Origin of the sequence: Streptomyces sp. M41, from assembly GCF_043673425.1 — a bacterium.
GTDB lineage: Bacteria > Actinomycetota > Actinomycetes > Streptomycetales > Streptomycetaceae > Streptomyces.
On sequence record NZ_JBIMKE010000002.1, the window covers coordinates 1 to 57,671 of the forward strand.

48 protein-coding genes and 1 pseudogene (1 of these 49 running past the window's edge) are annotated in these 57,671 nt (G+C 72.7%); 34 read left to right on the forward strand and 15 right to left on the reverse strand.

Annotated features, from left to right (window positions below):
- Positions 1-324: 324 nt before the first annotated feature.
- The 3 genes from ACHBTE_RS02390 to ACHBTE_RS02400 form a co-directional block, all read right to left on the reverse strand.
- Positions 325-1,824, reverse strand: a complete 1,500-nt coding sequence (locus ACHBTE_RS02390; RefSeq protein WP_394721600.1) for a cellulose binding domain-containing protein — start codon at positions 1,822-1,824, stop codon at positions 325-327.
- 210 nt (positions 1,825-2,034) lie between these two features.
- Positions 2,035-3,354, reverse strand: a complete 1,320-nt coding sequence (locus tag ACHBTE_RS02395; protein WP_394721602.1) for a radical SAM protein — start codon at positions 3,352-3,354, stop codon at positions 2,035-2,037.
- A gap of 157 nt (positions 3,355-3,511) precedes the next feature.
- Positions 3,512-4,519: a hydroxyacid dehydrogenase gene (locus ACHBTE_RS02400; RefSeq protein WP_394721977.1), complete on the reverse strand. Its 1,008-nt coding sequence runs from the start codon at positions 4,517-4,519 to the stop codon at positions 3,512-3,514.
- Between the two features lie 309 nt (positions 4,520-4,828).
- Here ACHBTE_RS02400 and ACHBTE_RS02405 point away from each other — a divergent pair, with 309 nt between their 5' ends.
- Positions 4,829-7,699: a glycoside hydrolase family 2 TIM barrel-domain containing protein gene (locus tag ACHBTE_RS02405; protein ID WP_394721603.1), complete on the forward strand. Its 2,871-nt coding sequence runs from the start codon at positions 4,829-4,831 to the stop codon at positions 7,697-7,699.
- A 9-nt stretch (positions 7,700-7,708) separates the two neighbouring features.
- Here ACHBTE_RS02405 and ACHBTE_RS02410 read toward each other — a convergent pair whose 3' ends face one another.
- On the reverse strand, positions 7,709-10,021 hold the full coding sequence (locus tag ACHBTE_RS02410) for an FtsX-like permease family protein (protein WP_394721604.1): 2,313 nt from the start codon (positions 10,019-10,021) through the stop codon (positions 7,709-7,711).
- Positions 10,018-10,743, reverse strand: a complete 726-nt coding sequence (locus ACHBTE_RS02415; RefSeq protein ID WP_394721605.1) for an ABC transporter ATP-binding protein — start codon at positions 10,741-10,743, stop codon at positions 10,018-10,020. Before ACHBTE_RS02415 ends, ACHBTE_RS02410 begins: the two co-directional genes overlap by 4 nt.
- A gap of 139 nt (positions 10,744-10,882) precedes the next feature.
- Here ACHBTE_RS02415 and ACHBTE_RS02420 point away from each other — a divergent pair, with 139 nt between their 5' ends.
- Genes ACHBTE_RS02420 through ACHBTE_RS02430 form a run of 3 tightly spaced genes read left to right on the forward strand, consistent with a single transcriptional unit; the run spans position 10,883 to position 13,289 of the window.
- A complete protein-coding gene (locus tag ACHBTE_RS02420; RefSeq protein WP_394721606.1) occupies positions 10,883-11,908 on the forward strand; it encodes a sensor histidine kinase in 1,026 nt (341 codons plus the stop codon).
- Positions 11,905-12,639: a response regulator gene (locus tag ACHBTE_RS02425; RefSeq protein ID WP_394721607.1), complete on the forward strand. Its 735-nt coding sequence runs from the start codon at positions 11,905-11,907 to the stop codon at positions 12,637-12,639. The genes ACHBTE_RS02420 and ACHBTE_RS02425 overlap by 4 nt, the downstream gene beginning before the upstream one ends.
- Positions 12,640-12,686: 47 nt before the next feature.
- Positions 12,687-13,289: a TetR-like C-terminal domain-containing protein gene (locus ACHBTE_RS02430; protein ID WP_394721608.1), complete on the forward strand. Its 603-nt coding sequence runs from the start codon at positions 12,687-12,689 to the stop codon at positions 13,287-13,289.
- 24 nt (positions 13,290-13,313) lie between these two features.
- On the opposite strand, the gene ACHBTE_RS02435 is transcribed toward ACHBTE_RS02430, so the two are convergent.
- The 3 genes and pseudogenes from ACHBTE_RS02435 to ACHBTE_RS02445 form a co-directional block, all read right to left on the reverse strand.
- A complete protein-coding gene (locus ACHBTE_RS02435; protein ID WP_394721610.1) occupies positions 13,314-14,084 on the reverse strand; it encodes an isocitrate lyase/phosphoenolpyruvate mutase family protein in 771 nt (256 codons plus the stop codon).
- Positions 14,081-14,287 (reverse strand): hypothetical protein, encoded by a 207-nt coding sequence (locus ACHBTE_RS02440; protein ID WP_394721611.1) that lies wholly within the window; start codon positions 14,285-14,287, stop codon positions 14,081-14,083. Before ACHBTE_RS02440 ends, ACHBTE_RS02435 begins: the two co-directional genes overlap by 4 nt.
- 116 nt (positions 14,288-14,403) lie before the next feature.
- Positions 14,404-16,098: pseudogene (locus tag ACHBTE_RS02445) on the reverse strand (DUF2264 domain-containing protein); the annotation flags it as partial.
- 113 nt (positions 16,099-16,211) lie between these two features.
- On the opposite strand from ACHBTE_RS02445, the gene mmuM reads away from it, so the two are divergent.
- Together mmuM and ACHBTE_RS02455 are read left to right on the forward strand one after the other, a co-directional pair.
- Positions 16,212-17,135: a homocysteine S-methyltransferase gene (gene mmuM / locus ACHBTE_RS02450; protein WP_394721612.1), complete on the forward strand. Its 924-nt coding sequence runs from the start codon at positions 16,212-16,214 to the stop codon at positions 17,133-17,135.
- Between the two features lie 210 nt (positions 17,136-17,345).
- Positions 17,346-19,544 carry a serine hydrolase gene (locus ACHBTE_RS02455; RefSeq protein ID WP_394721613.1) on the forward strand — a complete coding sequence of 733 codons (2,199 nt, stop codon included), beginning with the start codon at positions 17,346-17,348 and terminating at the stop codon, positions 19,542-19,544.
- An 83-nt stretch (positions 19,545-19,627) separates the two neighbouring features.
- Here ACHBTE_RS02455 and ACHBTE_RS02460 read toward each other — a convergent pair whose 3' ends face one another.
- Positions 19,628-21,280 carry a penicillin-binding transpeptidase domain-containing protein gene (locus ACHBTE_RS02460; protein WP_394721615.1) on the reverse strand — a complete coding sequence of 551 codons (1,653 nt, stop codon included), beginning with the start codon at positions 21,278-21,280 and terminating at the stop codon, positions 19,628-19,630.
- A gap of 113 nt (positions 21,281-21,393) precedes the next feature.
- Positions 21,394-22,878, reverse strand: coding sequence for a peptidoglycan D,D-transpeptidase FtsI family protein (locus tag ACHBTE_RS02465; protein WP_394721616.1), 1,485 nt, complete (start codon positions 22,876-22,878; stop codon positions 21,394-21,396).
- Positions 22,879-23,215: 337 nt separating this feature from the next.
- Between ACHBTE_RS02465 and ACHBTE_RS02470 the strand changes: the two genes are divergently transcribed.
- Complete coding sequence (locus ACHBTE_RS02470) at positions 23,216-23,566, forward strand: hypothetical protein (protein ID WP_394721618.1); 351 nt, start codon at positions 23,216-23,218, stop codon at positions 23,564-23,566.
- Between the two features lie 11 nt (positions 23,567-23,577).
- On the opposite strand, the gene ACHBTE_RS02475 is transcribed toward ACHBTE_RS02470, so the two are convergent.
- Positions 23,578-25,161, reverse strand: coding sequence for a carboxylesterase/lipase family protein (locus ACHBTE_RS02475; protein WP_394721619.1), 1,584 nt, complete (start codon positions 25,159-25,161; stop codon positions 23,578-23,580).
- 334 nt (positions 25,162-25,495) lie between these two features.
- Here ACHBTE_RS02475 and ACHBTE_RS02480 point away from each other — a divergent pair, with 334 nt between their 5' ends.
- The 3 genes from ACHBTE_RS02480 to ACHBTE_RS02490 all read left to right on the forward strand — a co-directional run bounded on the left by ACHBTE_RS02480 (position 25,496) and on the right by ACHBTE_RS02490 (position 27,168).
- The gene (locus ACHBTE_RS02480; protein WP_394721620.1) at positions 25,496-25,975 is read left to right on the forward strand and encodes an SRPBCC family protein; all 480 of its coding nucleotides are present in this window, start codon (positions 25,496-25,498) and stop codon (positions 25,973-25,975) included.
- Positions 25,976-26,064: 89 nt separating this feature from the next.
- The gene (locus tag ACHBTE_RS02485) at positions 26,065-26,697 is read left to right on the forward strand and encodes a VOC family protein (protein ID WP_394721621.1); all 633 of its coding nucleotides are present in this window, start codon (positions 26,065-26,067) and stop codon (positions 26,695-26,697) included.
- A 72-nt stretch (positions 26,698-26,769) separates the two neighbouring features.
- Positions 26,770-27,168 (forward strand): VOC family protein, encoded by a 399-nt coding sequence (locus ACHBTE_RS02490; RefSeq protein ID WP_394721622.1) that lies wholly within the window; start codon positions 26,770-26,772, stop codon positions 27,166-27,168.
- Here ACHBTE_RS02490 and ACHBTE_RS02495 read toward each other — a convergent pair.
- The 3 genes from ACHBTE_RS02495 to ACHBTE_RS02505 form a co-directional block, all read right to left on the reverse strand.
- Positions 27,154-27,882, reverse strand: coding sequence for a helix-turn-helix domain-containing protein (locus ACHBTE_RS02495; protein WP_394721624.1), 729 nt, complete (start codon positions 27,880-27,882; stop codon positions 27,154-27,156). The genes ACHBTE_RS02490 and ACHBTE_RS02495 overlap by 15 nt on opposite strands.
- Before the next feature lie 26 nt (positions 27,883-27,908).
- Positions 27,909-28,628 (reverse strand): LuxR C-terminal-related transcriptional regulator, encoded by a 720-nt coding sequence (locus ACHBTE_RS02500; protein ID WP_394721625.1) that lies wholly within the window; start codon positions 28,626-28,628, stop codon positions 27,909-27,911.
- Positions 28,629-28,810: 182 nt separating this feature from the next.
- Positions 28,811-29,752 carry an AraC family transcriptional regulator gene (locus ACHBTE_RS02505; protein ID WP_394721626.1) on the reverse strand — a complete coding sequence of 314 codons (942 nt, stop codon included), beginning with the start codon at positions 29,750-29,752 and terminating at the stop codon, positions 28,811-28,813.
- A gap of 80 nt (positions 29,753-29,832) precedes the next feature.
- On the opposite strand from ACHBTE_RS02505, the gene ACHBTE_RS02510 reads away from it, so the two are divergent.
- Positions 29,833-30,684, forward strand: coding sequence for an NAD(P)H-binding protein (locus tag ACHBTE_RS02510; RefSeq protein WP_394721627.1), 852 nt, complete (start codon positions 29,833-29,835; stop codon positions 30,682-30,684).
- A gap of 192 nt (positions 30,685-30,876) precedes the next feature.
- Here ACHBTE_RS02510 and ACHBTE_RS02515 read toward each other — a convergent pair whose 3' ends face one another.
- Entirely contained in the window at positions 30,877-32,022 is a 1,146-nt protein-coding gene (locus tag ACHBTE_RS02515) for a YihY/virulence factor BrkB family protein (RefSeq protein WP_394721628.1), read from the reverse strand.
- 134 nt (positions 32,023-32,156) lie between these two features.
- Between ACHBTE_RS02515 and ACHBTE_RS02520 the strand changes: the two genes are divergently transcribed.
- From ACHBTE_RS02520 to ACHBTE_RS02630, 23 genes are all read left to right on the forward strand, one after another.
- Positions 32,157-33,788 carry an acyl-CoA dehydrogenase family protein gene (locus ACHBTE_RS02520; protein WP_394721629.1) on the forward strand — a complete coding sequence of 544 codons (1,632 nt, stop codon included), beginning with the start codon at positions 32,157-32,159 and terminating at the stop codon, positions 33,786-33,788.
- A gap of 378 nt (positions 33,789-34,166) precedes the next feature.
- Positions 34,167-35,456, forward strand: coding sequence for a GAF domain-containing protein (locus ACHBTE_RS02525; RefSeq protein ID WP_394721630.1), 1,290 nt, complete (start codon positions 34,167-34,169; stop codon positions 35,454-35,456).
- 206 nt (positions 35,457-35,662) lie between these two features.
- Complete coding sequence (locus ACHBTE_RS02530; RefSeq protein ID WP_394721631.1) at positions 35,663-36,952, forward strand: hypothetical protein; 1,290 nt, start codon at positions 35,663-35,665, stop codon at positions 36,950-36,952.
- 86 nt (positions 36,953-37,038) lie between these two features.
- A complete protein-coding gene (locus ACHBTE_RS02535; RefSeq protein ID WP_394721632.1) occupies positions 37,039-37,611 on the forward strand; it encodes a GNAT family N-acetyltransferase in 573 nt (190 codons plus the stop codon).
- Between the two features lie 126 nt (positions 37,612-37,737).
- Positions 37,738-37,821 (forward strand): putative leader peptide, encoded by an 84-nt coding sequence (locus tag ACHBTE_RS02540; protein WP_310887545.1) that lies wholly within the window; start codon positions 37,738-37,740, stop codon positions 37,819-37,821.
- Positions 37,822-37,949: 128 nt separating this feature from the next.
- Positions 37,950-39,650: a nitrite/sulfite reductase gene (locus ACHBTE_RS02545; RefSeq protein WP_394721633.1), complete on the forward strand. Its 1,701-nt coding sequence runs from the start codon at positions 37,950-37,952 to the stop codon at positions 39,648-39,650.
- Positions 39,647-39,826, forward strand: coding sequence for a hypothetical protein (locus ACHBTE_RS02550; protein ID WP_394721634.1), 180 nt, complete (start codon positions 39,647-39,649; stop codon positions 39,824-39,826). Before ACHBTE_RS02545 ends, ACHBTE_RS02550 begins: the two co-directional genes overlap by 4 nt.
- Positions 39,823-40,533: a phosphoadenylyl-sulfate reductase gene (locus ACHBTE_RS02555; protein WP_394721635.1), complete on the forward strand. Its 711-nt coding sequence runs from the start codon at positions 39,823-39,825 to the stop codon at positions 40,531-40,533. Before ACHBTE_RS02550 ends, ACHBTE_RS02555 begins: the two co-directional genes overlap by 4 nt.
- Complete coding sequence (gene cysC, locus ACHBTE_RS02560) at positions 40,530-41,108, forward strand: adenylyl-sulfate kinase (protein WP_394721636.1); 579 nt, start codon at positions 40,530-40,532, stop codon at positions 41,106-41,108. The genes ACHBTE_RS02555 and cysC overlap by 4 nt, the downstream gene beginning before the upstream one ends.
- The gene (gene cysD, locus ACHBTE_RS02565; protein ID WP_394721637.1) at positions 41,105-42,043 is read left to right on the forward strand and encodes a sulfate adenylyltransferase subunit CysD; all 939 of its coding nucleotides are present in this window, start codon (positions 41,105-41,107) and stop codon (positions 42,041-42,043) included. The genes cysC and cysD overlap by 4 nt, the downstream gene beginning before the upstream one ends.
- 2 nt (positions 42,044-42,045) lie before the next feature.
- The gene (locus ACHBTE_RS02570) at positions 42,046-43,380 is read left to right on the forward strand and encodes a sulfate adenylyltransferase subunit 1 (protein ID WP_394721638.1); all 1,335 of its coding nucleotides are present in this window, start codon (positions 42,046-42,048) and stop codon (positions 43,378-43,380) included.
- A 120-nt stretch (positions 43,381-43,500) separates the two neighbouring features.
- Positions 43,501-44,604, forward strand: coding sequence for an aliphatic sulfonate ABC transporter substrate-binding protein (locus tag ACHBTE_RS02575; RefSeq protein WP_394721639.1), 1,104 nt, complete (start codon positions 43,501-43,503; stop codon positions 44,602-44,604).
- A 41-nt stretch (positions 44,605-44,645) separates the two neighbouring features.
- A complete protein-coding gene (locus ACHBTE_RS02580) occupies positions 44,646-45,437 on the forward strand; it encodes an ABC transporter ATP-binding protein (RefSeq protein WP_394721640.1) in 792 nt (263 codons plus the stop codon).
- Positions 45,424-46,320 (forward strand): ABC transporter permease, encoded by an 897-nt coding sequence (locus tag ACHBTE_RS02585; protein ID WP_394721641.1) that lies wholly within the window; start codon positions 45,424-45,426, stop codon positions 46,318-46,320. The genes ACHBTE_RS02580 and ACHBTE_RS02585 overlap by 14 nt, the downstream gene beginning before the upstream one ends.
- 6 nt (positions 46,321-46,326) lie before the next feature.
- Positions 46,327-47,067, forward strand: a complete 741-nt coding sequence (locus tag ACHBTE_RS02590; RefSeq protein WP_394721643.1) for a sirohydrochlorin chelatase — start codon at positions 46,327-46,329, stop codon at positions 47,065-47,067.
- A 168-nt stretch (positions 47,068-47,235) separates the two neighbouring features.
- Positions 47,236-49,497 (forward strand): hypothetical protein, encoded by a 2,262-nt coding sequence (locus ACHBTE_RS02595; protein WP_394721644.1) that lies wholly within the window; start codon positions 47,236-47,238, stop codon positions 49,495-49,497.
- Positions 49,498-49,500: 3 nt separating this feature from the next.
- On the forward strand, positions 49,501-50,763 hold the full coding sequence (locus ACHBTE_RS02600) for a hypothetical protein (protein ID WP_394721645.1): 1,263 nt from the start codon (positions 49,501-49,503) through the stop codon (positions 50,761-50,763).
- On the forward strand, positions 50,760-53,792 hold the full coding sequence (locus ACHBTE_RS02605) for a GTPase-associated protein 1-related protein (RefSeq protein WP_394721646.1): 3,033 nt from the start codon (positions 50,760-50,762) through the stop codon (positions 53,790-53,792). The genes ACHBTE_RS02600 and ACHBTE_RS02605 overlap by 4 nt, the downstream gene beginning before the upstream one ends.
- A gap of 40 nt (positions 53,793-53,832) precedes the next feature.
- On the forward strand, positions 53,833-55,479 hold the full coding sequence (locus ACHBTE_RS02610; protein ID WP_394721647.1) for a hypothetical protein: 1,647 nt from the start codon (positions 53,833-53,835) through the stop codon (positions 55,477-55,479).
- On the forward strand, positions 55,476-55,598 hold the full coding sequence (locus ACHBTE_RS02615) for a hypothetical protein (RefSeq protein WP_394721648.1): 123 nt from the start codon (positions 55,476-55,478) through the stop codon (positions 55,596-55,598). The genes ACHBTE_RS02610 and ACHBTE_RS02615 overlap by 4 nt, the downstream gene beginning before the upstream one ends.
- Positions 55,599-55,664: 66 nt before the next feature.
- Positions 55,665-56,327: a tellurium resistance protein gene (locus tag ACHBTE_RS02620; protein ID WP_394721978.1), complete on the forward strand. Its 663-nt coding sequence runs from the start codon at positions 55,665-55,667 to the stop codon at positions 56,325-56,327.
- A complete protein-coding gene (locus ACHBTE_RS02625; RefSeq protein WP_394721649.1) occupies positions 56,321-57,220 on the forward strand; it encodes a protein phosphatase 2C domain-containing protein in 900 nt (299 codons plus the stop codon). Before ACHBTE_RS02620 ends, ACHBTE_RS02625 begins: the two co-directional genes overlap by 7 nt.
- A gap of 3 nt (positions 57,221-57,223) precedes the next feature.
- Positions 57,224-57,671, forward strand: partial view of a protein kinase gene (locus tag ACHBTE_RS02630; protein ID WP_394721650.1) — the start only. Its footprint extends 890 nt past the window's final position; only the first 448 of its 1,338 coding nucleotides appear in the window; it begins with the start codon at positions 57,224-57,226; the stop codon falls past the right edge of the window.

A 57,671-nucleotide genomic window follows, 5' to 3' on the forward strand; every position in this document is an offset into this window, starting at 1 on the left:
GGCCGCGGCTCCGACCGCCGATCCGCCGCCGGGACCGCGTCCGGCGCGGCCTCCGGCAAGGGCGTCCGCGGATCCGGCCGGCGCACGGCGACCGGCGCGGCCAAGCGCGGCACAGCCGGCACCGGCACCCGCGGCTCCGACCACCGAGGCGGTCGCCGCGGCTCTGCCACGTAGGGCACGGCTCTGCCACCTGGGGGGTGTCCGCCCCGGGCAGACGGGATTTGTCGGACACCCCGGTCCGGTACGACGGCGTCCAGGCCCCTCCGGTGGAGGGGCCGTTGCCGCTGCCTGGCGTCCGGCCCGGACGTGCCCCTCGACGGCCCGTCACCCGGCCTTCGCGCAGTCGTGCCCGTTCAGCGTGAAGTCGTGTGCCGCCGAGTTCTTCCCGTCCCAGGAGCCCAGGAAGCCGAAGGAGAGGGTGCCGTTCGCGGCGACGGTCCTGTTGTAGCCGGCGGCGGTGGCCGTGACGCGGGAGCCGTTCTGGGCGAAGCGGGCGTCCCACATCTGTCCGACCTCCTGGCCGTCGCGGAAGGACCAGGCGACGCGCCAGTCGTCCAGGGCGCGTTCGGTGGTGACGGTGACGGTGGCCTGGAAACCGTCGGGCCATTGGCCGTCGATCTCGTAGTCGACGCTGCACAGCGGTGGCGCGCTCGCCGCCGGGTCCGGGTCGTCGTCCTCGTCGGCCGTGGCCGAGGTGGCGCCCCGCGGGTCGGGGTCGGGGCTTTTCGGCTCGGACGAGTCGGCAGCGGCGCTCTTCGACGACTTCGGGGCGTTCCCAGCGCTCCCGGAGGGGTGCGCGGCCCCGGCGACGGGCAGGGAGAAACCGGGGTCGGCGACGGGCTGACGGCCGGACGCGTCACCGCGCGCGGTGCCACCGTCGCCGGTGGAGCCGCCCGGCATCATCGACACCGCGAGGGCCAGCAGGGAGACGAGGACGGCGGCGACGAGCAGACCGCTGCGCAGGACGCGCGCGTTCTGCTCGCCGGGGTCGGGCGGACCGGCCTCCGCGTCCGGCCCGTCGGAGAGCCCGGCGCCCGGACGCGCTTCGGCGGACCGGCGACGGCGCTCCAGATAGGCGTGGCCGCCCCAGCCCAGTACCCCGCCGGCCAGGGCGCCGGGCAGCCCGCCGCCGTGCGGTCGCAGACAGGCGGCGGCTTCGGCGCAGTGCACACAGGTGGCGAGGTGGCGGGAGAGGTCACCGGGGGTCTCGGTGGCGGTCGAGCGGGTGACGGCGTCCAGGAGCCGGGCGTAGCTGCGGCACCGCGCCTCCATCGGTGCGTCCAGGTGGCTGCGCCGGCAGCGCTCCCGGAACAGGCCGCGTACCTGGGCGAGTTCATCGGACAGGGTGGCCGGGTCGAGGCCGAGCCGGCGGGCCACCACGGCGTGCGGCAGCGTCTCCACCTCGGTCAGCCACAGCAGCGCCGCGTCCGCCTCCTGAAGGTCGCGCAGTCCGCGCAGCGCGAGCGGGCGCCGCAGCGGGGGGCCGGCGTAGCGGGCGGCCTGGCCGGAGTTGAGCCACAGGCGCAGGTCGGGGTCGAGCCTGTGGCCCTGCCCGCTCTCCTCCCACCCGGCCGCGGTGGTGCGTACGGCGGTCAGCAGCAGGGGGATGCGGGGCAGCCGGGCCGGGCGGCGGCCCGCGCTCGCGAGGGCGCCGGTCCCGGTCTCACGGGCCTCGCGGATGCCGGCCGTGAACGCCTCCGTGGCCAGCTGCCGGGCCGAGCCGGAGCCTGCCGTGCACAGATCGGCGTACGCCAGCACGGTGTCCCAGCACTCGGAGAACAGCGCGGCCTCGGCGGCGTCGTGGGGAGTCGGCAGGTCGGGCATGAGTCTCCTGCATCCACATGCGAGGTCAACTCGCCATAGTGGCACTGGAGTTGAGGGGAATCCTCGCGGCGATGCACGACCTTTTCACGGCACCGGCACAACTGACAAGCGCCGTGTTCAGATGTCCCGCCCGTGCGCTCGCCCCGCAACTCCGGCCACTGGTACGGATGCGAGCCCCGCCCGTCTCACCCGTGACCCCACCTACCCCACCTATACCGCCGCGTCCCCTTCCGCGGGAAGGCTGTCCATGAAAGAACTCACCGAGAACACCGCGCGGCCGGGTCCGGGCGGGCCGTAACCGGGGGGCGAGGACAGGCCGTACTCCTCCATCGTCCTGCGGTAGGCCTGGAGCAGCCGGATGTGGTACTCCAGCGGCGCGCCCTGCGGGTTGGCCTTGCCGAGCGGGGTCGTCGGCTCGGGGCACCAGGTGGTGAACCGGGGCGTGATGCCCTGGGACATGAAGAAGCGCAGGCCCTCGGTGGTCGACGCGATCGCCTCGTCGACCGTCGTGAAGCCGAAGGGCTCGGCCATCTCCACGCCCGCCACGAAGTTGGGGATGACATTGCGGGCGCCGAACACCTCGGCGGAGTCCAGGATCCGCTTGTGCCACTCGTCGCGGCCGACGTAGCGCTCCTTGCCGGGGCAGTACATCTTGAACAGGTACTCGTCCCACACCTCGTAGTTGGGGTGGTAGATCTGCACGCCGTAGTCCTTGAACCGCTGCACGTCGTCGAGCGGCAGCGCCTGGGCCACCACCTTGCCGATCCAGCGGCCCGGGAAGCGCTCCTCGATGGCCTTGGCGTAGTGGCCGTAGAAGTCGGCCTCGTCGCGGCCGGATACGGTCTTGGTGATGGCTCCGCCGGTGAGGGTGTACGCGGTGGACGCCTTGGCCGTGTCGTACCGGTCGATGATCTCCAGGGCCTCGAGGACCTCCTCGACGTCCTTGACCCCGGTGTAGGGGCGCCCGGCGGCCTTGTGCTGGCGCCAGTTGTGGTTGATGTCGCAGTACTGGCACTCCTCCTTGGCGCCGAAGTACTGGCAGACCCGGAAGACGGTGAGGTAGATCAGATAGCCCCACTGGATGGTGGGGGCGACCTCCATGACCGACTTCCCGTTGGCGAGGGTGTGCCGGTAGTACTCCGGCATCGGAGGCACCCCGACGTCGGCGATCCGCTTGCCGTCGAGGTAGAGGCCGAGCACCCCGTCCTCGTTCGCGGCCACCCGGTACGGCGAGGACGGGTTCACCCGCACGGAGACGACGGTGCGGCGCAGATCGTACGGCCCACCGGTGAGGATGATCTCCTCCGGCGGACGGCGCAGCGCGGCCTCGCCGAGCTCGGGCAGGGTGCCGTGGTCGAAGGAGAAGATGAAGTACGACTTCGGCTTGACCTCGCCGCCTTCGTTGTCACTGAGGGCCGAGGGGTCGAAGGCCACCCCGCCCCGGAGCAGATCCTCCTTGAAGACGGCTTCCCGCGGCACCTGCGGAAACCGCTCCATCAGATCCTCGACCAGCGCGGTTCGGCTGCCCATCCGTAATCTCCTCCCGGCTCAGGCGTACGACTCCTCACGGTATGCCCCTGCCCGGGCGTGAGCCGCGCCGGGTCCCCCCGAGGGCAGGTCGCGGCGCCGGACGGGACCAGCGGGCGAGGTCCCGGTGGGCGGTCGCCGCGTGCCCCGTGCCGCGTGTTCAGGCTTCCCGGCCCAAAGCGGCGGGGTCGACGGGATACGCCACTTTCCCCTCCCCCACCAGCCGTTCCGCCTCCGCGGCGACCAGGTTGCCGAGGCGGGCCGCCTCGTTGCCCTGGGAGCCGGCGAGGTGGGGGGTGATGAAGGCGTTCGGGAGGTCGTACAGGGGGGAGTCGGAGGGCAGCGGCTCGGGGTCGGTGACGTCGAGGATCGCGAAGAGGCGGCCGGAGCGCAGTTCGGCGATCAGGGCCCGGTGGTCGAGCAGGGTGCCGCGCGCGGTGTTGATCAGGACCGCTCCCTCGGGCATCAGGGCCAGCTCGCGGGGGCCGATGAGGTGGCGGGTCTCGGGGATTGCGGGGGCGTGCACGGTGACGATGTCCGAAGTGCGCAGGAGGTCGTCCAGGGGCAGCAGCGGTACGCCCAGGGCGGCGGCGTCCGCCTCGTCGGCGTACGGGTCGGTGAGGGCCACGGCCAGGTCGAAGGGGCGCAGCAGCTCGATCAGCTTGCGGCCGGTGCGGGAGGCGCCGATGACACCGACGCGGCGGCCGTGGTTGCCGATGCCGGGGACGAGGCCCGGGCGGTGGCCGGCGCGTTCGGTGCGCAGACGGTCGCGGGCGGCGAAGGTGTCCTTACCGGCGAGCAGGATCATGGCGAGTGTGTACTCGGCGACCGGGACGGCGTTGGCGACGGCGGCCGAGCTCACCGTGATGCCGCGCCGCCACAGTTCGGGGGTGACGAAGTCTTTGACGGAGCCGGCCGAGTGCAGCACCGCGCGCAGCCGGGGGGTGGCGTCGAGCGCCGCGGCGTGCAGTCGGGGGCAGCCCCAGCCGGTGACGAGGATCTCGGTGCGGGCGAGCGCGTCCTTCAGACGCGGGTCGGTGAGGTCCTCGGCCACCAGGCCGGGGTCGATGTCCACCACCTCGCGCAGCCGCCGGAGCACCTCCGGCGGGAAGACCAGCGGCACGTTCTCGGGGGACATGGCGAATACGGCGTACGGCCGCTGGGTCAAGGACATGGCCTCCGGCTCGGCGAGGTGGGGTCGGGAAGCGGTGGGCGGTGAGCGGTGGGCGGTGTAACAGGAGCGGCGTCGGAAGGCCGACGTCAGAAAGCGGTCTCTACCGTAGGCGGGCGCGGATGAGAGGGTCAACGCAGACGCACTCACTTGGAGGACGGCGAGGATGACGGAGACGATCACCAACTGGGCGGGCGACATCGGGTACTTCGCCGAGCGGTTGCACGGGCGGTACTCGACCGACGCGTCCTACGCCGTCCTGGCAACCCTGAAGGGCTGAAGCCCCCGTCGAAGAGCTGGAGACCGATGTCTTTCCGCAGCACCCCACCCGCCGGCTATGTCGAGGACGTCTCCCCCGGCCGCGGGACCCTCGCACCCCGCGCCTGGTACGCGGCCTCGGACGCCAAGTCCCTGTCCCTGAACGGCAGCTGGCGCCTGAGGCTGTCGGCCACCGTCGACACCGAGGACGACTCGTTCGCCGAGGAGGGCTACGACGCCGTCGGCTGGGCCGAGGTCACGGTCCCCGGGCACTGGGTCCTCCAGGGCGACGGGGCGTTCGGGTCCCCGATCTACACCAACCACCGCTACCCCTTCCCGGTGGACCCGCCGCGCGTGCCGACCCGGAACCCGACCGGTGACCATCTGCGCGTCTTCGACCTGCCGGACGGCTGGCCGGGCGACGGCGGGGCGAGCCTTCGTTTCGACGGCGTCGAGTCCTGCGCCCGGGTCTGGCTGAACGGCACGGAACTCGGCGAGTTCAAGGGCTCCCGGCTGCCGCACGAGTTCTCGGTCGGCGAGCTGCTGAAGCCGGCCGGCAATGTGCTCGCCGTCCGCGTCCACCAGTGGTCGGCGGGCTCGTACCTGGAGGACCAGGACCAGTGGTGGCTGCCCGGCATCTTCCGTGACGTCACCCTGCTGCACCGCCCGGCCGGCGGCGTCGGCGACTTCTTCGTGCACGCCTCCTACGACCACACCACCGGCGAGGGCACCCTGCGCGTCGACTCCGACGTCGACGGGCGGGTGACGGTCCCCGCCCTGGGCGTCGATGTGGCCACCGGTGAGCCGGTGACGGTCGCCGTCGAGCCGTGGAGCGCGGAGTGCCCGAAGCTGTACGACGGTGAACTGGTCACGCCCGGTGAGCGCGTGCCGCTGCGCATCGGCTTCCGTACGGTCGTCCTGGAGGACGGCCTGATCAAGGTCAACGGCAGGCCGGTCCTCTTCAAGGGCGTCAACCGGCACGAGTGGCACCCGGAGCGGGGCCGGGCCCTCGACCTCGGGACCATGCGCGAGGACGTGCTGCTGATGAAGCGGCACAACGTCAACGCCGTCCGCACCTCCCACTACCCCCCGCACCCGGCCTTCCTGGATCTGTGCGACGAGTACGGCCTGTGGGTCGTCGACGAGTGCGACCTGGAGACGCACGGCTTCACCGAGCAGGGCTGGCGGGACAATCCCGTCGACGACGACCGCTGGACGCCGGCCCTGCTGGACCGCGCCGCCCGCATGGTCGAGCGGGACAAGAACCATCCGTCGATCGTGCTGTGGTCCCTCGGCAACGAGGCCGGCACCGGGCGCGGGCTGACCGCGATGGCCGAGTGGATCCACGGCCGGGACCCCTCGCGGCTCGTGCACTACGAAGGCGACCCGGACTGCCGGGACACCGATGTGTACTCGCGGATGTACGCCGCCCACGAGGAGGTCGAGCGCATCGGGCGCGGCCTGGACGGGGGCGTACGCAAACGTCGTGCGCTTCCCTTCATCCAGTGCGAGTACGGGCACGCGATGGGCAACGGGCCAGGCGGTATCGCCGACTACCAGCGGATCTTCGAGCGGTACGAGCGCCTCCAGGGCGGCTTCGTCTGGGAGTGGATCGACCACGGCATCACCCATCCCGAGCTGGGCTACGCCTACGGCGGCGACTTCGGCGAGGAGCTGCACGACGGCAACTTCGTCTGCGACGGGCTGGTCTTCCCCGACCGGCGGCCGTCGCCGGGGCTCGTCGAGTACAAGAAGGTGATCGAACCGGTCCGGATCGAGGGCGACGGCACGGGCGGTGCCGTCCGCGTGACGAACGTGTACGACTTCGTCGACCTCTCGCACCTGGCGTACGAGTTCTTCCACTCGGTGGACGGGTTCCCCACGGGTGCGCACACGCTCACCGTGCCGCCCCTCGCACCGGGCGAGTCGGCGCGGGTCGAGCTGCCGGCGGCGCCGGACGGCCAGGGCGAGGAGGTGCTGTGGACGGTCCGCGCGCTGCTCGCCGAGGACACGGACTGGGGACCCAAGGGCCATGAGGTGGCGTGGGGCCAGGGGATCGTCGCCCCGCGCACCCCCGTGACCGTGACCGCCTCCCGACGGCCCGTGCGTGACGAAGGTCTGATCACGCTCGGCCCGGGGACCTTCGACGCCCGCTCGGGCCGGCCGACGACGATCTGCGGGCTCGAGGTGACCGGGCTGCGTCTGGACGTCTGGCGGGCGACGACGGACAACGACGACGGCGCGTCCTGGCAGGACGACATGCGCTACGGCTTGCTGTGGCGCAGGCTCGGTCTGCACCGGATGCAGCACCGGGTGGACGCCGTGGAGGCGGCCGAGGACGCGTTGACCGTCCGCACCCGGGTGGCGCCGGCCGCCGCCGAGGTGGGCCTGCGCACGGAGTACCGCTGGACGTCCGACGGCACCCTGTTGAAGCTGACCGTGTCCGTGACGCCCGAGGGCGACTGGACGGTGCCGCTGCCCCGGCTCGGCGTGCGCCTCGGGCTGCCGGGCGACGCCGCGAACGAGGTGCTGTACTACGGCGGCAGCGGCGAGGCGTACCCGGACACCCGTGCCGCTTCCAGGCTCGGCCAGTGGCTGCCGGACATCGACGACCTCCAGACCCCGTACGTCCGCCCGCAGGAGAACGGCGCCGTGGCCGACGTCCGCTGGGCGGAGCTCGGCGGGCTGCGGATCGAGGGCGACCCGGAGTTCTGGTTCAGCGCCCGCCGGTGGACCAACGAGCAGTTGGACGCCGCCCGGCATCGCACCGATCTCACGCCGGGCGACACCCTCTGGCTCAACCTCGACCACGCTCAGCACGGCATCGGCTCCCAGTCCTGCGGTCCGGGCCCGCTGCCGCAGTACTTCCTGAAGGCCGAGCCGGCCGAGTTCTCCTTCGTGTTCTCCAACCATGAGTGAGCGCCGCCCTCACTCGTTGCGCAGCACCTCCGCGATGGTCAGCCTGCCTGCCCTGCGGGCCGGGACGAACGCCCCCAGCACCGCGATCACCAGTCCCGCGAAGGCGAGGGCGGTCAGGACGGGGGCCTGCCAGACGTCCGTCATGAAGGCGGGCAGGGTGATGCCGACGGCGTCCGCCATGCGGGGGACGACCAAATGGTGGCCCGCCATGCCCAGCGGGACGCCGAGCAGGGAGCCGATCGCGCCGAGGACCGCCATCGACGTCACCGACATGACCGTGACCTGACGCGGCGTCATGCCGATCGACTTCAGCATGCCCAGGTCGCGGCGGCGGTCCTGGGCGTTGAGGACGACCGTGTTGAAGACGCCCAGGGCGGAGACCAGGGCCAGCATCAGGGTGAGCGCCACGGCGGAGCCGACGATGGTCGCCGTGACGGTGTTGGCGCCCTGTGGCATCGGGGCGACACCCCGGTCGGCAGCCTCGGCGGCACGTGCGTAATCGGCCGGGTCCGTGCCGTCGTGCAGCTCGACGTGGTAGGCGATGGGTCGCTCCTTCGGGGCCAGGGCCGTGAAGGTCGACCAGTCGACGACGACCAGCCGGGCGTCGTTCGCCATGTACTCCCCGACGACGCGGACCCTTTCGGTCCGGTCGCCCTTGGCCAGCCGGACGTGCTCGCCGACCTTCACGTGGTTCTGGCGCAGGAAGGCGGATCCGGCGACGACCTCACCGGCGCCGCGCGACCACCGTCCAGCGGTGAGCACGCTGTCCAGCCGGGTCGTGTCACCCCGGCGGGCTTCGAGCATCACCCGGTGCGCGGACCCCGCCATGCGCGCCTCCACGTCTGCTCGGGCGGTGACCGCGCTCGCGCCGGGCAACTCGGCCAGCAGCGTGTGCAGTTCGGCGTCCGGGTGCTCGGGCCGGATCTCCTTGCCGTTCTCGTGCTTCCCCACGTACACCGTGACCTGGTAGGCGTCGCGCCCCGCGTTGCCGAACCGGTCGAAGGTGGTCGAGAGGCCGGTCGCGAAGGTCACGGTGGCCACGCCGAGGACCACGGCGGCCAGGGTGAGCGCACTGCGCCCGGGCCGGGCGAAGGGCAGCCCGGCACCGAGGCTCACCGAGCGCGGCAGCACGCTGCCGGCCAGCCGCCGCTGGATGCGCAGGGCGCGCCCGGCGGTCGGCGCGCTGCCCGCGCTGATCGCCCGGGCCGCCGGCATCCGGTGCGCGCGTACGGCGGGCGCGAGCGCGGCGAGGGCAGCGACGGCGGGCATGCCGAGCAGGGTCATGACGTCGACCCGCAGCGGCACCGAGACGCTGTCGTGGAACACCCCCGCGTCGGGCCCGCTGAAGACGAACCCGAAGAACGGGTGCGCCAGCAGGTTGCCGAGGGCGGTGCCGAGCACGCAGCCGAGGACCGCCGGGACGCAGACCATCGTGAGGTGGACCGCGACGACCTGCCCGGGGGTGAACCCGAGCGCTTTGAGCACGCCGATGTGCCGGAAGCCGGAGATCACCGCGCCGCTGACGACGTTGGCGATGATGAGCACCGCCACGGCGACACCGAGGATCCCGAAGGCCATCAGGTACGGGGTGTACGCCCGGGCCGAGGCGCCGATCTGGTCCTTGAGGGTGAAGTACGACCGGGAGGCGGTGAGCGCCTGTGCGGGGAGTTCGCCGGTCACCTCGGCCAGTTGCGCACGCAGCCGGTCCTCGGACGACGCGTCGTCGAAGCGGAACAGCATCTGGGTCGTCGTCGGACGCAGGGCGTCGATCTGCGCGGGCGCGACCCAGGCGTCCGCGGACCGGCTGAGGTCGAAGGCGTATCCGACCACGGTGAGGGTGGGTCCGGAGGGGATGTGGAGCTTCTTGCCCAGGTCGTCCGCGGCCCAGTCGGAAGGCCGGTTCACGACGACCTCTCCGGGCCGGACGGCCCAGCGTCCGGCCCACACGTCCAGCCGGTCCACCGGCCCCCCGGGGCCGGCGCGGCCCACGACCGTGATCTCGGTGCCGAGGCCGAACGCCATGGCCCTGGCGGGCAGTTCCACCTCGGCCTGGGCGAAGGGCCCGGCGACGCCCTGAACGCCGGGCTGTCGGGCCGCCCGTGTCAGGCGGTCGTGCGATGCGGCGCCGGGGTCGAAGGCGGCCACGACATGCGGGCCGCGCTGGGCGGCGAATGCCTTGTCGAAGGGGGCGGAGGCCGCGTCGAGCAGGGCGAGGGCGATCACCATGGCGGTCGTGGAGGTCAGGGTGACCAGCGCGATGACGAGAGTTTGCAGTCTGCGTCGTCGTACCGCCGCGCGGGCGGCGCTCCATACGGCCCTCATGCGGACGGCTCCAGGGTGTGCTCGCCGGTCACCCGGCCGTCGGCGAACTCGATGAGCCGGCTCGCGCAGCGCCGGGCGAGATGATCGTCGTGGGTCACCAGGATCAGCGTCTGGCCGATCTGGTTGAGGTCGAGCAGCAGGTCCATCACCTGTTCCCCGGCCCGGCTGTCAAGGGCGCCGGTCGGCTCGTCGGCCAGCAGCAGCGCGGGCCGGTTCATCAACGCCCGGGCCACGGCGACGCGTTGGCGTTCGCCGCCGCTGAGCACCGCGGGGTAGGCGTTGCGGCGGTCGGCGATGCCGAGCTCGTCGAACAGTTCCAGCGCGCGGCGCCGGGCCTGGCGGGCGGGGGTGCCGGTGAGCTGTGCGGCCAGGGCGACATTGTCGAGCGCCGACAGGTCGTCGATGAGGTTGAAGAACTGGAAGATCATGCCGATCCGGCGCCGCCGGTACAGCGCGAGCCCCTTCTCGCTCAGCTCTCCCACGTTCTCGCCGTGGACGACGACCGTGCCGTCCGTCGGCCGGTCCAGGCCGGCGATCATGTTCAGGAGCGTGGACTTCCCGCACCCCGAGGGCCCCATCACGGCGACCGCCTCCCCCGCCCGGATCTCCAGCGACACCCCGGCCAGGGCCGTCGTCTCGCCGTACTCCTTGCGCACGCCGTCGAGTCGCAGGGCGACCTCTCCCGCGCCGTGCGTGCTTCCACTGCCGTCGTCCGTGACCATGGGACGGACGTTACGAGGCGGGCCGGGGACGGGGCATCCCCCGGCGGATGGCATCCGGCCCCGTGTCTCATCCCATGGATGCAGGGCCTGCATCCCGAGGCCGATGCGGACGGGGTGATCGTCTGCCAGAGTGAACTCCATGGGGGACAACGGGGACTGGCGCACCAGCGGGCTCATGGCCGCGCTCGTGGTGGCGTGCGCGGCCGTGATCGCGCTGATGCTGGCGCTGCTGCGTACGCGGCGCCGCTGGCAGCACACCGTCGGGGAGCGCGGCTGGCTGCTGGAGCGGGAGCGGGAGAGCGCCGCCCGGGCCGCGGTCGCCGCCGAACGCGACCGTATCGCCCGGGAGTTGCACGACATCGTCAGCCACAACGTCAGCCTCATGGTCGTGCAGGCCGGTGCCGCCCGGGAGGTGCTGACCACGATGCCAAACGAGGCCGTGGCCGCGCTGCGGGCGGTCGAGGACGCAGGACGCGGCGCGATGACGGATCTACGGCATCTGCTGGGGCTGTTGGCGCCGTCGCCGAGCGGCGAGGACAACGAGGCGGGGGAGGCCGCGCAGGCCCGGGAGGTGCCCGTGGGCGCGTGGGACCGGGACGCGGGCTCCCAAGGGCCGAGCGCCACGAAGCCGGGCGGTGAAGGGGCGGGGGCCGGACGAGAGGGAGACGAACGGCTGCGCGGCGAGTGGCCCGGCACCGGTCGGCCGGACCTTTACGCCGGCACCGCCGCCGAGCTCGCCCCCCAGCCCGGACTCGACCGGCTCGGCCGGCTCGTCGACCGTGTCTCGTTCGCGGGACTGCCCGTGGAGGTCCGGATCTCCGGGGAGCCGTGCCCGCTTCCGCAGGGCATCGACGTGACGGCGTACCGCATCGTCCAGGAGGCCCTCACCAACGCGCTCAAGCACGGCGACGGCGGCAAGGCCGAGGTCACCGTGCGGTACGCCGACCACGCGCTGCGCGTGGAGGTGCTGAGCACCGGCCCGAGCGTGCTGACCGGTGGCACCGCGCCAAGCCCCCGCCCCACGCCACGGCACAGCGAGGGCACCGGCCGCGGCCTGCTGGGCCTGCGCGAGCGGGTCGCGGTCTACGGCGGCGACCTGGACGCCCGAAGACGCCTCGGCGGCGGCTACCGGGTCCGCGCGCGCATCCCGCTGGACCGCCCATGACTACACCACGGCCCACCGTGACGCCACCCCAGAGCCTCGAGCCGCGCTCTCCCCGGGTGCTCGTCGTCGACGACCAGACGTTGATCCGGACCGGCTTCCGGCTGATCCTGACCGTGCGCGGCATCGAGGTCGTCGGGGAGGCGGCGGACGGTGTGGAAGCGGTGGCGATGGCACGTGAACTCGCCCCGGACGTCGTCCTGATGGACATCCGCATGCCCCACATGGACGGCCTGGACGCCACCCGCCGCATCCTGCGCGAGGCCCCCGGCTGCCGGGTGCTGATGCTGACCACCTTCGATCTGGACCGCTACGTCTACGCTGCGCTGTCGATCGGAGCGAGCGGCTTCCTCCTCAAGGACGTCACGCCCGAGCACCTCGCGGCGGCCGTACGTCTGGTCGACACGGGCGACGCCCTGCTCGCCCCCTCCATCACCCGGCGCCTGGTGGAACGCTTCGCGACGGACCCGGCCGCATCCTCCCCCGCCTCCGTCTCCGCGGACCTGCAGTCCCTGACCCCCCGGGAACGGGAGGTGCTGACCCTGCTGGGCCGGGGCCTGTCCAACACGGAGCTCGCCGCGCATCTCACGCTCAGCGAGGCCACGGTGAAGTCCCACGTGGCACGCATCTTCGCCAAGCTGTCCCTGCGCGACCGCGCCCAGGCCGTCGTGCTGGCCTACGAGACGGGACTGGTCCGGGCCGGGGGCGGCGGCGGGGACCGGGGCGGGCATTAACATCCTGCCCAGCACCCCAGGTTTTTCGCAGTCTAAGGACACGCCCCATGGCCCGCGCAGGACTGACCGCCGACCGCCTCGCCGCAGCCGCCGCGGAACTCGCGGACGAGGTGGGGTTCGACCACGTCAGCCTGTCCGCGCTGGCCCGGCGGTTCGGGGTCCGGGACGCGAGCCTGTACTCGCACGTCAAAAACCTCCAGGACCTGCGGACGCGGGTCGCCCTGCTGGTGGGCGGCGAGATGATCGACCGGATCGCCGCCGCCGTCGCCGGACGCGCCGGCAAGGACGCGCTCGCCGCCTTCGCGAACGCCTACCGGGCGTACGCCCTGGAGCACCCGGGCCGCTACGCGGCCACCCAGATCCGGATCGACCAGGCACTCGCCGCCGACTCCCCCGCCCTGCGCCGCACCGCCGAGATCACCTACGGCATGCTGCGCGCCTACGGCCTCGAGGAACCCGACCTCACCGACGCCGTCCGCCTGCTGCGCAGCACCTTCCACGGCTACTGCTCGCTGGAGTCGACCGGGGCCTTCGGCGCGCCCCGTGACGTACAGCAGTCGTGGGAGCGGGCCGTCGACGCGCTGCACCTGGCGCTCGTGAACTGGCCCCGCACCGAGCAGGACCCGCGACCGCCCCGGCCGCCGCACTGACGAGGGGCGGCCTGTCGCCCTGCGTCAGCCGGTCCCCGCCCCGTCCACCCGGTGGCTGAGCGCGTCGACTTCGGCGTACGACGGTGTGGCACCGGACGGAGTCCGGCCCTGACGGATGTCCGCCACCGTCTCCAGGGCCGCGCCCAGCGCCCGCCGGTAGAGCAGCGAGCCGAGGCTGACACGGCGGACGCCGAGGTCGGCGAGGTGCGGGAGGGCGGGACCGGCCGGGGAGTAGAGGATGTTGAGGGGGACGGCGAGGTGTTTCACCAGGGCGGCGATCGCCCCGGGTTCGGTGAGCCCGGGGACGAACACGCAGTCGGCGCCCGCCTGTTGATAGGCGTCGAGGCGGTCGAGGGTGCCCTCGCCCGTGCCCAGCCAGTATGTGTCGGCGCGGGCGTTGACGAAGAGGCCCGGTGCCGCCGACTTCACCGCTGCGATCTTCGCGGCGTGCAGCGCGGGTGAGCCGAGCCGGTCCTCGAGGTTGATGCCGACGGCTCCGGCGGCCTGGAGCTGTCGGGCGAACTCCCCGGTTTCGTCCGGGTCCTCGCTGTAGCCGTCCTCCGCGTCCACGGAGAGCAGGAACGGCTCGGAGCCGAGGGCGCTGGCCAGCCGAAGCGTCTCCTCGCGGGTGGCCGACGCCCCGTCGGGCAGTCCGCGGGCCGCGGCGGTCCCCAGACTCGTCGTGCCGATGGCGGCGAAGCCCTGGGCGGCGAGGGCCCGGGCGGAGGCGTGGTCCCAGGCGTTGGGCAGGAGAAGTGGTTCGTCGCGGTGGTGAAGGTCGGCGAAGACGGTCACGGCTGGGCTCCCACGGCGTCGGCGTAGCAGGTCGATTCCGCCAGGTGGCGGGCGAGCTCGCGAAAGCTCCAGCCCTCGCCCGGAGAGTGCTCGAGCCGGGTCTCACTCGGGGCGTCGAGGAGGGCCAGGTCGCGGCCGGGGCGAGGACGTGCTCGACCAGCGGTGACGGCTTCGGCGGGGGTCTCGCGAACTGGTGCGCGCATGTCCGCAACGGTAGGCGGGCCTCGCTTCGGCAGCGGCCGAAGTGTGACCGTGTCGATGCCTCACTCCGACGGCTAGGGCCCTTCTGATGGATCTCCGCGCCCTCGCTCTCGCTCTCGCCCTCACCCATGAACCGGACCCGCGTCTCCCGCCCCGAGCTCCAGCGGACGTGGATCTCGCCGGTCTCCGGCATGTCCACGGACACCAGCTCAGGGAGGGGCAGGGGGTCGGCCTCGGCGGTGAGACGGACGAGGGCGACGAACACGGTGGGGCCGTCCCCCGTCGTGCCGGCCGCCTCGGAGCCCCCCGGCAGGCCCGACAGGCCGGCAACCGGCACGAGTTCACCCGTGGGTCCGCCCTTGACGCGCTCGCCCACCGCCCAGCCCGTCACCCGCACCGCAGTCCCGGGAAACGCACCCGCGACTCGATGGACGCGCACCTCCACCGCGCCCTCGGCCAGCACCACGCTGGTGACCCGGACCCGGTCGCCGACCGAGTGCCTGGAGGCCGCCCAGCCGTCGCCCACCCCCAGCGGCACGATGTCCGTACGGCTGGGATCGCCGCCCACGACGACGCTGTTGTCGTACGCCGACGACGGCGCCGTGACCGTCGAGTAGGCGAGGCGCGTGTAGTACGGGTCGTAGCGGACGTCCTCGCTGCCGTGGTTGTGGAGGCGGACCAGTCCGTCGGAACTGGTGGACTGCACGAGCCAGTTGGGCGCGGCGATCGCGGTGACCGCGTCCGTGCGCTCGGCCGGCGCGGGTTCCTCGACGGCCGTCCACACCTCGTGCTCGGCGGGCAGCAGCAGACCGAGGAACGCCTTGCTCGCCCAGTACGGGGACGCGGGGCCGGAGTAGTTCTGCAGGACGGCCTCGTCGGGGCCGTGCCAGCCGAGGGTCAGCAGACCGTCGGAGTCCACCGCGCCCCGCTGAAGGAAGTACTTCAGCGCACCGGACGCCAGCCGTCTCGTCTCCCCCGGGGCGAGTGGCGTACGGCCTGTCAGGGCGCCCAGCCACAGGGGTGCCGTGGTCGCGAAACGGTAGGTGAGGGAGCGGCCCTGAAGCATGGGTGCGCCGTCGCCGCCGAACAGGCGGGCGTAGTCCTCCAGATGCCGCGAGAGTCTGCCGCCGTACCGCTCCAGCAGCCGCTCGTCCCGCGCCGACCAGGCGTGCAGCACCGGGTAGAGGTGCATGGCCCAGCCGTTGTAGTGGTCGAACTTCCGGCCGTCGCCGTCCGTGTACCAGCCGCCGCCGACGTACCAGTCCTCGATGCGCTCCAATCCCCGGTCGATCGCCTTGCGGGACTGCTCGCTCTCGTACCCGATCTCCTGGAGGAAGCCGCCCACCGTCACCGGGAACAACTCCCAGTTGTTGGGCCAGGGTTCGGCGGTCAGCCCGTCGGCCAGCCAGGCAGCCGCCCGCTGACGCACCGGGTCGTCGAGCCGGTCCCACAGCAGCGGCCGGGTCAGCCGCAGGGCGAGCGCGATCGACGCGGCCTCGACCAGCGGCTGGCTGTGGTCCTCGATGCGGGGCCAGACGCCCGAGGCGCCCGCCGCGAGGCCGTCGGCGTAGCGCTGCAACGCCGTCTCGTCCCGGCGGAAGGCGGCGAGCAGCAGCGTGCGGGCGTAGCCCTCCAGACCGTCGCAGAGGCAGCCCGAGCAGCTCTCGTGGCCGCCGGGGAAGTGGTAGAGGGCCCGGTCCTCGGTGGCGTACGGCTCCACGGCACCGAGCAGGGCGTCGGCAGCCGCCTCCCAGTGGGCGCGGGTGCAGCCGGTGCGGGGGCTCAGGGCGGGGTCCTCGGGAGGCAGCTGCATCGGTTCCCTTTCTCGCCGGCCCGTCGGACCCGGGGCCGCTGGTCGGTGCCTGCCGTGCAGGTGTACGTGATGACCGCGAGTGCTCAGTACCCGTCTCGGCTACCGTCGACATCATGACCGGCACCAGCACCCTGGCCGAGGCACTCGCCGCCCGGGCCGTCGTGCTCGACGGCGGCCTGTCGAACCAGCTCGAGTCCGCCGGACACGACCTGGGCGACGAGCTGTGGTCGGCACGGCTGCTCGCGGAAGCGCCCGAGGCGATCACCGAGGCGCATCTGGCGTACTTCGAGGCGGGGGCCGACGTGGCCATCACGTCCAGCTATCAGGCGACCTTCGAAGGCTTCGCCGAGCGCGGTATCGGTCAGGAGCGGGCCGCCGGACTGCTCGTCCTGAGCGTGGAAGTGGCGCGTGAAGCGGTACGGCGGGCGAGGGCCGGGGGCATCACCAGGCCGATGTGGGTGGCCGCGTCCGTCGGGCCGTACGGGGCGATGCGGGCGGACGGCTCCGAGTACCGGGGGCGGTACGGGCTCGGCGTCGACGACCTGGAGCGCTTCCACCGGCCCCGCCTGGAGGTACTGGCCGGTGCCCGGCCCGATGTGCTGGCGCTGGAGACGGTCCCGGACGCCGACGAGGCCGAGGCGCTGCTGCGGGCGGTGCGCGGGCTCGGCGTCCCGGCCTGGCTGTCGTACTCCGTCGCCGGCGACCGTACGCGCGCCGGGCAGCCGCTGGAGGAGGCCTTCGCCCTGGCCGCCGAGGCCGACGAGGTGATCGCGGTCGGCGTGAACTGCTGTGCCCCCGAGGATGTCGGCGGCGCCGTCGAGGCCGCCGCACGCGTCACGGGCAAGCCCGTCGTCGCCTATCCCAACAGCGGCGAGGGCTGGGACGCCGAGGCCCGCGCCTGGGACGGCCGTTCCTCCTTCGCCGCCGAGCAGGTGCGGGGGTGGCGGGCGGCCGGGGCCCGGCTGATCGGGGGGTGCTGCCGGGTGGGGCCGGAGGCGATCGGCGCCATCGCGCGTACGTTGGCACAGGCTCGGTAGCCACTGCCCACTCCTCGACGCCGCTTTCGAACGGTGATCGGTTACTCTGACCGCGCCGTCGCGTGACGATCGCCGGGCAAACCCCTGGGGGGGACCACGGATCGCCCGGCGGAACCACCGGCACATCTGCGTCTGGACGCGTGACGTATCCACCCGTTCGCCCGTCCTACGAGACGTATGTGTCGCGAGCGCGCGCAAAAGGAGACAGCCATGGGGGACCGAACGCCCGACACCAGCGTCCTCGACCGGGACGAGCCGCCGACGGAACCCTCCAGCGCGGAACGCGAACAGGGCACGAGCGCGGGCGTCACGGAGAGCGGGCAGCCGTCGGGGGAACCGACGTCGAAGCCGGCACGCGTGCAACCGACGGACGAGGCGGCGGGGTCGGACAAGCCGGAGGACACGGCGGAGCCTGAGGACTCGACGGAGCCGGGGGGCTCCGCGGGGCCGGAGGACACGGCGGGGCCGAAGGCTGAGGAGCAGCCGGGAGCACAGGGGGATTCCGAGGGGGCGGAGCAGGCCGAAGGGTCTGAGGCGGCGGAGGGGCCGACTCCTCCGACGAGCACTGCCGACGAACGCGACGATGCCGAAGCTGCCGACGACGACGCCCCGTCCGCCGAGGACGACAGCGCACAGCCCGACGAAAGCGCCGGCACCGATGCCGGCAGCGACTCGACCGCATCGGACGAGGCGGCTGCCGAAGAGGACGACGCCGAGCCGGGCGACGCCGAGCCGGGCGACGCCGCCGAACCGGCCACCGGGGTCGGCGACACCGAGCCGGACGAGGTTGCCCCCCCGGAGCCCTCCCCCAAGGAGTCCTCCGAGAGCACCCGCACGGTCGCGCTGCGGATGAAGAAGGACGTCCCCGGGTCCGACATGACGATGGCGCTCAGCGTCAAAGACGTCCCCGGGTCCGACATGACGATGGCGCTCAGCGTCAAGGACCTCCCACGCGTCGACCCGCCCGCTCCCCCGGCCGCACCGCAGGACACGCGTCCCGTACAGGAACCGAAGGCCGCGCCGCCCCCGGCATCGAACCCCCCTGTTCCGGTACCGCGGCCTCCCGCGTCACCGCCCACGGCAACGCCACCCCCACCCCCCGCCTCCCCCATCGACCTGCTCGCCCAGCTCACCAACACCCCGCCGCCCCCGAACACGGCGACCCGCACGGTCCTGCGCAGGGCCAGGATCTGGTCGCCGGTCGTGGCGCTGCTCGCACTGGTCGTGCTCGTCGTCCAGTGGGTCCGTCCGCTGCCCGAACCGGCCCTCGTGGTGGACGCGGGAGCGGCTTCGTTCGCGGTGGGCGGTGACGCGTTCAGCATGCCGTGGCCCGAGCAGGGGCAGGCCGCTGTCATGGTCGCGGGCTCCGGCGGCATCGGGACGTTCGGTGAGCAGAAGCCCGTCCCGACGGCGAGCGTCGCCAAGATCATGACGGCGTATGTGATCCTCCACGGGCACTCGCTCAAGAAGGGCGAGCCCGGTCCTGACGTCAGGGTCGACGCACGGGCCGTGGCGGAGGGCAGGTCCAAGAGCGAGTCGCGCATCGAGGGGCTGCGGGTCGGGCAGCGGTTCAGCCTTCAGGACATGCTGAAGATGCTGATGATCCCGTCCGGCAACAACGTGGCCCGGCTGCTGGCCCGGTGGGACACGGGCACCGGGGACGAGGCCGCGTTCGTCCGGAAGATGAACGAGGCTGCCAAGTCGCTCGGCATGACGAACACCACGTACACCGACCCCAGCGGTCTGGACAAGGGAACCGTCAGCACGGCGGTCGACCAGCTCAGACTGGCCGAGGCGGTGATGCGGTTCGACTCGTTCCGCGCGGTCGTCGCCATGCCCAACGCCGACATCCCCGGAGTCGGGCGCATCTACAACAACAACAATCTGATCATGGAACCGGGGCTCAGCGTCGCGGGCATCAAGACCGGCTCCAACACCCCCGCGGGCGGCACGCTGTCCTGGGCGGCGTACAAGACGGTGGACGGCAAGGACCGGCTGATCCTGGGCACCTTGATGGACCAGCACGTCACCGGCCCGGACCCCGACGGCGCGAACAGCCTCAAGCTGGTCCTGAAGAACAGCCACAAGGTCATCCAGGCGGTCCGGGAAGCACTCACGGCGGCGACGGCCGTACGCAAGGGCCAGGTGGTCGGACATGTCGACGACGGCCTCGGCGGCCGTACGCCCGTGGTGGCCACGCGGGATCTGAAGGTCGTCGGGATACCGGGGCAGAAGCTGACGTTCACCTTCCGCGAGGGCGAGGCGGACATCGTCGGCGGCATGAAGGCCGGAACCGTGGTCGGTCAGCTGACGCTGGACGGTGTCGCGGGTGCGGAGAGCGTGCCGGTGGCGTTGCAGTCGGAGCTCGCGGAGCCGTCCGTCGGGGCGAAGCTGACCCGGATCGGCTGAGTCGGGACGGCAGGGGCACAGGCGGCGGCCGGGCCGGCGGGCCGGTTCCCGTACGGAGCCGGTCCGCCGGGTGCTCGCGGCCTTCACCCCAGGAGGTTCGCGAGGAACCTCGCCGCCACCGGGCCCGCGTCGGCCCCGCCCGAACCGCCGTCCTCCAGCAGGACGGCCCAGGCGAGGTCCCGGGTGCCCTGGTAGCCGATCATCCAGGCGTGCGTACGCGGTGGGGTCTCGGTGCCGAACTCCGCCGTGCCCGTCTTGGCGTGCGGCGCACCAGGAATGCCCCGCAGGGCCCGGCCGGCGCCCTCGGTCACCGTGGCGCGCATCATGGTGCGCAGGGCTTCGACGACTTCGGCGTCGAGCCGGGCGGGCGCCTTGTACTTCTTCTTCACGGCCGCGGGCACCAGGACGGGCTGATGGAAGACGCCCTGTCGCACCGTCGCCGCGACCGACGCCATCACCAGGGGTGAGGCCTGCACACGGGCCTGTCCGATCATGGATGCGGCCATGTCGTTGTCGCTCGACGCGACCGGCACACCGCCGTCGTACGTCGTGGTGCCCACGTCCCAGGTGCCCCCGATGCCGAAGGCCGCCGCGGTGTCGTGCAGGGCGGACGGGGACAGCCGGCCGCGGGAGTTGACGAAGAACGTGTTGCAGGAGTGGGCGAAGCCGTCCCGGAACGTCGATCCGGACGGCAGCGTGAACCGGCCCTGGTTCTCGAAGCGCTGGCCGTTGACGTGGACGAACCGGGGGCACTGCCCGGGGTCGGTCGGCTTCAGCCCTTGTTTCAGCAGGGCGGCGGCGGTCACCACCTTGAAGGTCGAGCCGGGCGGGTAACGGCCCTCCAGCGCACGGTTCATGCCGGAGGGCAGGTTCGCGGCTGCCAGGATGTGCCCGTTCGAGGGGGCGACGGCGACGATCGCCGCGTTCTTCCGCACGCCGCGCAGGGCTTGGGCGGCGGCCCGCTGGACCCGCGGGTCGATGGTCGTGCGGACCGGCCTGCCCCGACCCGCCTTCCGGCCGGTGAGCGTCTTCACCACACGGCCGGACCGGCGGTCGACGACCACGACCGACTTCGGCGGGCCCGAGCCGCCGGTGAGTTGCCTGTCGTAGCGGGCCTGGAGGCCGGACACTCCCCTGCCGGTCCTGGCGTCGACCAGTCCGACGAGGGAGGCCGACTCCAGGGTGTCGCCGTACCTGTCGAGCACGGGTGCGCGGTCCCGGGTCTTGAGGGCGAGCGTCTCTCCCGGGACCATCTCCGGGTGGATCGTCTGCGTATGGAATTCCACTTTCCAATTGCCGTCGGACTTCGCGACATCGGCTCGGGAATCCCATGCGTACGTGCCCGCCCCCGGAAGGCTCATCTTCACGGTGAACGGAATGCTCACCTTCCCCGCGGATTTCTTCTCGCCGTCCCCCGCGCTGATGCGCGTCGTCCTCGGGTCGAGGTTCGTCATGACGGATTTGATCAGCGACTTCGCGGGGTCCGGGGAGTCGGTGAGCAGGGCGGCGCGCTCGGCGTCCACCGTTCGCCAGGCGTCGAGGAATTTCTCCAACTCCGCCGTGGCGGCCACCACCTGCGGATCGTCCGCGTCCGAGCCGGCGACCAGACCGGCGTACGCCCCATAGCCGAGCCCGGCGAGCACGGCCGACGCGACGATCGTGGAGACGACCGTACGGGTGCGGGAGGTGCGCCTGCCGGAATCGGAGTGCTCGATGGGGCCGCCGGTATGGATCATGGGCCCAGATTAGGGCAATGGCTCCCTTTCGCATGGAAAGGTCCACATGGAAAGGGAGCCATCGGCGCCGGAATCGGACTCTTGCAACTCTGCTCAGACCGGCATTGCGCGGATCACTTCTGGAGCACCGACTTCATCACTTCGCGCGCGATGGGGGCGGCCAGGCTGCCACCGGAGATGTCCTCACGCGAGATGTCCATGTCGGTCGGGTCGATGAAGACGGCCACCGCGACGGACTGTCCGTCGGGGTTCACCCCGTAGGAGACGAACCAGCCGAAGGGAACCTGGTCGCGTACGTTCACACCGCGCTGGGCCGTTCCGGTCTTGCCGCCCACCGTGATGCCGTCGATGAGGGCCCTGCGGGCGCTGCCCTCCTTGGCGGTGTGCTCCATCATCTCCCGGACCTTCTCCGCCGTGGACTCGGAGACCGCCTCGCTCATGACCTCGGGCTCGTGGTTCTCCAGCGGGGCCAGGTCGGGGGAGCGCAGCTCTTCGACGATGTAGGGCTGCATCACCTTGCCGTCGTTGACCAGCGCGGCGGTCACCATCGCCATCTGCATCGGGGTGCTGGTGAGGGAGCCCTGACCCATACCGGTCAGTGCGGTCCCCGGCTTGTCGAGGTTGTCCGGGTAGAGGCTCTTGATGGCTCGCAGGTCACCGAAGTCGGAGGAGTAGACGTCCTCGTTGAACCCGAACTTCTCGGCCGTCTCGCGCATCTTGTCCGCGCCCACCTTCACGGCCGCGTCGAGGAAGACGTTGTTGCAGGAGTACTGCATGGCCGTCTTCATCGAGGCCTTGTCGCAGATGCCGTCCCCGGCCTCGCTGCCGATCGTGTTGGTCGACTGGGGCAGCTTGTACGGCGAGGCCGCGCCCGAGGAGGCGTCGATGTCCGTCACCACGCCGTGCTCCAGGGCCGCCGCGGCGGTGAGGATCTTGAAGGTCGAGCCCGGCGGGAACGTCTCGCGCAGCGCACGGTTGGCCAGTGGCTTGGCCTTGTCCTTGCCGAGCGCGCTGAACCTGTCGCTCTCCTTGAGGGAGTTGCCGGCGAACACCGTCGGGTCGTAGGACGGCGTCGAGACGAGGGCCAGCACCTTCCCCGTGCTCGGCTCCAGGGCCACGACCGAGCCGCGGGCACCGAGATCGGTGAGGCCCTTGTATCCGGCTTCCTGCGCACGGGGGTCGATCGTCGTGATGACGTCTCCGCCCCGGCGTTCCTTGCCGGTGACGACGTCCGTGAAGCGCTCGAACGCCAGCCGGTCGTCCTTGCCGCTGAGCACGCTGTCGTAGATGTTCTCCAGGAAGGTCATCCCCATGGCCTGGGAGGCGTATCCGGTGACCGGCGCGTACATGGGGCCGTTCTTGTACTTGCGCTCGAACTTGAGGTCCGATCCCTTGGACTCCACCGAATCCGTGATGGCCTTGGCGCCCACGATGATGTCGCCCCGAGGTGTCGCGTACCGGTCGATCAGCACCCGTCGGTTCTCGTCGTCGGTGGCGAGCTCGTCCGCCTCCAGGTACTGCAGCCAGTTGGCCCGGATCAGCAGCGCGAGCATGAGCAGCCCACAGAATATGGCTATGCGTCTCAACGGCTTGTTCACGCGTGAGCACCTCCAGCGGCGGGCGCGCGTCCCGCCGACCGTGAGGCATGGGCGGCCGGCCGTTGCCCTGTGAAATGCACCGCCCGCGCGGAGGGGGGAGTCGGAATTACCATGGCAGCACCATAGTTGAGCAAAATCGGTGAAGGCACCGGCGGCCGTGGTTCGGCCACCGGGGATGGCATGATGGTGCTCATGACCATCCGTCGAAAGGCCGATGCCGCGTAAGCGGCCTCGCGCGTTGCGCGCCCGACAGCCCGGCCGCCGGTCCGCCCGGCAGTCCGCCCCACGGTCTCGGATCCACACGCTCTCGGCCCGGACCAGTGCGGAGATAGACCGGGTGGAGCGGCTGTCGTACGACTACTTCGTCTTCCCCGGTGTGACCGACCGTGCGTTGCGGCGCTACCGCGCGTTCCTCCAGCCGCCCGGCCGCCGGCCCCGCTTTCCTCGGGAGGCGGGGTGTTCCTGCCGGGGCTGTTCCCTGGACGATGTGCGGCATGCCCGGGACGTACTGGAGAAGGTGCTGCGCCGGCTGCCGCCGCGGCCACGGGCCGAACTGGCGCGCCAGGTGCACGTCCTGGACAGGCGGTACGCCGAGCGGACGCTGCCCGATCCGCTCGCCCCTCATCGGCCGTGGCGTTCCAACCGCTGGTGGTGGCGGCGTCAGGCCGATGGCCCGGAGGGCACGTGACGGGGTCCCGCTCAGTTCCGGCGGACCGACCCGGGCAGCCGCAGGCGCCGTACGACCGACCGCAGTTCGGTGCCGCGGGGGGTGGGCGCGCCGTCGGCGAGGGCCGGTAGGGGCGCGGGCCGCACGGGCGGGACGGTGGCCGCCCACAGGGCGAGTTCGGCGTCGCGCGGGCCGTGGACGGTGTGCGTGTCGCCGTCGCCGAAGACGCGCACCGGATGCGAGTCGTCCCATGGCTGCCAGCCGGGGTCGCCGTCCACCGCGAACCGCACCCACGCCCCGTGCATCTCTTCCGCCAGCTCGCGCGGGGCACCCTCGCCGGCCAGCTTGCGGGACTCGGGGGCCTCTCCGCTGTCGAAGACGAAGCCCAGCTCCAGCGCATGGCACGAGCCGAGGGCGGGGAGGTTGGACGGCCAGGCGAACTCGTACACGTACGACGTCCCGGGGCGGGCGTCGGCCAGGCGGTGCAGGGGCCGGCGCAACAAGTGGTCGGTGACCATCTGGCCGACGATCTCGGCGGTGCCGGCGTCGGGGTGCAGGGCGCGGTAACCGCGGGGGACGTCGGCGCCGGCGTGGCAGCGGGCCATGGCTCCGGCGAGGGCGACGGCTCCGAGCCGGTCGACGCGCTCCAGGAGGCCGCCGGGCACCAGCCAGAGCCGGTACTCGTCGCGGGTCCAGCCGGTCATCAGGTCGACGTCCCGCGCCGCGTCGCCGTCCGTGAGGGCTTCGAGGGGGTCACGGGGGACGATGTCCCCGTCGACGACGACGCCGAAGGCGGGCCCGCCCAGGACGGGGCTGCTGAGCCGGCCCACATCGGCCTGAGTGCGCAGCAGGAGCTCGCGGTCGACCTCGGCGAAGGCGGTGGCGGTCGCGGGTATCTTCAGCCGGGTCGCCATCCGGCGCACCATCCGCCGTACCTTGTCCCGTTCGGCCGCCTCGGGCGGCCCGCTCTGGAGGACGGCCCGGCGTACCAGACCCTGGGCCTGTGGGGCGGCGAGCAGGGCGCCGATGCTGATGGCGCCGGCGGACTGGCCGCACAGGGTGATGCGGCCGGGGTCGCCGCCGAAGGCGTGGATGGCCTGGTGCACCCACTGGAGGGCGGCGAGCTGGTCGCGCAGTCCGGCGTTGGCGGGGGCGTCCGGGAACAGGCCGTAGCCCTCCACTCCCAGTCGGTAGTTGAGCGAGACGCAGACGACGCCGTCCCGGGCGAAGGTGTGCCCGTCGTACACGGGCACGCCCGAGGATCCCCTGGTCAGTGCGCCGCCGTGCAGCCACACCAGGACGGGGAGCCGGGCGCCGGGGCCGGGTTCGGGGGTCCAGACGTTGAGGTTGAGGCAGTCGTCGCCGGGCACGACGGGGTCGGACAGGTACTGCGCGAACGCCTCGGAGTACGGCGGTTTCGGCGCGGTCGGCCCGAAGGCGCCGGCGTCGCGCACGCCGTCCCAGGGTTTAGGCGGCTCGGGCGGCCGGAACCGGCGGGGGCCGAAGGGGGGCGCCGCGTAGGGGATGCCCCGGAACACCGCGACGCCGCGTTCGTACCGACCCCGCACGGCACCGTAGGGCGTGCTCACCACGGGATCCGCCTGGACTTCTGCCATATGTCCACCAGCCTCCTCACCGCGGTCGTGCACCGTGAAGATCAGAGCACTTCATTGTGGCTCGATATTCCGCCGCACGAGCTGATGAGAGGTCCGTTCGGCGTACCTCGGCCGCCTGGCGTGCGGGGGTCGACGGCGAGCGGCCCCGGGCGCACCACGGCCGCCGCGTTCACCCGGCCGGCCGAACGGTCGCCTCGGTACGGGGCTGCCCGCCGCCACTGCTCAGGGGCCCGGCGCCCGGTCGACGTGGGTCCGGCCGAGGTGCCGTCGCACATGCCGGGCCGGTCGCGGGCGCGGAAGCTGGGGCGGTGACCGGTGAAGGAGCGTGGTCGGTGTGGCCCGGAACCGCCGTCTGATCCTGAGCTCGCCGTCGAAGGTGTGGAGCCTGCTCTCCGACGGCCATCGCTACGGGGAGTGGGTGTCGGGGACGCAGCAGGTCCTCGAAGCGGACCCGCACTGGCCCGATGTGGGCGCCCGTCTCCAGGTCAGGGTCGGTGTCGGCCCGCTGGCGCTCGACGACACCTGCGTGGTCCGCATCAGCGAGCCGGAACGCCGTCTCGAACTGGAGGCGAAGGCCGACCCCTTCGGCGCGGCCCGCATCGCCATGAATCTGATCCCCTGGGGCGAGCACACCCTGTTCGTCCTCGACTGGCACCCTCTGCGCGGCCCCGGCATCCGCATGCACGGCCTGCCCGTCGACTACATCGTCTCCATCCGCAACGGCATGATGCTGACGAAACTGGCCCGGATCGCGGTGCTCGAGAGCGACGCGGGCACCGGCGGCGCCCTCAGTCCGGCTTCGCCGACCACCTGATGCCGCCGAGCAGGTGGGCGCGGAAGTCCGGGGTCCTCATGGCGCACAGGTGTTCCCGTCCCGCGTCGCCCTGCGTAGCCTCGGCTGGGATGAACGCCATCCCCGCGCTGCTGGACCATCTCGTCCTCGCGACCCCCGACCTGGCCGCCACGGTCGCCGACTTCACCCGGCGCACCGGTGTGCGGCCCGCGCCGGGCGGTGTGCATCTCGGCTTCGGTACGCGCAACCATCTGGTGTCGCTGGGCGGTTCCGGCTATCTGGAGATCATCGGTCCGGACCTCGAGCAGTCCGTGCCGGGACAGCCCCGCCCCTTCGATGTCGACGGGCTCTTGACGGCGCGCACCGTCACCTGGGCCATCCGCCCGCCGGACCTGGACGCGGCGATCGAGGGCGCCCGGGCCCGCGGCTACGATCCCGGGCCGGCCCTGGCGATGAGCCGTCGCCGGCCCGACGGCACGCTGCTTCGATGGCGGCTCACCGACGGTGACGACGCCCACCCCTCCGGCCTCGTCCCGTTCCTCATCGACTGGGGCACCTCCGTCCACCCGACCGCCACCGGCCTGCCCACCACTCCCCTGCTGTCCCTGTCGGCGAGCGCGCCCGATCCGGACGAGATCCGGCCCCTGCTGTCGGCACTGGGCACGGACCTGCACCTCACCCCGGGGCCGGTGGGAATCTCCTTCACGGTGGACTCGCCCCTGGGGCCGGTGACCTTCCGGTAGGCGGCCGGTACCGGGGCGCCGGGTGTCCGAAACGTTCAAGACCGGCGGCTCCCCAGTGCTTACGGTGGCCTCATGACTCCACGATTCGATGCGATCGGCCTCGTCGTCTCCGACATGGCCGCCTCCGTCGCCTTCTATCGCCGCCTCGGTTTCGCCTTCCCCGAGGGCGCCGAGAGCGAGCCGCACACCGAGGCCGCACTGCCGGGCGGGCTGCGGCTGATGCTCGACACCGAAGAGACGGTCCTCTCCTTCCTCCCGCAGTGGCAGCCCCCCACGGGCGGCGGCCGGCACTCGCTCGCGCTGCGCTGCGAGAGCCCGGCGGAGGTCGACACGGTGTACGAGGAGCTGGTGGCCGCCGGCTGCCACGGTGAACTGAAGCCCTGGGACGCCTTCTGGGGCCAGCGGTACGCGAGCGTGCACGACCCGGACGGAAACGGCGTCGACCTGTTCGCGCCTCTAGGGGACGTCTGACAATTCCCGTCGTGCGCCCGGAGGCCCGCCCCGCTCGCCGAGCAGCTCCCCGAGCGGCACCCCCGCCAACTCCTTGATGTCCCGGGCCAGATGAGCCTGGTCGGCGAAGCCCGCGCGGGCGGCCGTGTCCGCGAACGGCACTCCGAGGCGGGCGAGGCCCAGGGCCCGCTGCATCCGCAGGATCCGGGCGAGCGTCTTGGGGCCGTATCCGAAGGCGGTGAGGCAACGGCGGTGCAACTGGCGTGCGCCGAGGCCGAGTTCGTCGGCGGTGGCCGCGACGGGCCGCCCAGCGTCGAGTGCGGTGACGACCTGCCGCAGCAGCGGGTCGGGCGGCCGGGTCTCGGCGGCCCGCTCCCGGGCCACGTCCTCGAGCGCGGTCAGCGGGTCGGGCGCGCCCTCGATACGGCCGCGCAGCCGCCGTACCTCCGCGGCCGGCCACAGTTCGGCGAGGTCGACGCGCAGATCGCGCAGTTCGTGCGCGGGCACCGACAGGATGCCGGGCGCGGTCCCGGGAAAGAACCGGACGCCAGCCCAGGCGCTGCCATCGCCTTCGGTGAGGTGCGCGCGGGTGTCGGGCCCGGCGACCAGCAGCCGCCCGTCGTGCCAGAGCAGATCCATGCATCCGTCGGGCAGCACACGCCCCGCCGCGGCCCCGCCGGGCGTGTTCGCCCACGTCACGGCACCGGGCAGCCGAGAGGCCCGCTCCCTGTACACGGGGCCAGGCTACGCTCCGGCGACCGCTATCCGCCCGGCGTCACCAGACCGGACTCGTACGCCACCACCACCGCCTGTGCCCTGCTGTCCAGGTCCAGCTTGGTCATCGTGCGGTTGAGGTGGGTCTTGACCGTCGCCTCGCTGATGTAGAGGAGGTCGGCGATCTCCGGGTTGGACAGGCCCCGTGCGATCAGCTTGAGGACCTCCAGTTCGCGGGAGGTCAGTGCCTGGAGGTCGGTGGGCTGTTCGCGGGCGCTGTGGCGTGCGTACGCCTCGACCAGGCGGCGGGTGACGCTGGGCGCGAAGAGCGCGTCTCCGCCGGCGACGGCGGCCACCGCGGCGAGCAGCCGTTCCGGGCCGGAGTCCTTGAGGAGGAACCCGCAGGCTCCGGCGCGCAGCGCCCCGTACACGTACTCGTCGAGGTCGAAGGTGGTCAGGTGAGTGGCTGGACGATCGGCGCCCACGCCCAGGACACCGGCTGGTCGCTGACCTACCCGAAGAGCCCGAGCGGCCCGTCCCAGGCGCAGGGCCGGGGGCAGGTCCACTGGTCCAACGGCAGCGAGGCGAACGGGTACGCGACCGAGGTCCGCACGGCCGCGAACGACAGTGTGCGCGACGGGTGGTGCGCGCTCACCGAGGTCTACTACCAGAAGAAGGTCAACGGGGCCTGGAAGGGCCAGTACCGGGTCAACTCCCAGGACTGCGTGGACGAGGACGGCAAGGCGTACTGGGGCACCTTCCAGCATGCGCGGACCCCGATCCGGCATGTGAAGTTCCGGGTCTGCCTCGGCGCCAACTGGCAGGCCAACCACAGCCTGTGCGGCAGCTGGTCCTGGGGCTGACCGCCGCCTGCCATCGAGGGGGAGGGCGGTGCCTCGCGTTCCCGCGGGGCACCGCCGCCGGACTGCGCGACCGGCCGCGCCCACCCCTACCCGACGGCCACCCGCCCCCGATGCTCCTGCGGGCTCACGCCGTAGACCCGCTTGAAGGCGCTGGACAGCGCGAACGCGCTGCCGTATCCGACTCTCCGGGCGATCGCGTCCAGCGTGTCGTCGGTGTCCCGCAGCGCGTCCGCGGCCAGTCCGAGCCGCCAGCCCGTGAGGTACGTCATCGGCGGCTCCCCCACCAGCTCGGTGAACCTGCGGGCGAGCGCGGCCCGCGACACCCCGGCCTTGGCCGCCAGCGAGGCCACGGTCCAGGGATGCGCGGGATCGTCCTGGACGAGCCGCAGCACCCGGCCCACGACCGGGTCGGCCAGCGCCTGGTACCAGGCCGGCGCCGCCGCCTCCGGGCGGGAGAACCAGGCTCTGAGCGCGGCGATGACCAGCAGGTCGAGCAGCCGGTCGAGGACGACCTCCTGGCCGGGTTCGTCGCGGACGACCTCCTCCATGAGGTAGGGCGTGAAAGGGCAGTCCCACACGTCGGCCGTGAGGGACAGCAGCGGCGGCAGCGCGTTCAGCAGCCGCCCGCTGATCTCGCCCTGCCACAGATAGGTGCCGATCAGCATCACGGCCGAGCCGTCCGTCCGGTCGCCCCAGGTGCGCACCCCGAGGTCCATGGAGCCGTTGAGGGAGCGCCCGTCGGGGTAACGGCACTCGGCGCCCGGAAGGATCAGGGCCTGGGGTGCGGTGCCGGGGTCGTCGGCGCAGGTGTAGGGGTCGGGGCCGCGGGCGATCGCGAGGTCTCCGGGGCGCAGTCTGATCCGCTCCCCCCGGTCGGGGCTGACCCAGGCCTCGCCGCGGACCATGACCATGACGGTGAGCGGGGCGCGGTCCTCGACGCGGATGGCCCACGGCGGCTCGAAGCACGCTCGGATCATGAAGGCGCCACGTGCCCGGGGGCCCTCCAGCAGGCCGGCGAGAGCGTCCATGGCGTCAGCGTAGACGGCCGCGTATGGGAATGAGCCGTTCAGCGATGGGCTGTCGGGGCGCCCGGCCGTTGACTGGGGGCATGGCGAAGAACACGGCCGATACGGCGAACACGCGAGCGATGACGGTGGTGGTGACCGGGGCCTCCGGTCGTACCGGGAGCCGGGTGGCGGGGGCGGCGCGCGCGGCGGGGCTCACGGTGCGGGCCGCGTCCCGGGCGCGGGGCTTCGACTGGGAGGACCCGACCACCTGGGCCGAGACCCTGCGGGACGCGGACGCGGCGTATCTGATGTACCCGTCCGACATCGGTTCCCCGGCGGCGGCCGAGGGGGTCGGGGCGCTCGCGCGGGAGGCGGTCGGGCTCGGCGTACGGCGGCTGGTGCTGCTGTCGGCGCGCGGCGAGGACCAGGCGCTGCCGGCCGAGGAGGCGCTGCGGTCGTCCGGCGCGGACTGGACGGTCGTACGGGCGGCGTGGTTCGCGCAGAACTTCAGCGAGGGGCCGCTGGTGGAGGGGATGCGCCAGGGCGAGCTGGTCTTCCCCGCGGGTGAGGTGAAGGAGCCGTTCATCGACGTGCGGGACATCGCGGACGTGGTGACGGCCGTGCTGACGTCGGGGAACAGGTTCACGGGGCGGACGCTGGAGGTGACCGGGCCGCGGCTGCTGTCGTGGCGGGAGGCGGTCGCGGAGATCTCCGCGGCGGCGGGCCGCCCGCTCACGTACACGCCGGTCCCGACCCGGGCGTACGGCGAGGCCCTGACCGGGTTCGGTGTGCCGCCGGAGGAGGCCGAGCTGCTGATCGAGGTCTTCGACACCCTCATGGACGGCCGCAACGCCCATGTCACGCACGACGTCCACGAGGTGCTGGGCCGGGAGCCGCGCGACTTCGCCGACTTCGCCCGTCAGGCCGCGGCGGCGGGGGCGTGGCGGGCGTGAGGGGGGACGGATGTGCGACCCGGGCGGCTAGGGGGTGTTTCGATAGTCCCGCACAGCACCCACGGCGCCCGGCACGCACCCTCGCCGCACCGGCCAAAGGCCCAAGTACGTCCAGTACGAGGGCCTTCGTCCGGCACGCCGAGGGCACGCACCGGACACCGCGGGCACCGCACGAGACTTTCGAAACACCCCCTAGGAGTCCTCCGGCTTGTGCGGATGGTGGTGGTGGTGCGGGCTCTTCACATGAGTGCGCAGCCGGGACGTCACGTCCTCCGGCGGCAGGAAGCGGGACCAGCGTTCGGGGAACTCCGACGGCATGTCGGGGTCGTCGGGGTCCGGTTCCCGGCCGGCGGCGGCGCGGGCCACGTACTCGGCGACCTGGGCCTCGCGCAGCCTTTCGTTGGCGGCGCGGGCCGCGGCCGTCGCGGCGGCCGGCCAGACCCGGTCGATCGCGGCGTTGACGGCGGCCCCGACGAGCACGGCGAAGGCGGAGACGCCGATCCACAGCAGTACGGCGACGGCGGCGGCGAGGGAGCCGTAGATCGTCGCGCCCTCGATCGTGTTGGTCAGGTAGATGCGCAGCAGGAAGCTGCCCAGCACCCACATGCCGAGGGCGACGAGCGCGCCGGGCACGTCCTCGATCCAGGGCGAGCGCACCGGCACGGACACGTGGTACAGCGTCGTCAGGAACGCGATCGACAGCACGATCACGACCGGCCAGTACAGGACCTGCACCAGGGTCTCCGACCACGGCACGATCCGCACGACCGCGTCCGGTCCCGCCACCATCAGCGGCAGCGCCACCGAGCCGATCAGCAGCGCGGCGATGAACAGCAGGAACGCCACCAGCCGGGTCTTGACGATGCCCCGGACGCCGTCCAGGCCGTACATCACGGTGATCGTGTCTATGAAGACGTTCACCGCGCGCGACCCCGACCACAGGGCGAACAGGAAGCCGACGGAGATGACGTCGGGGCGACCGCCCTTCATGACGTCGTCCAGGATCGGCTGGGCGATCTGGCGTACGCCCTCGTCGGACAGGACGGTGCGGGAGGCCTCCAGGAGGTTGGTCTCCAGGCTGCTGATGGTGTCGGTGCCAGTCCAGACGTCCACGTGGCCTAGGAGGCCGATGAGGCTCAGGAGGAGTGGGGGGACGGACAGCAGTGTGAAGAACGCGGCTTCGGCCGCGAGGCCCAGGATGCGGTACTCGATGCAGGAGTTGACGGTGTCCTTGAGAAGCAGCCAGGCGGTCCTGCGCTTGGAGACGTTCCGGTAGAGGACCCGTGCCCGGTGGAGACGGCCGGAGGACCGCTGGGGGGATTCACTTGCTGACTGCACGACCTAAAGGTATCCGCCGTACGGGGGCGCGCTCATCGCGGCGGCGGGGCGCGCCGCGCCACCCGCCCGGCCCCTCGCCCCGCCGCTGCGTCCGGGAGGGGACCGCCGGCTCGCACCGGGGTAGGTTCACAGCCATGGCAGGCAGCACGCACACCGTGACCAACCAGCCCCCGCCCCTGGCCCAGTACGACGTCTACGGCGCCGACCGGGCGCTGACCGAGGCGGTCGAGCGGCACCTCGCCCCGGAGCTGCTGGACGAGGTCGGGTCGGAGCTGGCGGCGCTCGGCCGGTCCTGCGGCTCGGCGCAGCTCCTGGAGTGGGGGACGCTGGCCAACGAGCATCCGCCGCGGCTGCGCACCCACGACCGGCACGGCCGCCGGATCGACGAGGTCGACTTCCATCCGTCCTGGTACCGGCTGCTCGGCAAGGGCGTCGCGGCGGGGATGACCGCGGCCTGGGTGCGCCCGGGCGGGCATGTGCGGCGGGCCGCGGCGTTCTTGATGTGGACGCAGGTCGAGGCGGGCAACGGCTGCCCGCTGTCCATGACCCACGCGGCGATTCCCGCGCTGCGCACCGACCCCGCGCTGGCCGCGGAGTGGGAACCGCGGCTGACGTCCATGATCTACGACCGTGAGCTGCGGCCGGCCGGGCAGAAGGCCGGCGCCCTGTTCGGCATGGGCATGACAGAGAAGCAGGGCGGCAGCGACGTACGGGCCAACACGACGACCGCCACCCCGCTCGCCGAGGCCGGGACGTACACGCTGACCGGCCACAAGTGGTTCTGCTCGGCGCCGATGTCGGACGGCTTCCTGGTGCTCGCGCAGGCACCGGACGGCCTCACCTGTTTCCTGGTGCCACGCGTCCTGGAGGACGGCAGCCGCAACGTCTTCCTCATCCAGCGTCTCAAGGACAAGCTGGGCAACCGCTCGAACGCCTCCGCCGAGGTCGAGTTCGACGGGACGTGGGCGCGCCGGGTCGGCGAGGAGGGGCGTGGGGTGCGCACCATCATCGAGATGGTGGCGGCGACCCGCCTCGACTGCGTACTGGGGTCCGCCGGCCTCATGCGGCAGGCGGTCGCGCAGGCGATCCACCACTGCGCCCACCGCGAGGCGTTCGGCGGGAAGCTCGTCGACAAGCCGCTGATGCGCAATGTCCTGGCCGACCTGGCCGTCGAGTCGGAGGCGGCGACCACCCTCGCGCTGCGGCTCGCCGCCGCCTACGACGACGGCGGTGAACAGGAGCGGGCACTGCTGCGGATCGCGGTGCCGGCCGCGAAGTACTGGGTGACCAAGCGCTGCACACCGCTCACGGTCGAGGCGTCCGAGTGCCTGGGCGGCAACGGATACGTCGAGGAGTCCGGCATGCCCCGGCTGGTGCGCGAATCACCGCTGAACTCCATCTGGGAGGGCGCGGGCAACGTCCAGGCCCTGGACGTGCTGCGGGCCCTGCAACGGGAGCCCGCGGCGCTGAACGCCTACCTCCAGGAGGTCGGCCTCGCCCGCGGCGCCGATCACCGCCTGGACGCGGCGATCAAGGGCCTGCTGACGGAACTGGCCGACCTGGAGGGCATCGAGGCCCGGGCCCGCCGCGTCACCGAGCGGCTCGCGCTGGTGCTCCAGGGTTCCCTGCTGATCCGCTTCGCCCCGCCGGAGGTCGCCGACGCGTTCTGTGCGTCCCGCCTGGGCACCGACGCGGGCACCGTCTTCGGCACCCTTCCCCACAACCTCGCTCTGCCGGCCATCGTGGCCCGGGCGACGCCGAACTGACCGCCAGGTCGACGGGCTCAGGGGCGCGGGGAACTGCGCGACCGGCCACGACCGACCCGCACCTGCCGACGAGACACCAAACGGCACCTGCGAGACGCAACCCGCCCGACCGCCGGAGGTAGGGGGTGGTGCTGCGCCGACACGGCACCACCCCCGCTCATGGCCCGTTCGAGGCCGCGAACGCCGCTCGGGACGGCGTTGCTCAAGTCTCAATCAGGCCAGGACGGTCCACCAGGGTTGCAAGGGGTTGCAACTTGTTGGCGTCTGTGTGCGGACTGTGTCCCTCCGCGAGCGGCGGAGGGCACTATGAAATTGCAGCGCCGATTGCAGTGCCGATTGCACGGCCGCTTCGCACGACGAGTCGAACCGGGAGGACCCTTGGCGCACTCGCCGACGGACGTGACGCAGTTGGCCGCCGTGGACGCGGCGCGGGCGGCGCGAGTGCTCAGCGAGGTCCGCGCCGCCACGCTCTCCGGTGGGCGCGCGCCCGTCGCGCCGCGCCCGGTGATCGAGCAGTCCTGGGAACGCGTGCTGCGGGGCGGCGTCGATCCGGACCACGACGTCCGTTCCGGGCTGTTGTCCCGGGAGGAGGTGCAGCGACGCCGCGAGACCACCGCCCTCAGGCATGTGCTGCCGGTGCTGCGCGAGGGGTTGCTGTCGGTCGCGGACATCGCCCACCACATCATGGTCGTCGCCGACCACGAGGGCCGGGTGCTGTGGCGGGAGGGCAACTCCTCGGTGCTGCGCAGGGCGGACGGCCTGGGCTTCGAACTGGGTGCCGACTGGCGGGAAAGCGTCGTCGGCACGAACGGCGTGGGCACCCCGGCCGTGGTCCGCCGGCCCGTGCAGGTCTTCGCCTCCGAGCACTTCCAGCGCTCGCAGACCTCCTGGACCTGCACCGGCGCCCCCATCACCGACCCCAGGGACGGCCGGCTGATCGGCGTGGTGGACATCAGCGGACCGCTGGAGACCATGCATCCGGCCACGCTCGCCTGGGTCGACACAGTGGCCAAGCTGGCCGAGGCAAGGCTGCGCGAGCTGCATCTGACCTCGCTGGAGCGGCTGCGCGCGGTGGCGGCTCCGGTGCTGGCCCGGATCGCCGGGCGGGCGCTGGTGGTGGACCGGGACGGCTGGACGGCAGCGGTGACCGGGATGCCGTACACGAACCGGGTGGCGCTGCCCAAGTCCCTGTCGCCGGGGCGGCGCTGGCTGCCGCCGCTGGGGCTGTGCGCGGTGGAATCGCTGGCCGGCGGCTGGCTGCTGCGGGCCGCGGACGAGCCGGTCCCGCCCGGGGCGACCCGCATCGTGCTGGATCTGACGCAGCCGCGCCGCTGGTCGGTGACGGTGTCCGGCGGCGCGGGCTCCTGGTGCCATGAACTGAGCCCCCGGCATGCCGAGTTGCTCTACCTGCTGGCCCTGCATCGCGCCGGCCGCAGCGCGGCGGAGCTGGCCGAGGACATGTTCGGCGACGCGGGCCGTACGGTCACGGTCCGGGCCGAGATGTCCCGGGTGCGGCGCTATCTGGGGGCGTTCCTGGAGCATCGCCCGTACCGCTTCGGTGAGGACGCCGAGGTCGGGGTGCTGCTGCCGGACGACCCCCGCGATCTGCTGCCCCACTCGACGGCGCCGGCGGTGGCGCGGGGGCGGACCTCGACCGGGCCGTCCTGAGCGCGAGCGGGATTTCCGGAGCGCAAGCGGGGCGTCGGGACCGAGAGCGGGATTTCCGGAGCAAGAGTGGCATCTTCCGCATATTTGCGGGGTCTTAGTCCGCAAGCGTGCTCAACTGCCGTAGCATCCCTCTACGGGCCACCCCACCTGCTCCTTTGGTCAACGCACGGACCATTGGGGGCAGTTGGCTCGCCTCGGGAGGTTGGATGAAGCACCGCGGCAGACACCGCCGACGCAAGCAGGGGCGAGCGATGCGCGCGTTCCTGGCCGGAACCGCCCTCGCACTCACCGCCGCCGCCACGATGATCAGCGCCTCACAGGCCACGGTCGGCGACGATCCCGGGGCGCTGGAGCCCCTCACCGGGGCGGGCGAGACACGCGCGCTCGGGCTGCGGGAGCAGCTGGCCCCGCAGGCCACCCTCGACGAACTCGCCTCCCGGATGGGCGAGCCGGTCGGTGTCCGCGCGGTCCTGGAGAGCGCCGACCGCAGCCTGCGCACCGCGTCCGGCTGCACGGCCGGGGAGCGCACGGCACTCCCGGTCGCGCCGGCCGCCACCCGCGCGTACTGCTGGGACGCCGCCGACACCCGCTCCTGGCGGGCGGGCGCGGTCACGACCTCGGGCGACGCCGACGACGACGGCTGGTGGAACGACAACCGGGTGATCCTCTCCGGCTGGAGCCAGGGCAGCGGCGACCGGGGCCTCGCCCGGGTCTCCTTCGTCGACGCGAACGACCTGAACCACCTGCGCCACGCTTCCGCCCTCCTCGTCGTACCGGTGGACGGCGGGCGCGACTACCGCGCCCTGACCTCCCGTCTTTCCGGCATGGTCTGGTACCAGGACAAGCTGCTGGTCACCGCCGACGACGGGCTGTTCGTCTACGACATGAACCGCGTCCAGCGCACCACCGTCGACGCCGCCGCGGTGGGCCGGGTCGGGGACGGCTGGTCGGCCCACGGCCAGCGCTTCGTGCTGCCGGCCATCGGCTCGTACCGGCTGACCGGCGCGGACCGCGCCCCCCGCCTGGGCGCCGTCGCACTGGACCGCAGCACCGCGCCCGACAGCCTGGTCGCGAGCGAGTGGACCCCGGTGGACAGCGACCGGCACGCCCGGCTGTGGCGGTACGACTTCAGCAAGGACCCGGCGCGCCCCGGCCTGCTGGCCACCGACCCCGCCGGATCCGCCGCCGCGGTCGAGGCGTACGAGACGGAGGCGTCCGGTACGGCGGGCATCCTGTCGCATCGGGCGGCCGGGACCAAGCGCGCCGACTGGTATCTGGGCCGGGTCCCCGGCACCACGGACCGGCAGGGCAGCATGTGGCGCCAGAACACCGAGGGCGCAAAGGCCACCCGCTGCGGTTCGGAGGACGCCCCGCGCTGCTGGGGTGCCCAGGTCGGCCCCCTTTCCTACTGGGAGGCGACCGGCGAGGTCTGGTCCCAGTCGGGCCGGATGCTGTTCGCCGTGCCGCTGAGGTCGATCGACCGGGCACTGGATTAGGGCTGCCGTTCGGATCATCCGGCCCTGGCCGAGCCGCCGTGGACGCCGGTCGACAGACCGGCGGCCCGGATGGTTCTCTGGCCGCCATGAGCACCATCCCCGTGACCACCTGGTCCCTCGAGCAGACCGCCCCCACCGACGTCCTGCCGGCCGCCGCCCCGGAGGGCGACGTGCGGATCGTCCGTGCCGAGGTCCCTTCGCCCGAGTTCAGCCGGTTTCTGTACGCCTCGGTCGGCGGGGACATCCGGTGGACCGACCGGCTCGGCTGGACGTACGCCCAGTGGCAGAAGCACCTGCAGCGGCCCGGCGTGGAGACGTGGGTGGCGTACGAGCAGGGCACTCCGGCGGGGTACGTGGAGCTGGAAGCCCAGGACGACGGGGTCGTGGAGATCGTCTACTTCGGCTTGATCCCGGCCTTCCGCGGGCGACGCATCGGCGGTCGTCTGCTGGCGTACGGCGCCGCCCGTGCCTGGGACCTGGCGGACCGCTGGCCGGGGCTGGCACAGACGAAGCGGGTCTGGCTGCACACCTGCAGCAAGGACGGGGAGCACGCCATGGACAACTACCTGCGCCGGGGCTTCAGGCTCTTCGACACCAAGGTGGAGGAGGAGGCCGAGGTGCCCACCCCGGGCCCCTGGCCGTGCGCCTACCTCGCCTGAGCTGGGCGGACAAGACTCGATACCGCCATGTGACAGACACCACTCACGTCTCGCCTGTCGGGACACTGATGTCCGCATGATGGACGAAGCTGGACTGTGTCCAGATCGCCGTGACACGCTTCCGTCATGCCTGGAACTGGAATTGCCTTGGTGAGTCGGCGGCACGTCGACCTCGGCCGCATGTCCAGCGCCATCTGTCCGGCGCGCTGAGCCAGCCCAGCAGCGCCCGACCTCCCCTTTCCTCGCCTCATTCCCGCGCAATGTCGCGCACGTATGCCCATGCGCCCGTACGCGCAGGTCAGAGCCGCATTCCCGCCTGTCCCGAAGGACGAATAACCATGGCCGCCACCCCGCAGAAGCCTGCCGCCGCGACTCCCCGCCGCAAGGTGAGCCGTCACCGCGGTGAGGGTCAGTGGGCCGTGGGGCACCACACCCCGCTGAACGGCAACGAGCAGTTCAAGAAGGACGACGACGGTCTCAATGTGCGGACACGCATTGAGACGATCTACTCCAAGCGCGGCTTCGACTCCATCGACCCGAACGATCTGCGTGGCCGTATGCGCTGGTGGGGGCTGTACACCCAGCGCAAGCCCGGGATCGACGGCGGCAAGACCGCGATCCTGGAGCCGGAGGAGCTGGACGACTCCTACTTCATGCTGCGCGTCCGCATCGACGGCGGGGCGCTGACCACCCGGCAGCTGCGGGTCATCGGGGAGATCTCCCAGGAGTTCGCGCGCGGCACCGCGGACATCACCGACCGGCAGAACGTCCAGTACCACTGGATCCGGATCGAGGACATGCCCGCGATCTGGGAACGGCTGGAGGGCGTCGGCCTGTCCACGGTCACGGCCTGCGGCGACACCCCGCGTGTGATGATCGGCTCCCCCGTCGCGGGCATCGCCGAGGACGAGATCATCGACGCCACCCCCGCGCTGGAGGAGATGAAGCGCCGGGTCCTGAACAACAAGGCGTATTCCAACCTCCCCCGGAAGTTCAAGACGGCCATCTCGGGGTCGCCGCTGCTCGACGTGGTGCACGAGATCAACGACGTCGCGTTCGTCGGCGTACGCCACCCTGAGCACGGCCCGGGCTTCGACGTGTGGGTCGGCGGCGGCCTGTCCACCAACCCCAAGCTGGGTGTGCGGCTCGGCACCTGGGTGTCGATCGACGACGTCCCGGACGTCTACGAGGGCGTCATCTCGATCTTCCGTGACTACGGCTACCGTCGGCTGCGCAACCGCGCCCGCCTGAAGTTCCTCGTCGCCGACTGGGGCGCCGAGAAGTTCCGGCAGGTTCTGGAGGACGAGTACCTGGGCGGGCGCAAGCTGATCGACGGGCCCGCCCCCGAGCAGCCCGTGCAGCAGTGGCGGGACCACATCGGTGTGCACCGGCAGAAGGACGGCCGTTTCTACGTCGGCTTCGCGCCGCGCGTGGGACGCGTCGACGGCGCCACCCTCACGAAGATCGCCGACCTGGCCGAGGCCCATGGTTCGGGCCGGGTGCGCACCACCGTCGAGCAGAAGATGATCGTCCTGGACGTCGAGGAGGGTCAGGTGGACTCGCTGGTCGAGGGCCTGGAGGCGCTCGACCTCACCGCCCGGCCGTCCTCGTTCCGGCGGGGCACCATGGCGTGCACCGGCATCGAGTTCTGCAAGCTCGCCATCGTCGAGACCAAGCAGCGCGGTGCCACGCTGATCGACGAGCTGGAGCGCCGGCTGCCGGACTTCGACCAGCCCCTCACCATCAACCTCAACGGCTGCCCGAACGCCTGCGCCCGTATCCAGGTGGCGGACATCGGTCTCAAGGGCCAGCTGGTCGTCAACGACCAGGGCCAGCAGGTCGAGGGCTACCAGGTGCACCTGGGCGGCGCGCTCGGCCTGGAGGCCGGGTTCGGCCGCAAGGTGCGTGGCCTGAAGGTCACCTCCGACGAGCTGCCCGACTACATCGAGCGCGTCCTCAAGCGGTTCCAGGCGGAGCGCGAGGACGGCGAGCGGTTCGCGACCTGGGCCGCGCGCGCCTCCGAGGAGGCCCTGTCGTGAGCGAGCGGGCCGCCCCCTTCTACTGCCCCTACTGCGGCGACGAGGACCTGCGTCCGAGCGAGCAGGGTCACGGAACGTGGGAATGCGCGGCCTGCAACCGCGCATTCCAGTTGAAGTTCCTCGGGCTGCTGGCCCGGGGCCTTCAGCCCGACGACGCAGGGGGAGACGAGATATGACGACGACTCAGGAAGAGCGCACGACCGAGGAGCTCAAGGCACTCGCCGAGCAGGCGGGCCGTGACCTGGAGGACGCCAGCGCGCTGGAGATCCTCCAGTGGGCCGTCGACACGTTCGGCAGGCGCTTCTGCGTGACCTCGTCGATGGAGGACGCGGTGGTCGCCCACCTCGCCTCCCGCGCCAGGCCCGGTGTGGACGTCGTGTTCCTCGACACCGGCTACCACTTCGAGGAGACCATCGGCACCCGCGACGCGGTCGAGGCCGTGATGGACGTCAATGTCATCACCCTCACCCCGCGCCAGTCGGTCGCCGAGCAGGACGCCGAGTACGGCCCGAAGCTGCACGACCGCGACCCCGACCTGTGCTGCAAGCTGCGCAAGGTGGAGCCGCTGGAGCGGGGCCTGAAGGATTACGCGGCCTGGGCGACCGGTCTGCGCCGCGACGAGTCCCCGACCCGGGCGAACACCCCGGTGGTCGGCTGGGACGACAAGCGGCGCAAGGTCAAGGTCTCCCCGATCGCGCGCTGGACCCAGGACGACGTGGACGCCTACGTCGCCGAGCACGGCGTCCTCACCAACCCGCTGCTGATGGACGGTTACGCCTCCGTCGGCTGCGCCCCCTGCACCCGCCGGGTCCTGGCGGGCGAGGACGCGCGCGCCGGCCGCTGGGCGGGCCGCGCCAAGACCGAGTGCGGGCTGCACGGATGACGACGACCATCACGACCACTGCGACTCAGGAGAACCAGGTGACGAGCGGAGCCACCGTCTGGCTCACGGGTCTGCCGAGCGCCGGCAAGACCACCATCGCCCATGAACTGGCCGGCCGGCTGCGCGCGGACGGCCACCGCGTCGAGGTGCTCGACGGCGACGAGATCCGCGAGTTCATCTCGGCGGGCCTCGGCTTCAGCCGCGCGGACCGGCACGCCAACGTGCAGCGCATCGGCTTCCTCGCCGATCTGCTCGCCCGCAACGGCGTCAAGACGCTCGTCCCGGTCATCGCGCCGTACGCCGACAGCCGGGACGCCGTGCGCAAGCGCCACGAGGTCAGCGGCACGGCGTACCTGGAAGTGCATGTGGCCACGCCGGTCGAGGTGTGCTCGGTGCGCGATGTGAAGGGTCTGTACGCCAAGCAGGCCGCGGGCGAGCTGACCGGACTGACCGGGGTCGACGACCCGTACGAGGCGCCCGAGTCGCCCGATCTGCGGATCGAGTCCCAGAACCAGACCGTGCAGGAGTCCGCGGCGTCGGTGTACGCCCTGCTCAGCGAAAGGGGTTTGGCATGACGACGACGGTCGCCACGGTGGAGGAGGGCACGGACTCCCCGTACGCCCTCTCGCACCTGGACGCGTTGGAGTCCGAGGCGGTGCACATCTTCCGTGAGGTCGCGGGCGAGTTCGAGCGGCCGGTGATCCTGTTCTCCGGCGGCAAGGACTCCATCGTCATGCTGCACCTGGCGCTGAAGGCGTTCGCCCCCGCGGCGGTCCCCTTCTCGCTGCTGCACGTGGACACCGGCCACAACTTCCCCGAGGTCATCGAATACCGGGACCGCACGGTCGCCCGGCACGGCCTGCGGCTGCACGTGGCCTCGGTGCAGGACTACATCGACCGCGGGGTGCTCAAGGAGCGCCCGGACGGCACCCGTAACCCGCTCCAGACCGTGCCGCTCACCGAGAAGATCCAGAGCGAGAAGTTCGACGCGGTCTTCGGCGGCGGGCGGCGCGACGAGGAGAAGGCCCGGGCCAAGGAGCGGGTGTTCTCGCTGCGGGACGAGTTCTCGCAGTGGGACCCGCGCCGGCAGCGGCCCGAGCTGTGGAACCTCTACAACGGCCGGCACGCGCCCGGCGAGCACGTCCGGGTGTTCCCGCTGTCCAACTGGACCGAGCTGGACGTCTGGCAGTACATCGCCCGCGAGGACATCGAGCTGCCGCAGATCTACTTCGCGCACGAGCGCGAGGTCTTCAAGCGCAGCGGCATGTGGCTGACCGCCGGTGAGTGGGGCGGACCGAAGGACGAGGAGAAGGTCGAGAAGCGGCTGGTGCGTTACCGGACCGTGGGCGACATGTCCTGCACCGGTGCCGTCGACTCCGACGCGGTGACCCTGGAGCAGGTCATCACCGAGATCGCCGCCTCCCGGCTCACCGAGCGCGGCGCGACCCGCGCCGACGACAAGCTCTCCGAGGCCGCGATGGAAGACCGTAAGCGCGAGGGGTACTTCTAAGCATGAGCACGATCACGACCGAGGAACTCTCGGCCACGACCCTGCTGCGGTTCGCCACCGCGGGCTCCGTCGACGACGGCAAGTCCACCCTGGTGGGACGGCTGCTGCACGACTCCAAGTCCGTGCTCACCGACCAGCTGGAGGCGGTGGAGCGCGCCTCGGCCAGCCGCGGCCAGGACGCCCCCGACCTGGCGCTGCTCACCGACGGCCTGCGTGCCGAGCGCGAGCAGGGCATCACGATCGATGTGGCGTACCGTTACTTCGCCACGGCCCGGCGCCGGTTCATCCTCGCCGACACCCCCGGCCATGTGCAGTACACCCGCAACATGGTCACGGGCGCGTCGACGGCCGAGCTGACGGTGATCCTGGTCGACGCCCGCAACGGCGTCGTCGAGCAGACCCGCCGGCACGCCGCGATCGCGGCCCTGCTGCGGGTGCCGCACGTCGTCCTCGCCGTGAACAAGATGGACCTGGTCGACTACCAGGAGTCCGTCTTCGCCGCGATCGCCGAGGAGTTCACGGCGTACGCGCTGGAGCTGGGCGTCCCGGAGATCACCGCGATCCCGATCTCGGCGCTGGCCGGCGACAACGTGGTGGACCCGTCGGCGAACATGGACTGGTACGGCGGGCCGACCTTCCTGGAGCACCTGGAGACGGTCCCGGTCAGCCACGACCTGAGCCACTGCCACGCCCGGCTGCCCGTGCAGTACGTGATCCGCCCGCAGACCGCCGAGCACCCCGACTACCGGGGCTACGCCGGTCAGATCGCCGCCGGTTCGTTCCGCGTCGGCGAGTCGGTCACCGTGCTCCCGTCCGGCCGTACCTCGAAGATCTCCGGCATCGACCTGCTCGGTGAAGCGGTCGACGTCGCCTGGACCACGCAGTCGGTGACCGTCCTGCTGGAGGACGACATCGACATCTCGCGCGGCGATCTGATCGTGCCGAGCAAGGACGCGCCCGCGACCACGCAGGACATCGAGGCCACGGTCTGCCATGTCGCCGACCAGCCGCTGCGGGTCGACCACCGGGTGCTGCTCAAGCACGGCACCCGCACTGTCAAGGCGATCGTCAAGGACATCCCGTCCCGGCTGACGCTCGACGACCTGTCCCTGCACCCGCATCCGGGGCAGCTCGTCGCCAACGACATCGGCCGGGTGAAGGTCCGCACCGCCGAACCGCTGCCCGTCGACTCCTACGCCGACTCCCGCCGCACCGGCTCGTTCATCCTGATCGACCCGAACGACGGCACCACGCTCACCGCGGGCATGGTCGGCGAGTCGTTCGCCTCTCCGGAGCCGGTCAAGGACGAGGCCGAGGACGACGGGTGGGACTTCTGAGAACGATGTGCGCGCCGGCCCGCGCGCACCTGATGCCCGCCGCCCCGGACGAATCCGACGACTCCCCGGCCACGACCTGACACGGGCGTGCGAGCCGGGCCACCGAGAGGAACCTCTCCCGTGCCTGCCACCCCCGCCCTGCGACGGACGCTCGCCGTCCTGGCCGCGCTCCCGCTGCTCGCCCTCGCGGCCTGCGGCTACGGCTCGCAGGCCAAGGAGAACACGGAGCAGGCCATCGCCGGGGCACCCAAGGTGGACGGGCTGGACTCGGTGAAGATCGGCTACTTCGGGAACCTCACCCACGCCACCGCCCTGGTCGGCCGGCAGCAGGGGCTGTTCCAGAAGGAGCTGGGCGGCACGCGGGCGGAGTACGCCACGTTCAACGCGGGCCCGTCGGAGATCGAGGCGCTGAACTCCGGCTCCATCGACATCGGCTGGATCGGCCCGTCCCCGGCGATCAACGGCTACCTCAAGTCCGGCGGCAAGAACCTGCGGATCGTCTCCGGTTCGGCGTCGGGCGGCGTGAAGCTCGTGGTGAACCCGGAGAAGGTCAAGTCCCTCAAGGACGTCAAGGGCAAGAAGATCGCCACCCCGCAGCTCGGCAACACCCAGGACGTGGCGTTCCTCAACTGGATCGCCGAGCGGGGCTGGAAGGTCGACGCGGAGAGCGGCCAGGGTGACGTCTCGGTCGTCCGCACCGACAACAAGATCGCCCCGGACGCCTACAGGTCCGGTTCGATCGACGGCGCCTGGGTGCCGGAGCCGACCGCCTCGAAGCTGGTCGCCGAGGGCGGCAAGGTGCTCCTCGACGAGGCCGACCTGTGGCCGGACAAGAAGTTCGTGATCACGAACGTCGTCGTGTCGCAGAGCTTCCTGAAGGAGCACCCGAAGGCCGTGGAGGCCGTCCTGCGTGCCTCGGTGAAGGCCAACAAGTGGATCGGCGACAACCCGGAGCGGGCGAAGGCCGCGGCCAACGCCCAGCTGGAGGCCGACACCGGCAAGCCGCTGCCCGCCGACGTCCTCGACCCGGCATGGCGGTCGATCCAGGTCACCGACGACCCGCTGGCGTCGACGCTCGTCACCGAGGCCGAGCACGCCGTCGAGGCGGGCCTGCTCCAGCAGCCCGATCTGACCGGCATCTACGACCTGAATCCGCTGAACAAGGTCCTCAAGGGCGAGGGCAAGGACGAGTTCGACGACGCCGGTCTCGGCGTGACGTCGTGAGCGACGCAACGATCCCGATGAGTTCCCAGGAGGTGACGACCATGGCAACCGCCCTCGCCAAGGCCGCCGACGACACGGCCGCGCCCGTGGCGCACGCCGCGCGCATCGAGCATGTCTCGAAGTCCTTCGCCGGCCCCGCCGGTCAGCAGCTCGTCCTCGACGACATCACGCTCGATGTCGCGCCCGGCGAGTTCGTCACGCTCCTCGGGGCGTCCGGCTGCGGCAAGTCGACGCTGCTGAACCTGGTGGCCGGACTCGACCGGCCCAGCGCGGGCGACATCACGACCGACGGCCGCCCGGCGCTGATGTTCCAGGAGCACGCGCTCTTCCCCTGGCTGACCGCGGGCAAGAACATCGAACTCGCCCTCAAGCTGCGGGGCGTGCCCAAGGCCGAGCGGCGCGAGCGCGCCGAGGAGCTGCTCGAACTGGTCCGGCTGAAGGGCGCGTACGGCAAGCGGGTGCACGAGCTGTCCGGCGGTATGCGTCAGCGCGTCGCCATGGCCCGCGCGCTCGCCCAGGACAGCAAGCTGCTGCTGATGGACGAGCCGTTCGCGGCTCTGGACGCGATCACGCGGGACGTGCTGCACGACGAGCTGACCCGGATCTGGCGCGAGACACGGCTGTCGGTGCTGTTCGTGACGCACAACGTGCGCGAGGCGGTGCGGCTGGCCGAGCGGGTCGTGCTGCTGTCCTCCCGCCCGGGACGCGTCGCGCGGGAGTGGACGGTCGACATCCCGCAGCCGCGTCGCATCGAGGACACCGCGGTGGCGGAGCTGTCCCGGGAGATCACCGAAGAACTGCGTGGGGAGATCCGCCGACATGGCCAGCACTGACACGAGCGTCGCCGCGAAGGACGGCAACGATCTCGCCGGGCTCGAAGCGGGGCTGGACGCCCTGGAGACGGTCCAGACGAGTCGTACGCCGTTCCGCAGGACCCTGACGCAGAAGATCCTGCCGCCGATCGTCGCCGTGGTCCTCGTGCTCGCGGTCTGGCAGTTCCTGGTGTCGTCCGGGATCGCCGACGATCCGACGAAGCTGCCCACGCCGTCCGACGTGTGGGGCGAGCTGCGCGAGTCCTGGCTCGAGGGCACGCTCCACTCGTACGTCTGGACGTCCGTCTCGCGCGGTCTGCTGGGCTTCCTGCTGGCGCTGGCGATCGGCACGCCGCTGGGCCTGCTGGTGTCGCGGGTGCGGTTCGTGCGCGCGGCGTTCGGGCCGATCCTCTCCGGCCTCCAGTCGCTGCCGTCGGTCGCCTGGGTGCCGCCGGCGGTGATCTGGCTGGGCCTGAACGACCGGATGATGTTCGCGGTGATCCTGCTCGGCGCGGTGCCCTCGATCGCCAACGGGCTGGTGTCCGGCGTCGACCAGGTGCCGCCGCTGTTCCTGCGGGCGGGCCGCACGCTGGGCGCGACGGGTCTGAAGGGCACCTGGCACATCGTGATGCCGGCGGCGCTGCCCGGCTATCTGGCGGGTCTGAAGCAGGGGTGGGCCTTCTCCTGGCGGTCGCTGATGGCCGCGGAGATCATCGCCTCCTCCCCCGACCTCGGCGTGGGCCTCGGACAGTTGCTGGAGAACGGCCGCAACACGAGCTCCATGTCCATGGTCTTCTTCGCCATCCTGCTCATCCTGATCGTCGGTATCGCCATCGACCTGCTGATCTTCAGCCCGCTGGAGCGGTGGGTGCTGCGCAGCCGCGGTCTGCTGGCAAGGAGCTGAGTCCCCGTGTTCACCAAGCCGGTTCTTCTCGTCATCGGCCACGGCAGCCGCGATCCGCGGCATGCCGCGACGGTGCACGCCCTGGTGCGCCGGGTGCGCTCGCTGCGCCCGGACCTGCGGGTGGAGACCGGCTTCCTGGACTTCAACATCCCTTCGGTGCAGGGCGTGCTGGAGTCGCTGGCGGCACAGGGCGTACGTGACGTCGTGGCGCTCCCTCTCCTGCTGACGCGCGCGTTCCATGCGAAGGCGGACATCCCGGCGGTGCTGCGGGCGGCGCCGCCGCGGCTGCGCATCCGCCAGGCGGAGGTGCTGGGCCCGTCGCCGCTGCTCCTGGCCGCTCTGGAACGGCGGTTGTACGAGGCGGGGCTGACGCCCGCCGACAAGTCCTCGACCGGGGTCGTGCTGGCCGCGGCGGGGTCCACCGACCCGGAGGCGATCGCGGTGATCGCAGAAATCGCGCGGGAGTGGCGGCACACCGGTTGGTGCGCCGTGCGGCCCGCGTTCGCCTCCGCATCTCTGCCCCGCACCGAGGACGCGGTGCGGGAGCTGCGGGCACTGGGCTGCGAGCGGGTGGCCGTGGCCCCGTACGTGCTCGCGCCCGGCTTCCTGCCGGACCGGATCGCCCGGGGCGCGGCCGGCGCGGACGTACTCGCGGACGTCCTGGGGGCCGCGCCCGAGGTGGCGCGGGTCCTGCTGGAGCGGTACGACACGGCGGGGCTGCCGATGGCGGCGGCGGTCGGGGCCTGAAGTCCCGGGCGGGAGGCCGCCTGACGAGGAACCGCCTGACAGGAAGATGCCGGACGGGAAGATGCCGGACGGGAAAATGCCTGGTCGGGTTCCGGAAAAAAGTCTCCCCGCGGCGCCGGGATCTGCTGGGATGGTCCCTCGAAGAGCTATCGGGGGAGAGCGGCGTACGTGGCGGGACGGGAGTTCGGGCATCATCTCGGGTTGCCGCGGGCGTTGTCCGGGCTGCCCCTGAGCCCCCTCGTGCCCGGTTACGCCGAGCTCGCCGCCGCGCAGCACGCCGCGGGCTTACTGCACCTGGGCGCGGCCCTGCTGCCCTCGGGCGGCGGCGGGTTACGCGTCCTCGACGGCCTGTACATATCGTCCGGTCCGCGTGGCCGGACCCGCGTCGACGGCCCGCTGCTGGCCGGTCTCGCCCACTCAGCCACCCCCGCGGCGCCCGTCGCGCAGCTGCTGGCCGAACTGCACCACCGTGATCCGCAGGCCCCGCGCAGGGTCGTGCTGTACCAGCTGATAGGGCTGCTCCAGGAGCAGGGCGAGCGCGAACGGGCCCGCGTGGCCGCCGAGTCGGGTGTCCACCCCGACGAGGTGCCCGGCCTGGTGGCCGCCGCGCGGCTGCGGCCCGCCCTCACCCCGCGGCAGCGCGACGCCGCCGAATCCCTGGCCGACGCCTGGGCCCGGCACCGGCTGCACCGGGTCCGCGCCCTGCTGGAACGGCTGCCGCAGAACCGCACCGACCCGGCCCTCGAGGCGTTGCGGGGCGCTCTGACCACCCGGCTGGGCGTCGTGGAGGCGGCCCGGCGGGCGGCCCGGGAGGCCGAGGGCCGAGGGGACGGCGAGCGGGCGGCCGAGGAGTGGCTGCGCGCGCTGCGCGAGGCGGCCGACGACCGGCGCGCCTTGCACGCCCTGGTCCGGCACCATCGGCCCCGGCCTGGAGAGTCCGCCGCACTGCACGCCGAACTCGGGCCGGATCACGTCGCGTTGGCCTGGGACGGTACGGACGGCGGTCGTGGCGACGACGAGTGGCTGCTGCTGTGCCTCCAGGGGGACGAGCCCCGGCGCGGGCACGGCGACAAGAAGGGCGCCCTCAAGGTGCGGCAGGTTCCGACCCTGGCCACCGGGACGGCGCGGGACACGGCCGTCGCGCTCGGCACCGAGGTCCGGTACGCCGCCCTGCCGCTGCGTGCCGGACGGGTCGACGGGCCGCCGCTCGTCTCCCGGCGGCTGCTCGTCGCCCCCGAGGTGGAGGGGCTGACGCTCACCGACGGACCCGGGCGGATCGAGGGGACCTGGCGGACGCCGCCCGGTGTTGCCGAGGTGAGCGTCGAGTGGACGGGGCCGGACGGGATCACCGGTGAACTGCCGTCCCGCGAGGGCGGGTTCGTGGCCGGTGGTCTCGCGGCCGGGGAGCATGCCGTTCGCGTCGTCTGCCGGTACCGGGCCCCCGGCGGCGCCCTCGTCCCCTCCCCCGGCGTCCGCGCCGTGCGCACCGTCCACCCGTGGCCCGATGCCGTCCGCACCCTCGGCGCCCGCCCCGACGGCACCGCGGTGCGGTTCGAGTGGACCGGCGCGCGGGACAGCGAGGTCCGCCTGGTCCGATGGCCCGGGGAGCCGCCGCCGGCCGGCAGTGAGCTGCGCACCGACGAGCTGCCGTACCGGCTCGACGGGTCCGGCCCGGCCGGGGTGCTGGATCCGCCGCCGGACGGGCTCACGCGGGTCGCCGCCGTCGCCGTGCTCGGTGAGCGCGCGCTGGCCGGGCCCGCCGTCGATGTCGAGGTGCTGCGTCCCGTGACCGGGCTCGCGGCGCGGCGGCTGGCGGACGGGCATGCCGCGGTCACCCTCGACTGGCCGGACGGCGTCGGGCATCTGCTGGTGTCCTGGGAGCCGTTGGACGACACCGCGGTCGCGAGCGCGGACTCGGCCGCCGGCCCCGGCGGCGGGCGGCGTACCGTCACCGCCCACGCCTACCGTCGCGGGGGGCTACGGCTGCCCGTCGGACCGGGTGGCGTGCTGATCCGTGCCTCGACCGCTGCGCAGGCGCCCGGCGCCGTCGTCGTACCGGCCCCGTCCGCCGAGGTGGTGCTCCCGCCGGACACCACCATCGGGTACCGGCTGGTGCGGGGGCCACGCCGGTTCCTCGGGCGCGGCCGTACCCTGCTGCGCGTCACCCTGTCCGCCCCGCGAGGGCACACGGACGTCCCCGAGTTCGTGTGCGTCGCCCGCAGCGGCACCCTGCGCCCGCGCAGCGCGTCCGACGGCACCACCGTGCTGCGCATCCCCGGCACCGACCTGACCCGGCACGGCACGGTCGAGCAGGAGTTGCCGGCCGTGCCCTGTACGGCCCCGTACACCCTGCGCGGCTTTCTGCTGGGTGACCACGCGAGCGCCGTCCGCCTCGAAGAACCGTCCCCCGCGACCCTGGTGGTGCGCTGAGCCATGACGACCGTGATCTGCCCCTACTGCTTCGACCGCGCCCGCGCGGGCAGGCTGCCCTACCGCTGTCTGATGACCCCGAGCGGGGTCCGCGGCGGCACGCCCTGCGGTCCGCAACGCGACGACATATGGGCGGGCTTCATGGGGCCGAGCGCGCCCCCGGCGGCCCGGATGCGCGGCCCGGTGTTCAGCCCCTCGCGGCGCGTCGCCGCACTGCCGGGCGGGCTGCGCGGCGGCAGCAGCGTGCCCTGTCCCGACTGCGGGGTGTCCACGCCGGTCCGGGTGTGCCGGGCCTGCCACAACGACCTGCCGAGCGACTACTGCGAGCAGGACAGCCGCATCATCGCCCTGGTCGGCGCGAAGGCCTCCGGCAAGAGCACCTATGTGTCGGTGCTGGTCAACGAGTTGAACCAGCGTGTGGGTCAGGCCTACCACGCCTCGCTGGCCGCGATGGGGCAGACCACCCAGCAGCGGGACCGGGAGATGGCGGAGGACCTCTACGAGCGGCTGCGGCTGCCGGACGCCACCCGGCCGGCCGCCCTCGGCTTCAACGACCCGCTGCTGTATCGGCTCAGCGTGCCCAGGCGCGGCCGGCCGGGTTCCGGCACCCGGCACACCACGCTGGTCTTCTTCGACGCGGCCGGCGAGGACCTCGCGGGCGCCGAGGCGATGGACCGCTACACCCGCTATCTCAGCGCCGCCGACGGCATCGTCCTGCTCGTCGACCCGCTCCAGCTCGGCTCCGTACGCGACCGGCTGCCCGTGCACGACGGGCCCGCCCTGCCCGTCGTCGAGACGCCTCCGCAGCAGATCGCCGCCGACCTCGCGGCCCAGCTGCGCGCCCACGGCAAGGGCGGCTCCCGCGGCCGGGTGTCCACGCCGCTCGCGGTGGCCGTCACCAAGACCGACATGCTGGGCCCGCTCCTCGACCCGCACTCGCCGCTGCTGCGCAACGCGCCGCACTCCGAGGGCCGCTTCGACGAGGACGAGCGGCTCGGCGTGCACGAGGAGATCCGGTCCCTGATGGCCGACTGGGACTCGGGCGCGCTGGTACGCCAACTGGAGCTGGACTTCGCCGAGTTGTCGCTGTTCGGACTGTCGGCACTCGGTGCTCCGCCCCCCGCGGAGGCGCCCGCGGACGTACCGAAGTCGGGGCCGCAGCCGGTGCGGGTGGAGGACCCGCTGCTGTGGCTGCTGGCCCGCCGGGGGCTGCTGCCGGTGCGGTCCACCGGGAAGGCACGCGTAGGGAAGGGACGAGTCACATGAACCTCGCCCAGCTGCACTACACCTCGGCGCCACCCGGGCCCGACGGCTCGGGCTTCCGGTTCACGGCGGTCAGTGCGGGTGTCCCGCAGGGACTGCTGCGGGAGGCCGAGCAGCTCATCGGCTATGAACCACCGCGCGACTTCCCGGCCCGCCCCGACGCCGAGCAGCTCAAGGGCTTCCCGAAAGCCTTCAGTTTCAGCGAACTCGTCGACGGTGGGCGGCTGCTGAGCCGCTCGGTGTACACCGGGGCTGACTACAGCGGCCGTTGGGGCAACTTCCATGCGCACGCGGTGCATCTGCCGCCGGGCGCCCGGCTGCCGGACGGTGCCCTGCCGATCACCGCCTGGGAGTCGCCGCGCTGGGCCGACACCACGCCCGCGGGCGGCCGACCCGAGCCGATCGACCGCTTCGAGCCGTCGGGGCTGCTCCGCAAGAACGGCCTGATCGCGTTCGCCGCGTCCCGCTCGGAGCGGCTGGCGGCGTTCTTCGCCGACGTTCGGACGCTGACGGCGGACCCCGACTCGGCCGCCCAGATCGTCCTCGTCGAGCACGACAGCGCCGACGTCGCCCAGTGGATCGCGCTCGCCTGCGCGGTGCTGCCGCGCGAACAGGCGCACCGGCTGACGTTCACGACCTACACCCGCCGCCCGCAGCAGGCCCGCCAGCACATCATCGGCGTACTGCCGTCCTCGGAGCCGGTCGCCCACGACCACCGCTACCGGGTCCACGACTGCACGAGCGGTCCGGCCCCGCAGCCGGTGACGGACGCCTGGGCGCAGATCTGCGCGCGGATCTGGCGCGCCGGACGCCCGGAGCTGTTCCGCGACACGTCCGCCGAGGCGGGGCCACTGGCGATGGCCGCGCTGGTGGCGGGCGTCGAGCTGGGGACGGTGGGGCGAACGGCGGCGGCGCGGTGGGCGGTCGATCATGCGGACACCCTCGCCGACGGCACACTGACGGCACTGGTGGGCGCGCTGTGCGAGGACCCCTGCGACGCCGCCGGGGACGAAGGGGACGCCCTCGCCGCGCTGTTGGCCCGGCTGGAAGGGCAACTGCCGACCGTCGTGACCGCGCCGCTCGCCGCACGGGTCCTGGCCGCGGCCATACGGGGCGGTGGGCCCGTCCCCGCACTGCGAGCGGGGTCGCTGACGGCTCAGGCCCAGGCCGAGCTGGCCCGGGACCTGGCACCCGCCCTGCGGGCCGGCATCGCCGACGCCCTGGAACCGGCCGCAGGACGGCCCCTGGCCCTGCTGCGGATCGCGGACCTGCTGGACATCGACTGCCAGGACCTGCTGCCGGAACTCGCGGGCCGGCTGGCTCGGGGGCTGGTCGCGGAGGACGCGGGGGCGGATGCGGGGACTGACACGGGGACCGCTTCGGTGGGTGCCGGGGCGGTGGACGGGGGACGTTCGGCCGCGGTCCGTGGGGCCGTTGCCGGGGTGGCCGGTGCAGACGGTACGGACGGTGGAGCGGCGGGCAGGGCCTCGGCGCGTGGCCCGGGCGGGGAGGGGCCGCGGTACGGAGCGCACGGTACGGTCGGCCGCTCCCCCGCCGACGGCGCGGCTCGTTCGCCCGGCGACGGCCTGGGGCGGCGCCCGGCCGCCGGTTCGGGTGACGCCTCGGACGACGATCCCGGGCGGGCCTCGGTCGGTGACCCGGCGGGCTCCTCCACCGGTGCCTGGTGGAGTCACGCACCGGACGGCGGCCACGGCAGCACAGCAGCCGGTGCTCCAGGTGCCCGGTCCGCGGGCCGTGAGGTGCGTGCGGCGGCGAGGGACACGGTGCGCCGGCCGTCGGACGCCTGGTGGAGTCAGGGGCCGGCCGGCGGCTCCGCGAGTGCGGCGGGCGACAGCGACGGCCGTACCCGGACCGATGGCCTCGGCCCGGCTCCCTCCCACGGCGCCCCCGACGCCCACCCCCCGGGTGCCGTCCCCGCGCCCGCCTGTCCCCCCGCGCTGCTCGACGCCGTGCACGAACACCCGGCCCTGCGCCTCACGCTGTTCGGTGCCCTGAACGCACTGGCCGCGGCCGACCCGCCCCGGGTGGCCCGGCGGCTGGCCGGGGCGGCGCTGCCCGTGGAGTTGCACACCGGGTTCCCGCATCTGCGGATGTGCGCGAGCGGGTCCGGCGGGACGGGCGGGGACCGACTCGCCCGGTTCCACGGCGTCCTGCGCACCGCGGGCGTCTCACCGCACGCCGACACGGCCGTGCTGCGTACCGCGCTGGAGCTGGTGTGGTCCGGCGAGCTGCCGACCGGCCAGGAGGCGAGCCTGCTGCTGAACCAGCTGGGGTCGGACATCCACCGCGCGGCCGGCACCCGGGGCCTGCTGATCGACGCCGCGCTCGCCGCGCCCCCGGACGACCGTGACGTACCGGACCTCGCCGCCGACCTGCTCCGCTGCTTCCCCACCGAGCTCCGGCCGGGACAGCGCGCCGCCCTCCTGCTGCTGGAGTTCGCCGGTCTGCTGGGGACGGAGGGCGAGGGCGAGGACTGGGTCGGCAGGGTGCTGGCGCTGCGGGACGGCGCGGCCGAGCCCGTCCCGGAGCCCGTCGTCGAGCGGGCGTTCGGCGCGCTGGCCCGGCGGCTGGTCGAAGGGCCCACGCCGGAGAGCGAGTTGTACGCGCTGGCCCGGTCGGCCGAGCCGAGGCTGCTCGCGGCGTACGAGCGGGCGGGCCGCTCGGACCGGGTGGGTGACCGGCTGCGGACCGTGCCGGCGTACGTCGCCTTCTGCTTCGGGGCCTGGAGTTCCTACGCCGGGACCCGGCCGGCCTGGGACGAGACTCGCACGGCGCTGCTGACGAAGGTGTTGCGGCCCGTCGTGCGGGCGCTGCCCGCCGAGGACGTCACGGCGGTCGAGGCAGCCCTCGACCGCGCGGGCAGCGGCCGGCTGGACGCGTTCCGCACCTGGAACCGGCCCGGAGCCCTGGGCCGCCTCGCCGGCCGGCTGTCCGGCCGTGGCCGGCGCGCGGACCAGCCGCCGTCCTGGCCCGGTGACGTCCAGCCGCCCACCCAAGGCGGTCGCCGATGACCGCGCCCGCGTTCCCCTCCTCGACTCCGGGAGACCTTCGATGAGCCCCGCCCTCGCCCCGGTCTGGTTACTCCTGGGCTGGACCCTGCTCATGGCCGTCGGCCTGTGCTTCTTCCGTCTGCTGTGGCTGTTCCTCGGCCTCGGTGTGCGGGCCGTGTGGCGGGGTCTCGGCCCCTGGCAGGTGGGCGGCCCGGATCAGCGGGTGCCGCTCGTCGGCGCGGGTGAGCCCGCCCATCTCGCGTACTGGTGGCGGCAGATGCGGGTGGACGCGGTCACGGCCGGTGCCTACGGGATCCGTGTCATCCGCACCGCGCTGTCCGACCCGTGGCTGGCGCGGTTCGTGCGCAACCTCTTCCACGGGCGGCGTCCCTCGGGCATCCCCGGCGGTTCACCCGGGTCCCGCTTTCTGCTGGTCGTGTTCGTGGCACCCGGCGTCGCCCTGGGCACGCTGCTCGGTGCCGTGCTCGCCATCGCCGTCCTCGGTGTCGTCCTCGCGGTGTTCGCGGTGCTGCTCGCTGCGGTGTGGCTGGGCTGCGCGACGGCCGTACCGGTGCTGCGGGGGGTCGAGCGCGCCTGGCTGCTGGTGCGCGGGGTGCGCGTCAAGTGCCCTTATCCGGGCTGCTATCTGCCGGTGCCGCTGGCCGTGCACCGCTGCCCCGACTGCCGGGCCGAGCATCGCGGCCTGCGTCCGGGGCGGTACGGCGTCCTGTGGCACGCGTGCGCGTGCGGGCGGCGGCTGGCGACGACGCGGACGGCGGGCCGCGGGAAACTGACGGCGCTGTGCCCGCACTGCGCCCGGCCGCTGCCGGAGACGGCCGGTACGACCCGTGTGGTGCACGCACCGCTGGTCGGCGGCACCTCCTCGGGCAAGACGATGCTGATGGCGGCGATGGTGGAAGGGCTGCACGCGTGGGCGCGGCGCGGCGATCTGACCGTCGAGTACGCCTCCGCCGACGACAAACGCACCGCCGCCGATCTCGACCAGGAACTGAGGCGGGCGGGCTGGGCCCACGCCACCACCGGTGGGCAGCCGCGCGCGCTGATGCTGACCGTGTCCCGCGGCCGGCGGCGCAGACTGCTGTATCTGTACGACCCGATGGGCGAGTCGGTGAGCGACGCCGAACGGGTCCGTGCCCAGCAGTACCTGGCGCACGCGGACGGTGTCGTCCTGGTCGCCGACGTGCTGGCGGATCCCAAGGTGCGGGGCGCACTGAGCGACGACGACGCCCGGCGTGCGGGGGCGGCCCGCCCGTCGGCCCAGGGGCCCTGGGAGACGTATCAGCGGCTGATCGGGGAGCTCGCGGCGCTGACCGGCCGACGCGGGCGGCTGTCGGTGGCGGCGGTCGTCACCAAACGGGATGTGCTGGACCAGCTGACGTCGCTGCCGGTGGCCGGTGCGCGGATCGACGGCTGGCTGGAGGAGATCGGTCTGGGCAGCCTCGTACGCGCCCTCGGGCACGACTTCCGGGCGGCACGCTACTGGGCCGTCAGCGCCCACGCCGCGACCGGCACCGGCCCGCTGGAGCCCGAGCAGCGCAGGGCCGCCGAGCCGCTGCTGTGGCTGCTCGGCGCCTCGGGTCTGAGGACCTCGGCGCTCATCGGGCCGGACGGCTCGGCGGGCGGAAGGGAACGCAGGATCAGGCTGCGCGGCGGCGACGAGAGCGAGAGGAGGTACAGCCCGGCATGACCCAGGTGACCGCACCCGTCGGACGCGGGCGGCGCATGGCGGCGGGCCTGTTCGTCGCGGCGCTGGTGCTGACGGCGGCCGGCGCGGTGCTGCTCGCGCGGTGGCTGTTGCTGCCCTGAGCGTGGCGCACGACATCTCGATTACCGGAAAGGACAAGCGAAGTGAGCGACATTCCCGGCGGGCCCATGGCGAACCGGCCGGTCCACTTCATCTGGCTGCTCGACTGCTCGTACTCGATGCAGGGCGAGAAGATCGCCAGACTCAACTACGCGATCAGGGAAGCCGTTCCCGAGATGCGTTCGGTGGCCCACGACAACCCGGCGGCCCAGCTGCTGCTGCGTACCATCACCTTCTCCACGACCGCCCAGTGGCACCACCCGACGCCGGTCCCGGTCGACGACTTCACCTGGCAGGACGTCGAGGTGGACGGCATGACCAACCTCGGCGAGGCGCTCACCCTGGTCTCCCGGGAGCTCCAGAGCCCGCCGATGCCGCAGCGGGCGCTGAAGCCGGTGCTGGCGCTGGTGTCGGACGGGGTGCCCACGGACGACTGGAAGGCGGGCCTGAAGGCGATCGACGCGACGCCGTGGGGCCGCAAGGCGGTCCGGGTGGCCATCGCGATCGGCGCCGACGCGGACCGGTCGGTGCTTCAGGAGTTCCTCGGCAACCCCGAGCTCCAGCCGCTGGACGCCAACAGCCCCAAGCAGCTGGCGGCGGCGATCCGCTGGGCGTCCACGGCGGCCGTGAAGGCGGCCTCGCAGCCGATGGCGGGCTCGGCCGACACGACGGTGAAGCAGCCCTACGCGCCGCCGGTCCTCGACGACGACGATGACGACGACGTGTGGTGACGCTCGGGGTGCGGCGCTGGGAGACGCTCGGCGACAGCGTCCAGGGCGTCAACAAGCAGCACAATCAGGACTGGTACGCCTGTGAGGGCACCGGCAGCGGCGAGGATCCGCTGGTGCTGGCGGTGGCCGACGGGCACGGCTCGGCGGTCCACGCCCGCAGCGGGCTCGGCGCGCGGTTCGCCGTGGACCGGTTCGTGGTGCGGGCGGCCGAGTTCGGGCGGGCCGCCCGGGACTGTCATGAACCGGGGCGTCTGGCGCGGCTGATGGCCTACGCCCGGGACGACTTCCCGCGCGCGCTGGTGCAGGACTGGCGGGAAGCGGCCCTGGGCCACTGGGCGCGGCACCGCCCGGTCGCGGACGAGGGTGCGCGGGAGCCGGAGCGGGACGCGAAGCTGGTGCTGTACGGCACGACGCTGATCGGCGCGGTGCTCACGCCGTGGCTGTTCGTCGCGTGGCAGATCGGTGACGGGGATCTGGCGGTCGTCGAGCACGACGGGGCGCTGCGCCGGCCGCTGGCGACCGGTGAGGAGGACCTCGGCGACGAGACCGAGTCGCTGTGCGGTCCGCAGGCGTGGCGTGCGGTGCGTACGTACTGGGCGCCGGTGTTCGACGAGGCGCGGGCTCCGCGGCTGGTGGTGTTGTCGACGGACGGGCTGTCGAAGAGCTTCGCCTCGGCGGACGGCTACCGGGAGTTCGTCGCGGGCCTGGACGGGCGGCTGGCCGCCGAGGGCAGCGGCGGAGTGCGGGACTCGCTGCCGCAGTGGCTGCGCCAGGCGTCGCAGTACTCCGGTGACGACACGACGCTGGCGGCGGCGCTGCGCCGGTCCGGCCGGGCGAGCGGGGTGGCCGGGGAGCCCGGGTCCATGGAAACGGAACGGAAGACGGAGACGTAGACGATGAGCGGCATGCTCGACAGCGGGACGCGGCTGGCTGCGGAGAACGGCGACGAGGTCGAGATCATCGACATGCTGGGGGCCGGTGGTCAGGGCGAGGTGTACCGGGTACGCACTCCGGGCGGCGACAAGGCGCTCAAGTGGTACTACCCGACGTGCGCGACGCCGGAGCAGGAGGAGATCGTCAGGGACTTGGTGACGCGGGACTTCGACGACGACCGGTTCCTGTGGCCGGAGGCGTTCGTGCGCGCGTACCGGGGGTCGTTCGGCTATCTGATGGAGGTGCGCCCGGAGCGCTTCAAGGGGCTGCCGGATCTGTTTCGGCGCCAACTGCGCACCAGTACCCGGGCGTTGCTGACGGCGTGTCTGTACACGGTGGAGGCCTATCAGGCGCTGCACTCGCGCGGTATCGCCTACCGGGACATCTCCTGGGGGAATGTCTTCTTCGATC

Coding starts and splice junctions, on each gene's coding strand:
- ACHBTE_RS02585 (WP_394721641.1), top strand. CDS start 45,424: ATGGCCAGCACTGACACGAGCGTCGCCGCGAAGGACGGCAACGATCTC.
- ACHBTE_RS02395 (WP_394721602.1), bottom strand. CDS start 3,354: ATGGGCAGCCGAACCGCGCTGGTCGAGGATCTGATGGAGCGGTTTCCG.
- ACHBTE_RS02455 (WP_394721613.1), top strand. CDS start 17,346: ATGGGGGACCGAACGCCCGACACCAGCGTCCTCGACCGGGACGAGCCG.
- ACHBTE_RS02510 (WP_394721627.1), top strand. CDS start 29,833: ATGGCGAAGAACACGGCCGATACGGCGAACACGCGAGCGATGACGGTG.
- mmuM (WP_394721612.1), top strand. CDS start 16,212: ATGACCGGCACCAGCACCCTGGCCGAGGCACTCGCCGCCCGGGCCGTC.
- ACHBTE_RS02555 (WP_394721635.1), top strand. CDS start 39,823: ATGACGACGACTCAGGAAGAGCGCACGACCGAGGAGCTCAAGGCACTC.
- ACHBTE_RS02490 (WP_394721622.1), top strand. CDS start 26,770: ATGACTCCACGATTCGATGCGATCGGCCTCGTCGTCTCCGACATGGCC.
- ACHBTE_RS02405 (WP_394721603.1), top strand. CDS start 4,829: ATGTCTTTCCGCAGCACCCCACCCGCCGGCTATGTCGAGGACGTCTCC.
- ACHBTE_RS02410 (WP_394721604.1), bottom strand. CDS start 10,021: ATGAGGGCCGTATGGAGCGCCGCCCGCGCGGCGGTACGACGACGCAGA.
- ACHBTE_RS02475 (WP_394721619.1), bottom strand. CDS start 25,161: ATGGCAGAAGTCCAGGCGGATCCCGTGGTGAGCACGCCCTACGGTGCC.
- ACHBTE_RS02390 (WP_394721600.1), bottom strand. CDS start 1,824: ATGCCCGACCTGCCGACTCCCCACGACGCCGCCGAGGCCGCGCTGTTC.
- ACHBTE_RS02615 (WP_394721648.1), top strand. CDS start 55,476: ATGACCCAGGTGACCGCACCCGTCGGACGCGGGCGGCGCATGGCGGCG.
- ACHBTE_RS02540 (WP_310887545.1), top strand. CDS start 37,738: ATGCCTGGAACTGGAATTGCCTTGGTGAGTCGGCGGCACGTCGACCTC.
- ACHBTE_RS02610 (WP_394721647.1), top strand. CDS start 53,833: ATGAGCCCCGCCCTCGCCCCGGTCTGGTTACTCCTGGGCTGGACCCTG.
- ACHBTE_RS02545 (WP_394721633.1), top strand. CDS start 37,950: ATGGCCGCCACCCCGCAGAAGCCTGCCGCCGCGACTCCCCGCCGCAAG.
- ACHBTE_RS02420 (WP_394721606.1), top strand. CDS start 10,883: ATGGGGGACAACGGGGACTGGCGCACCAGCGGGCTCATGGCCGCGCTC.
- ACHBTE_RS02600 (WP_394721645.1), top strand. CDS start 49,501: ATGACGACCGTGATCTGCCCCTACTGCTTCGACCGCGCCCGCGCGGGC.
- ACHBTE_RS02460 (WP_394721615.1), bottom strand. CDS start 21,280: ATGATCCATACCGGCGGCCCCATCGAGCACTCCGATTCCGGCAGGCGC.
- ACHBTE_RS02485 (WP_394721621.1), top strand. CDS start 26,065: ATGAACGCCATCCCCGCGCTGCTGGACCATCTCGTCCTCGCGACCCCC.
- ACHBTE_RS02520 (WP_394721629.1), top strand. CDS start 32,157: ATGGCAGGCAGCACGCACACCGTGACCAACCAGCCCCCGCCCCTGGCC.
- ACHBTE_RS02425 (WP_394721607.1), top strand. CDS start 11,905: ATGACTACACCACGGCCCACCGTGACGCCACCCCAGAGCCTCGAGCCG.
- ACHBTE_RS02570 (WP_394721638.1), top strand. CDS start 42,046: ATGAGCACGATCACGACCGAGGAACTCTCGGCCACGACCCTGCTGCGG.
- ACHBTE_RS02430 (WP_394721608.1), top strand. CDS start 12,687: ATGGCCCGCGCAGGACTGACCGCCGACCGCCTCGCCGCAGCCGCCGCG.
- ACHBTE_RS02415 (WP_394721605.1), bottom strand. CDS start 10,743: ATGGTCACGGACGACGGCAGTGGAAGCACGCACGGCGCGGGAGAGGTC.
- ACHBTE_RS02620 (WP_394721978.1), top strand. CDS start 55,665: ATGGCGAACCGGCCGGTCCACTTCATCTGGCTGCTCGACTGCTCGTAC.
- ACHBTE_RS02505 (WP_394721626.1), bottom strand. CDS start 29,752: ATGGACGCTCTCGCCGGCCTGCTGGAGGGCCCCCGGGCACGTGGCGCC.
- ACHBTE_RS02605 (WP_394721646.1), top strand. CDS start 50,760: ATGAACCTCGCCCAGCTGCACTACACCTCGGCGCCACCCGGGCCCGAC.
- ACHBTE_RS02580 (WP_394721640.1), top strand. CDS start 44,646: ATGGCAACCGCCCTCGCCAAGGCCGCCGACGACACGGCCGCGCCCGTG.
- ACHBTE_RS02535 (WP_394721632.1), top strand. CDS start 37,039: ATGAGCACCATCCCCGTGACCACCTGGTCCCTCGAGCAGACCGCCCCC.
- ACHBTE_RS02440 (WP_394721611.1), bottom strand. CDS start 14,287: ATGCGCGCACCAGTTCGCGAGACCCCCGCCGAAGCCGTCACCGCTGGT.
- cysC (WP_394721636.1), top strand. CDS start 40,530: ATGACGACGACCATCACGACCACTGCGACTCAGGAGAACCAGGTGACG.
- cysD (WP_394721637.1), top strand. CDS start 41,105: ATGACGACGACGGTCGCCACGGTGGAGGAGGGCACGGACTCCCCGTAC.
- ACHBTE_RS02530 (WP_394721631.1), top strand. CDS start 35,663: ATGAAGCACCGCGGCAGACACCGCCGACGCAAGCAGGGGCGAGCGATG.
- ACHBTE_RS02500 (WP_394721625.1), bottom strand. CDS start 28,628: ATGCTGGAAGGTGCCCCAGTACGCCTTGCCGTCCTCGTCCACGCAGTC.